This window comes from Variovorax paradoxus, from assembly GCF_022009635.1.
GTDB lineage: Bacteria > Pseudomonadota > Gammaproteobacteria > Burkholderiales > Burkholderiaceae_C > Variovorax.
In genome coordinates, this window is record NZ_CP091716.1 from 6,203,106 (window position 1) to 6,258,854 (window position 55,749).

Annotated in this window: 52 protein-coding genes (2 of these 52 running past the window's edge); 19 read left to right on the top strand and 33 right to left on the bottom strand. The window is 68.1% G+C overall.

The window, feature by feature from the left end; all coding sequences use genetic code 11:
• Positions 1–145, bottom strand: partial view of a DUF4124 domain-containing protein gene (locus tag L3V85_RS28955; RefSeq protein ID WP_237676080.1) — the beginning only. 299 nt of this gene lie to the left of the window's left edge; 145 of the gene's 444 nt are visible here — the first part of the coding sequence; it begins with the start codon at positions 143–145; its stop codon lies beyond the left edge, outside the window.
• A gap of 275 nt (positions 146–420) precedes the next feature.
• Between L3V85_RS28955 and L3V85_RS28960 the strand changes: the two genes are divergently transcribed.
• Positions 421–2,088, top strand: a complete 1,668-nt coding sequence (locus L3V85_RS28960; protein ID WP_237676081.1) for a methyl-accepting chemotaxis protein — start codon at positions 421–423, stop codon at positions 2,086–2,088.
• 12 nt (positions 2,089–2,100) lie between these two features.
• On the opposite strand, the gene L3V85_RS28965 is transcribed toward L3V85_RS28960, so the two are convergent.
• Positions 2,101–2,418 (bottom strand): hypothetical protein, encoded by a 318-nt coding sequence (locus L3V85_RS28965; protein ID WP_237676082.1) that lies wholly within the window; start codon positions 2,416–2,418, stop codon positions 2,101–2,103.
• A gap of 35 nt (positions 2,419–2,453) precedes the next feature.
• A complete protein-coding gene (locus L3V85_RS28970; protein WP_237676083.1) occupies positions 2,454–2,717 on the bottom strand; it encodes a hypothetical protein in 264 nt (87 codons plus the stop codon).
• 262 nt (positions 2,718–2,979) lie between these two features.
• Here L3V85_RS28970 and L3V85_RS28975 point away from each other — a divergent pair, with 262 nt between their 5' ends.
• Entirely contained in the window at positions 2,980–4,512 is a 1,533-nt protein-coding gene (locus tag L3V85_RS28975) for a hypothetical protein (protein WP_237676084.1), read from the top strand.
• Between the two features lie 19 nt (positions 4,513–4,531).
• Here L3V85_RS28975 and L3V85_RS28980 read toward each other — a convergent pair whose 3' ends face one another.
• The 10 genes from L3V85_RS28980 to L3V85_RS29025 form a co-directional block, all read right to left on the bottom strand.
• A complete protein-coding gene (locus tag L3V85_RS28980) occupies positions 4,532–5,245 on the bottom strand; it encodes an EthD family reductase (RefSeq protein WP_237676085.1) in 714 nt (237 codons plus the stop codon).
• Complete coding sequence (locus L3V85_RS28985; RefSeq protein WP_237676086.1) at positions 5,242–6,429, bottom strand: NADH:flavin oxidoreductase/NADH oxidase; 1,188 nt, start codon at positions 6,427–6,429, stop codon at positions 5,242–5,244. The genes L3V85_RS28980 and L3V85_RS28985 overlap by 4 nt, the downstream gene beginning before the upstream one ends.
• Before the next feature lie 12 nt (positions 6,430–6,441).
• A complete protein-coding gene (locus tag L3V85_RS28990; protein ID WP_237676087.1) occupies positions 6,442–7,386 on the bottom strand; it encodes a DMT family transporter in 945 nt (314 codons plus the stop codon).
• 1 nt (position 7,387) lies between these two features.
• On the bottom strand, positions 7,388–8,356 hold the full coding sequence (locus L3V85_RS28995; RefSeq protein WP_237676088.1) for an MBL fold metallo-hydrolase: 969 nt from the start codon (positions 8,354–8,356) through the stop codon (positions 7,388–7,390).
• Positions 8,357–8,390: 34 nt separating this feature from the next.
• Entirely contained in the window at positions 8,391–9,101 is a 711-nt protein-coding gene (locus L3V85_RS29000) for an ABC transporter ATP-binding protein (protein ID WP_081268846.1), read from the bottom strand.
• A gap of 20 nt (positions 9,102–9,121) precedes the next feature.
• Positions 9,122–10,912 carry an ABC transporter permease subunit gene (locus L3V85_RS29005; protein ID WP_237676089.1) on the bottom strand — a complete coding sequence of 597 codons (1,791 nt, stop codon included), beginning with the start codon at positions 10,910–10,912 and terminating at the stop codon, positions 9,122–9,124.
• Positions 10,909–11,832 carry a branched-chain amino acid ABC transporter permease gene (locus tag L3V85_RS29010; protein ID WP_237676090.1) on the bottom strand — a complete coding sequence of 308 codons (924 nt, stop codon included), beginning with the start codon at positions 11,830–11,832 and terminating at the stop codon, positions 10,909–10,911. The genes L3V85_RS29005 and L3V85_RS29010 overlap by 4 nt, the downstream gene beginning before the upstream one ends.
• 31 nt (positions 11,833–11,863) lie before the next feature.
• Positions 11,864–13,063 (bottom strand): ABC transporter substrate-binding protein, encoded by a 1,200-nt coding sequence (locus L3V85_RS29015; RefSeq protein ID WP_237676091.1) that lies wholly within the window; start codon positions 13,061–13,063, stop codon positions 11,864–11,866.
• Between the two features lie 55 nt (positions 13,064–13,118).
• Positions 13,119–13,895 (bottom strand): SDR family NAD(P)-dependent oxidoreductase, encoded by a 777-nt coding sequence (locus tag L3V85_RS29020; protein WP_237676092.1) that lies wholly within the window; start codon positions 13,893–13,895, stop codon positions 13,119–13,121.
• A 63-nt stretch (positions 13,896–13,958) separates the two neighbouring features.
• Positions 13,959–15,719 carry an FAD-dependent oxidoreductase gene (locus tag L3V85_RS29025; RefSeq protein WP_237676093.1) on the bottom strand — a complete coding sequence of 587 codons (1,761 nt, stop codon included), beginning with the start codon at positions 15,717–15,719 and terminating at the stop codon, positions 13,959–13,961.
• A 185-nt stretch (positions 15,720–15,904) separates the two neighbouring features.
• Here L3V85_RS29025 and L3V85_RS29030 point away from each other — a divergent pair, with 185 nt between their 5' ends.
• Both L3V85_RS29030 and L3V85_RS29035 read left to right on the top strand, forming a co-directional pair.
• On the top strand, positions 15,905–16,702 hold the full coding sequence (locus L3V85_RS29030) for an IclR family transcriptional regulator (protein WP_237676094.1): 798 nt from the start codon (positions 15,905–15,907) through the stop codon (positions 16,700–16,702).
• 215 nt (positions 16,703–16,917) lie between these two features.
• Entirely contained in the window at positions 16,918–17,952 is a 1,035-nt protein-coding gene (locus tag L3V85_RS29035; protein ID WP_237676095.1) for an AraC family transcriptional regulator, read from the top strand.
• Between the two features lie 287 nt (positions 17,953–18,239).
• Here the strand turns inward: L3V85_RS29035 and L3V85_RS29040 are convergent, their stop codons facing one another.
• The 6 genes from L3V85_RS29040 to L3V85_RS29065 are packed head-to-tail and all read right to left on the bottom strand — an operon-like array spanning position 18,240 to position 22,832.
• A complete protein-coding gene (locus tag L3V85_RS29040) occupies positions 18,240–18,986 on the bottom strand; it encodes a lysophospholipid acyltransferase family protein (protein WP_237676096.1) in 747 nt (248 codons plus the stop codon).
• A gap of 46 nt (positions 18,987–19,032) precedes the next feature.
• Positions 19,033–20,322: a dihydroorotase gene (locus tag L3V85_RS29045; RefSeq protein WP_237676097.1), complete on the bottom strand. Its 1,290-nt coding sequence runs from the start codon at positions 20,320–20,322 to the stop codon at positions 19,033–19,035.
• The gene (locus L3V85_RS29050; protein WP_237676098.1) at positions 20,319–21,281 is read right to left on the bottom strand and encodes an aspartate carbamoyltransferase catalytic subunit; all 963 of its coding nucleotides are present in this window, start codon (positions 21,279–21,281) and stop codon (positions 20,319–20,321) included. Before L3V85_RS29050 ends, L3V85_RS29045 begins: the two co-directional genes overlap by 4 nt.
• Complete coding sequence (pyrR, locus tag L3V85_RS29055) at positions 21,281–21,778, bottom strand: bifunctional pyr operon transcriptional regulator/uracil phosphoribosyltransferase PyrR (RefSeq protein WP_237676099.1); 498 nt, start codon at positions 21,776–21,778, stop codon at positions 21,281–21,283. The genes L3V85_RS29050 and pyrR overlap by 1 nt, the downstream gene beginning before the upstream one ends.
• Entirely contained in the window at positions 21,775–22,224 is a 450-nt protein-coding gene (gene ruvX, locus L3V85_RS29060; protein WP_237676100.1) for a Holliday junction resolvase RuvX, read from the bottom strand. Before ruvX ends, pyrR begins: the two co-directional genes overlap by 4 nt.
• A gap of 8 nt (positions 22,225–22,232) precedes the next feature.
• A complete protein-coding gene (locus L3V85_RS29065) occupies positions 22,233–22,832 on the bottom strand; it encodes a YqgE/AlgH family protein (protein ID WP_237676101.1) in 600 nt (199 codons plus the stop codon).
• Here L3V85_RS29065 and L3V85_RS29070 point away from each other — a divergent pair, their 5' ends adjacent.
• The gene (locus tag L3V85_RS29070) at positions 22,833–24,332 is read left to right on the top strand and encodes a cryptochrome/photolyase family protein (protein ID WP_237676102.1); all 1,500 of its coding nucleotides are present in this window, start codon (positions 22,833–22,835) and stop codon (positions 24,330–24,332) included.
• Between the two features lie 49 nt (positions 24,333–24,381).
• Here the strand turns inward: L3V85_RS29070 and L3V85_RS29075 are convergent, their stop codons facing one another.
• From L3V85_RS29075 to L3V85_RS29100, 6 genes are all read right to left on the bottom strand, one after another.
• Complete coding sequence (locus tag L3V85_RS29075; RefSeq protein ID WP_237676103.1) at positions 24,382–30,591, bottom strand: Hpt domain-containing protein; 6,210 nt, start codon at positions 30,589–30,591, stop codon at positions 24,382–24,384.
• Between the two features lie 184 nt (positions 30,592–30,775).
• Positions 30,776–33,082, bottom strand: coding sequence for a methyl-accepting chemotaxis protein (locus L3V85_RS29080; protein ID WP_237676104.1), 2,307 nt, complete (start codon positions 33,080–33,082; stop codon positions 30,776–30,778).
• 42 nt (positions 33,083–33,124) lie between these two features.
• Positions 33,125–33,658 carry a chemotaxis protein CheW gene (locus L3V85_RS29085; protein WP_237676105.1) on the bottom strand — a complete coding sequence of 178 codons (534 nt, stop codon included), beginning with the start codon at positions 33,656–33,658 and terminating at the stop codon, positions 33,125–33,127.
• Between the two features lie 19 nt (positions 33,659–33,677).
• Positions 33,678–34,043, bottom strand: coding sequence for a response regulator (locus L3V85_RS29090; protein WP_237676106.1), 366 nt, complete (start codon positions 34,041–34,043; stop codon positions 33,678–33,680).
• Positions 34,043–34,441, bottom strand: a complete 399-nt coding sequence (locus L3V85_RS29095; RefSeq protein ID WP_021012487.1) for a response regulator — start codon at positions 34,439–34,441, stop codon at positions 34,043–34,045. Before L3V85_RS29095 ends, L3V85_RS29090 begins: the two co-directional genes overlap by 1 nt.
• Positions 34,442–34,525: 84 nt before the next feature.
• Positions 34,526–34,696 carry a rubredoxin gene (locus L3V85_RS29100; protein WP_007838397.1) on the bottom strand — a complete coding sequence of 57 codons (171 nt, stop codon included), beginning with the start codon at positions 34,694–34,696 and terminating at the stop codon, positions 34,526–34,528.
• A gap of 111 nt (positions 34,697–34,807) precedes the next feature.
• On the opposite strand from L3V85_RS29100, the gene thiD reads away from it, so the two are divergent.
• Genes thiD through L3V85_RS29115 form a run of 3 tightly spaced genes read left to right on the top strand, consistent with a single transcriptional unit; the run spans position 34,808 to position 37,569 of the window.
• Positions 34,808–35,770: a bifunctional hydroxymethylpyrimidine kinase/phosphomethylpyrimidine kinase gene (thiD, locus tag L3V85_RS29105; protein WP_237676107.1), complete on the top strand. Its 963-nt coding sequence runs from the start codon at positions 34,808–34,810 to the stop codon at positions 35,768–35,770.
• Complete coding sequence (gene hemL, locus L3V85_RS29110; protein WP_237676108.1) at positions 35,770–37,050, top strand: glutamate-1-semialdehyde 2,1-aminomutase; 1,281 nt, start codon at positions 35,770–35,772, stop codon at positions 37,048–37,050. Before thiD ends, hemL begins: the two co-directional genes overlap by 1 nt.
• 3 nt (positions 37,051–37,053) lie before the next feature.
• On the top strand, positions 37,054–37,569 hold the full coding sequence (locus L3V85_RS29115) for a hypothetical protein (protein ID WP_237676109.1): 516 nt from the start codon (positions 37,054–37,056) through the stop codon (positions 37,567–37,569).
• A 90-nt stretch (positions 37,570–37,659) separates the two neighbouring features.
• Here the strand turns inward: L3V85_RS29115 and purH are convergent, their stop codons facing one another.
• From purH to dusB, 3 genes are read right to left on the bottom strand one after another with little or no spacing between them, the layout of a single operon-like run.
• A complete protein-coding gene (gene purH / locus L3V85_RS29120) occupies positions 37,660–39,267 on the bottom strand; it encodes a bifunctional phosphoribosylaminoimidazolecarboxamide formyltransferase/IMP cyclohydrolase (protein ID WP_237676110.1) in 1,608 nt (535 codons plus the stop codon).
• A 16-nt stretch (positions 39,268–39,283) separates the two neighbouring features.
• On the bottom strand, positions 39,284–39,520 hold the full coding sequence (locus L3V85_RS29125) for a Fis family transcriptional regulator (RefSeq protein ID WP_007838304.1): 237 nt from the start codon (positions 39,518–39,520) through the stop codon (positions 39,284–39,286).
• Between the two features lie 16 nt (positions 39,521–39,536).
• Positions 39,537–40,598: a tRNA dihydrouridine synthase DusB gene (dusB, locus tag L3V85_RS29130; RefSeq protein WP_237676111.1), complete on the bottom strand. Its 1,062-nt coding sequence runs from the start codon at positions 40,596–40,598 to the stop codon at positions 39,537–39,539.
• A 172-nt stretch (positions 40,599–40,770) separates the two neighbouring features.
• Between dusB and L3V85_RS29135 the strand changes: the two genes are divergently transcribed.
• Positions 40,771–41,235, top strand: a complete 465-nt coding sequence (locus L3V85_RS29135; protein ID WP_237676112.1) for a YqaA family protein — start codon at positions 40,771–40,773, stop codon at positions 41,233–41,235.
• Between the two features lie 21 nt (positions 41,236–41,256).
• Here the strand turns inward: L3V85_RS29135 and L3V85_RS29140 are convergent, their stop codons facing one another.
• Positions 41,257–41,931 (bottom strand): glutathione S-transferase, encoded by a 675-nt coding sequence (locus tag L3V85_RS29140; RefSeq protein ID WP_237676113.1) that lies wholly within the window; start codon positions 41,929–41,931, stop codon positions 41,257–41,259.
• Between the two features lie 172 nt (positions 41,932–42,103).
• Positions 42,104–43,195, bottom strand: coding sequence for a redox-regulated ATPase YchF (gene ychF, locus L3V85_RS29145; protein WP_237676114.1), 1,092 nt, complete (start codon positions 43,193–43,195; stop codon positions 42,104–42,106).
• Between the two features lie 208 nt (positions 43,196–43,403).
• Between ychF and L3V85_RS29150 the strand changes: the two genes are divergently transcribed.
• Genes L3V85_RS29150 through rbsD form a run of 6 tightly spaced genes read left to right on the top strand, consistent with a single transcriptional unit; the run spans position 43,404 to position 49,509 of the window.
• Complete coding sequence (locus L3V85_RS29150) at positions 43,404–44,357, top strand: sugar ABC transporter substrate-binding protein (RefSeq protein WP_237676115.1); 954 nt, start codon at positions 43,404–43,406, stop codon at positions 44,355–44,357.
• A gap of 52 nt (positions 44,358–44,409) precedes the next feature.
• Entirely contained in the window at positions 44,410–46,038 is a 1,629-nt protein-coding gene (locus tag L3V85_RS29155) for a sugar ABC transporter ATP-binding protein (RefSeq protein WP_237680673.1), read from the top strand.
• The gene (locus L3V85_RS29160) at positions 46,035–47,024 is read left to right on the top strand and encodes an ABC transporter permease (protein WP_237676116.1); all 990 of its coding nucleotides are present in this window, start codon (positions 46,035–46,037) and stop codon (positions 47,022–47,024) included. The genes L3V85_RS29155 and L3V85_RS29160 overlap by 4 nt, the downstream gene beginning before the upstream one ends.
• A 36-nt stretch (positions 47,025–47,060) precedes the next feature.
• On the top strand, positions 47,061–48,158 hold the full coding sequence (locus tag L3V85_RS29165; RefSeq protein WP_237676117.1) for a LacI family DNA-binding transcriptional regulator: 1,098 nt from the start codon (positions 47,061–47,063) through the stop codon (positions 48,156–48,158).
• The gene (rbsK, locus tag L3V85_RS29170; protein WP_237676118.1) at positions 48,155–49,120 is read left to right on the top strand and encodes a ribokinase; all 966 of its coding nucleotides are present in this window, start codon (positions 48,155–48,157) and stop codon (positions 49,118–49,120) included. The genes L3V85_RS29165 and rbsK overlap by 4 nt, the downstream gene beginning before the upstream one ends.
• Entirely contained in the window at positions 49,117–49,509 is a 393-nt protein-coding gene (gene rbsD, locus L3V85_RS29175) for a D-ribose pyranase (protein ID WP_237676119.1), read from the top strand. Before rbsK ends, rbsD begins: the two co-directional genes overlap by 4 nt.
• A gap of 22 nt (positions 49,510–49,531) precedes the next feature.
• Here rbsD and L3V85_RS29180 read toward each other — a convergent pair whose 3' ends face one another.
• A complete protein-coding gene (locus tag L3V85_RS29180; RefSeq protein ID WP_237676120.1) occupies positions 49,532–50,413 on the bottom strand; it encodes an MOSC domain-containing protein in 882 nt (293 codons plus the stop codon).
• Positions 50,414–50,500: 87 nt separating this feature from the next.
• On the opposite strand from L3V85_RS29180, the gene L3V85_RS29185 reads away from it, so the two are divergent.
• The 3 genes from L3V85_RS29185 to L3V85_RS29195 are packed head-to-tail and all read left to right on the top strand — an operon-like array spanning position 50,501 to position 54,241.
• Positions 50,501–51,628 (top strand): FAD-dependent monooxygenase, encoded by a 1,128-nt coding sequence (locus tag L3V85_RS29185; protein ID WP_237676121.1) that lies wholly within the window; start codon positions 50,501–50,503, stop codon positions 51,626–51,628.
• A gap of 40 nt (positions 51,629–51,668) precedes the next feature.
• Positions 51,669–52,391 carry a DsbC family protein gene (locus L3V85_RS29190; RefSeq protein WP_237676122.1) on the top strand — a complete coding sequence of 241 codons (723 nt, stop codon included), beginning with the start codon at positions 51,669–51,671 and terminating at the stop codon, positions 52,389–52,391.
• Entirely contained in the window at positions 52,391–54,241 is a 1,851-nt protein-coding gene (locus tag L3V85_RS29195) for a M61 family metallopeptidase (RefSeq protein ID WP_237676123.1), read from the top strand. The genes L3V85_RS29190 and L3V85_RS29195 overlap by 1 nt, the downstream gene beginning before the upstream one ends.
• Here L3V85_RS29195 and L3V85_RS29200 read toward each other — a convergent pair.
• Together L3V85_RS29200 and L3V85_RS29205 are read right to left on the bottom strand one after the other, a co-directional pair.
• Positions 54,238–54,828: a DUF2325 domain-containing protein gene (locus L3V85_RS29200; RefSeq protein WP_237676124.1), complete on the bottom strand. Its 591-nt coding sequence runs from the start codon at positions 54,826–54,828 to the stop codon at positions 54,238–54,240. The genes L3V85_RS29195 and L3V85_RS29200 overlap by 4 nt on opposite strands.
• 61 nt (positions 54,829–54,889) lie before the next feature.
• Positions 54,890–55,225, bottom strand: coding sequence for an SMR family transporter (locus tag L3V85_RS29205; RefSeq protein ID WP_093130430.1), 336 nt, complete (start codon positions 55,223–55,225; stop codon positions 54,890–54,892).
• A 96-nt stretch (positions 55,226–55,321) separates the two neighbouring features.
• Here L3V85_RS29205 and L3V85_RS29210 point away from each other — a divergent pair, with 96 nt between their 5' ends.
• Positions 55,322–55,749, top strand: the 5' portion of a protein-coding gene (locus L3V85_RS29210) for an enoyl-CoA hydratase (RefSeq protein WP_237676125.1). It continues 352 nt past the right edge of the window; the window shows 428 of its 780 coding nt (coding positions 1–428); its start codon is at positions 55,322–55,324; the stop codon falls past the right edge of the window.

The following is a 55,749-nucleotide window of genomic DNA, read 5'->3' on the forward strand; positions in this document are numbered from 1 at the left end:
TCGGCGTCACGTCGACGGTCTTGCCACCCACGCAAGGCGCGTCGGAGTAGCTGACCTTTCCGCCGGTTTCGCAGCGGTAGACGGGCGGCTGGGCAAGCGCTGTCGAGGTGGCGCAAAGCAAGAGACAGGCGAGCAGAACTCTCACGTCGAATCTTTCACGATGGGGTTCACTGGCGGCCGGCGACCTATGGCGCGGCGGGGATTTCTCGAAACTAACATCGGCCGCGCCGCAAGCACCTGCTCGTGTTCCCTGAGCCCGTCCATCGCCGGCGCTGCACTCGCGGCTATCGCACGCTGAAGAAAAGATGAAGAAAACAAGGCCGCAAAGCCCTGCGGCACCAACTGTTAATTACTGGTAACGCGGCACGGCTCCAATCGGGCACGGGAACGTTCCCAGCCTTCTTCATTGCAGCCCCCCTCGTGACTTCCGCCACCGACCCACGCACTCCCCGCTCCCGCAACATCCTCGGCCGCCGGCTGCTGGCCACTTTCAGCGTCGTGCTGCTGCTGACCCTCGCGGGCTCGGGCATCGGCATCTGGTCGCTGGCGAAGGTGAACGACGCCACGCATGAGGCCATCCAGCAGAACGGCGTGTCGGAACGCCTGGTGGTCGACGCCTACCGCCTGCAGGCGATCAACGCCGAGCGCTACAAGGCGATGGCGCTGAGCTCCGAGCCCGAGGTCGGTGAGATCCTGGCCGCCGACATCCAGGCGACGGAAAAGCAATACAACGAGCTGATGCAGCAGGTCGACGAGCGCTTGAAGTCCGCGCCCGACCGCGCGCTGCTCGCGCAGATCGAAGCCGCGGGCACCGACTTCAAGGCGACCGTGAAAGAGCTGATCGCGGCGCGCGACTCGGGCCTGACGGAGCGCATCCGCAATGTCTATTCGCAGCGCTTCCAGCCGGGCTCGGCCGCGCTGCTGGCGGCGGTGTCGAAGCTCGCGCAGGCGCAGCGCGACGCCATCGACGCTGCAGACTCCCGCATCGACGGCCTGAGCGCCTCGGCGCGGCTGGCGCTGGTGGTGTTCTGCGCGGCGGCGCTGCTGGTGGGCGCGGTGCTGGCGCAGTGGCTGGTGCGCAGCATCAGCAGGCCGATCCGCGCGGCCGGCGAAACGGCGCAACGCGTGGCCAGCCTCGACCTGCGGCAGGACATCGCGGGCCACTCGCGCGACGAGGCAGGGCAGATGCTGCAGGCGCTGGGCGCGATGCAGGGCGCGCTGCGCGAACTGGTCGAGCGCGTGCGCGAGTCGGTGCAGAACGTGCGCGTGGCCGCGGGCGACATGGCGCAGGGCAATTCGGAACTCTCGTCGCGCACGGAAGAAGCCGCGTCGAGCCTGCAGCAGACGGCCGCCGCGCTGGAGCTGGTGATGCGCAACGTGGCGCAGTCGAGCGAGGCCGCGGGCCGCGCGGAGCAGATGGCGGGCGCCGCCGCCACGGTGGCTGCGCAGGGCGGCGAGGTGGTGTCGCAGGTGGTCGGCACGATGCAGGACATTCACCGCGCGTCGCACAAGATGGCCGACATCATCGGCGTGATCGACGGCATCGCGTTCCAGACGAACATCCTTGCGCTCAACGCGGCGGTGGAAGCCGCGCGCGCCGGCGAAGCGGGCCGGGGCTTCGCGGTGGTGGCGGCGGAGGTGCGGCAACTGGCCACGCGTTCCGCGGCGGCGGCGCGCGAGATCAAGGGCCTGATCGAGAACTCGGTGCAGCGCATCGAGGCCGGCACGCAACTGGCCGACAGCGCGGGCCAGACGATGGGCCGCATCATGGCGTCGATCCAGCAGGTGGCGGGCACGGTGAACGACATCACCGAGGCCACGCATGCGCAGACGCGCGACATCGGCCAGATCAACACCGCCGTCTCGCGGCTGGACCGCATGACGCAGCAGAACTCTGCGCTGGTGGAAGAGTCGGCCGCCGCGTCGCAAGGCCTGCGCGACCAGGCGCACAGCCTCGACGCGCTGATCAGCCAGTTCGTGCTGCCGGGCGACGGCGAGGCGGCGCAAGACGCGCGCGATGCGCAATGGCTGCCCGCCCGCAAGGTGCTGCTGGCGGCAACGCCCGAAGACCGCCTGCTGCCGGCCTGACGGGCAGCCTCGTCAGCGAATCAGGTCCATCGACGCGATCTGCGGCGTGACCTTGGCTTCGGTCGCGGTGAGCAACTGGCCGTTCGATTCTTTCCAGCACATGATGTTGGTCAAGCCCGAGCCCGCCGGGCCGGGCGCCTGAATCGACACCGCCTTCCAGCCCTTGCATGCGCCGCCCACGGTGGTGGGTCGGTCGAGAAACACGTATTCGGTGCCGGCGTCGATGCGCAGCACGCCCACCACGCCGGGCGGAAACGGCTTGCGCGTCTGGGCCGATGCCGTGCAGGCGACGGTGGCCATGACCATGGCCAAGAAGAAGATGCGCCCCATGCCTGATGCTCCGGTGTTTTTGTCGAAGGCCGATATTACTTTTGCGCTTCGGCACGCTGCCGCCAAGGCTTGTGCGCCCCGCCCTCCGAGCGCACGCTGACGAACTGGCTCGCGCGCAGCTTCACCCGTGCCACGGCGGCGTCGAGCGAGGGCTGGTCCATGATCACCAGCTCGCCATGCCGCAGGCCGTCCAGCGCGATTTCGGCCACGCCGGCATAGCCGCCGCTGACGCCCTGCTTGAAGTGGAACGAGCAAGACCAGCCGCCCTTCAGGTCGACGGAAATTGGATGTGAGGTCAAGGGTACGCGGGTGCTCTGGAACTGCCTGGCGCCATGCGGGCGGGCGTGTCCATGGATTGTTTTTTTTGGCGGGTCCAGTGTCGCGACAGCGCCGTCAGCGTCAATCCCATGAACGGGTTATTCGGTGCGGCGGCCGGCCCCTTCCCTACCTGATTTCGGTGATGGTCCGATGGCGTGGAAGCCGTTTCAATCGGCGCCTCGCGGCCGCAATCGGCGCGCCGCTTTGGAACTGTCTTCAGAAGAAGCAACGAGGAGATCGATCATGGATCGGAGAAGGTTTGCGCTCAGCGCGGTGGGCATCGCGGTATTGAGCGGATGCGGTGGCGGTGGCAGCGGAGGCGGCGGTGGCTTCGCCTTTCCTCCGGTCGGTGGGTCGCCCGCGCCCGCCCCGGGCGAGCCTTCCGCGCCGCTACCGCCCGCGCCGCAACCGCCGGTACCGCCCGCACCCAATCCACCGGCACCGCCGGCCGGCCCCGAGCTTGCAACGCCGACCCTGTTGCCCGCATCGACGATCCTCACGCAGAGCATCGAGACTGAAGACAGAACCCTCAACGCAGCTGTAGGCCCCGGCCAGGCGAACTTCTGGGACCTGCGGCCCGACTTCTGCATCGGGGACGGCTGGAAAAGCCAGTTCGCGGGTGCGCTGGCATTGGGCGTGAGAGTCGGCAGGAGTTCGGCCGGGTTCGACGGCGACCAGAAGTTCAAGGAACTGACGCCGCTGGGCCCGGAGATGACGGCGGCCGACGGCCTGAAGATCGTCTCGATCACGGACAACCCACAGTTCCAGTCGAACGGCTTTGCGGCGTTTCTGCATGCCGTGCCCGACGCACGGCTGCAGCAGACCCTGGACCTGCGGCAAGCCGTGGCCCCGGTGAACGTCCAGTGGACCGGCAAGTGGGGCGCGCTGCGTGGCAATTTCGTCGGCAGCGGCGACGACGTCATTGACCCTCCGGAGCCGGCCTTCATGCAGGTCGTGCTGCGCGACACCAGCGGCAAGGAGCTCCGAACCCTCTTCAAAGTCGACAGCACGGGCAACTCGAACACATGGGGGCAGCCCGCCGATCTGACGGACTTTGCCGGCCAGGTGGTCGTGCTGTCGTTCGAGCAGTGCAACTGCGGCCAGGGCACGTCGATCGAGATGGTGTCGGTGGACGACAGCGCGCCCCGCTCCCGGAGCTTCATCGTCAACGGCGACTTCAGCGCCGGCCTGTCCGGCTGGACCGTGTCGCCGACGCGAGGCGTCCAGAACATCCGCTCCGCTACCAGGACGCTGAACAAGCTCGAAGTCCAGCGCACCTTCTACGCTCAGCCCAACCAGTCGTGGGGGCGCATGACGGACACCTTCCACAACCCCACGGCGTCGTCCATCACGGCAAAGGTGACGTATGTCAGCTTCCTCGGCTCGGACGGCGCCGGCGTGATCTACCCACCGGCGAGTGCGCCGCAGAAGGCGGTGTCGGTGTGGGACGGCTACGGCCTGGGCCGCGACGCGGGCATCGTCTTCGGCACGGCAGACGGCGTCGACTACAGCTCCGCCTCGATGCTCAACTCACGGGACGGCAGGAACACGGTGACGGTGGACTTCAACATCACGGTGCCGGCCGGCGGCACGGTCACGCTGGCCAACTTCCTGATCCTGACGGGCACGAACACCTGGTTCGGCGCCACGAGCATCGCGGCCCGCGCCACCGATGTGGACACGCAGGCCGCCGCGATTGCCGCGAACTTCCGCACCGACGTTCTCTACCAGCGCGGCCTGACGCAGCTGCAGCTGGACACGCTGAAGAACTTCTGAGCGCGGAGCCCCGGGGGGCTCACACCACCCGGTGCTCTTCCACCACGAACGCCGTGATCTCCGCCAGGAAGGTGAGCGCATGCGCCATCGTCACCTGCCCTTGCGGCGACGCGAAGGCGGCGTTCAGCGTGTCGGTGTTCTCGAACCACAGCTCGACGATGCCGTCGATCGGCAGCTCGGGGTAGCCGCAGGGCGTGCCCTTCACGAACTCGCGCGCGGTCACCACGTTCTGGCGGTAGCCGCTCACGCCGGGCATGCGGCGCACATGGTCGGCGTGCACCCGCCATTCGCGGCGGAAGTCTTCCTCGGACTGCGCGGCCGGCCGGCGCAACAGCGAGATGCGCTTGAGCAGGCCATGGGGCTCGGGCGGCAGCGCGATCACTTCCGTCTGCGCGACCGTCACGATGTGCAGGCCGCCGAGAAAGCGCTCTTCGTCGGCGCGGATGGCCGTAGCCAGTTCGCCGTCGGTGAAGGCCTGGGTCGCCTGCGCGGCGGCGTCGAAGCGCAGCTGCGAAAAGCCGTCGAAGTCCCACGGCCCGCGCGCGAAGTCGATGCCGCGTTGCAGCCGGTCGACCACCAGGTTCTGCCGGTAGCCGCGCAGCGTGGGCAGTTGCGCCACCAGCGGGCCGTGCCGGTCGCGCCAGTGGCTGCGGAAGGCTTCGTCGGTCCAGTCGGGCTTCTTGCGGATCAGGCCCATGCGCAGGGTGGCGGGGGTCGTCGTCGATTCGGTCATTGCGTGCTTGTCTCCTGGTTGTTGTTGGATGCCGCCGCCGCTTCGGCCCGCGCACGCGCCAGGCCCGGGGCGCGCTTGGCCAGCCACACGCCGTGGCGCACGGGCCAGCGTTGGTAGCCGGGGTCCGCGCCGAGCGCGGCGGCCGCGTGGTGCGGCCAGTAGGGGTCGAAGAGCGCCTCGCGCCCGAGCGCGATCAGGTCGGCGTCGCCGGCGGCGAGCACGGCTTCGGCCTGCTCGGCGTCGACGATCATTCCCACGGCCTGCGTGGGCACCTGCGCCTCGCGCCGGATGCGCGCCGAGAACGGCACCTGGAAGCCCAGCCCGCGCGGCACCGGCAGCGCGCGCGTCTCTTCGGTGAGGCCGCCCGACGAGCAATCGATCACGTCGACGCCGCAGCGCTTGAGCTCGCGCGCGAGCACCACGGAATCGTCGAGGCTCCAGCCGTCGAGCGTGCCGTCCACCGCCGACAGGCGGCAGAACAGCGGCTTGTGCGCCGGCCATGCGGCGCGCACGCGCTGCGCGATTTCCAGCGCGAGCCACATGCGGTTGTCGCGGCTGCCGCCGAGCGCGTCGCCACGGTGGTTGGCGTTGGACGACAGAAAACTCGCGACGAGGTAGCCGTGCCCGAAGTGCAGCTCGACCACGTCGAAGCCCGCCTTGTCGGCGCGCAGCGTCGCGTCGACGAAATGCTTCACGACCGAGGCGACGCCGTTGGCGTCGAGCGCGCGCGGCGCCGACCAGCCCGGCCCGGCCGCGAGGGCGCTGGGCCCGAGGCGCTCCCATGGCTCTTCGTCGGCGGCCATGCGCGCGTCATCGAGCGCCGCGCCGCCTTCCCACAGCGGCTCGCTGCCGGCCTTGCGGCCCGCATGCGCCAGTTGCACGCCGATGGCGCTGCCCTGCGCATGCACGAAGTCGACCACGGCCTTCAGCGGCGCGATCTGGTTGTCGTTCCACAGGCCGAGGTCGGCCGTGCCGATGCGCCCGCGCGGATCGACCGCCGTGCTTTCGGTGAGGATCAGCCCCGCCCCGCCGAGCGCGAACTTGCCCAGGTGCACCATGTGCCACGGCGTGGCATGGCCGCGCTCGGCGGCGTGCTGGCACATGGGCGAGATGACGACGCGGTTGGCCAGCGTGAGGCCGCGCAGTTGCAAAGGCTGGAACAGCAGGGGAAGAGAGTCGGACATGAATGGCAGGAATCAGGGCGCGGTGGTAGTCGCGGCGGGCCGCGTGCCGAGCCAGGTGCCGCTCATCACGGCGACGAAGCCGAAGAGGTGCCACCACGTCAGCACTTCGCCCAGCAGCAGCGCCGCGAAGGCGACGCCGAACACCGGCACCCAGTAGAGAAAGACGGCCGTGCGCGCCACGCCGATGACGGAGATCGCACGGTTCCAGATGAGGTTGCCGGCCGCCGTGGCGGCAATGCCGGAGAACAGCACCAGCGCCCACGGCCATGCGCCGGGGAACAGCTCGGCGGTGCCCAGCCGCGAAGGGCCGAGCAAGGTATGCAGCACCAGCATGGCGGTGCCGATCATGTAGATCACCCAGCTGATCGACAGCGGATCGATCTGCCGCGCGAGCCGCTGCACGCCCACGCCGCCCACGGCGAAGCTCACCACCGCCAGCGCCAGCATCAGGTCGCCGATGCCGGCGCGCGAAAGGCCCGCGCCGGGGTGGCTCAGCACCACGGCCGCCACGCCCGCGAAGCCCAGCGCCACGCCCAGCATGCGCCGGGGCGTGAAGCGCTCGCGGAACACCAGCGCGGCCATGAGCGCCGACACCAGCGGGCTCAGCGCCATGATGAGCGCGCCGTTGGTGGCGGTGGAGCGCAGCAGGCCCTGCGCGAACAGGATCTGGTTGGCGTAGACCATGAGGAACGCGCAGCCCGTCATGGCCGCAAGCTGCCGCGCGCCGAGCGCGGGCACGCCGCCCCGGCGCCACAGCACGATGGCCGACAGCGCCAGGCATGCCACCACCATGCGCAGCGAGGCCAGCGGCAGCGACTCGAAGGACGTGGTGAGCGCCTTCACGGCGGACACGTTCACGCCCCACAGCACCATCGCCAGGAGCATCCAGCCCTGCACGGCGGCGGGTGTCGCGCCGGGTGCCGGCGCGGGTGCGCGCGCGGCGGAGGTGGGTGTCACATCAGCCTTCGAGTTCGTTCCACATCTCGATGTCGCGCTCCGCGGTCCAGATGCGCGGATGCACATAACCGGTGGCCTCGTCGTACGCGCGGGTCACGTCGAAGGGCATGCAGTGGTCGAAGATCACCCAGTGGCCGTAGGTGGGGCGCAGCGCGGCCACGGTTTCCTTGTAGATCGCGTTCAGCGTCTTGCCCTGGGCCACGCCGTTGTTGACCAGCGTGTACACGTCGGAGATGAAAGCGCGCGTGGAAGCGATGGCCTTGCGCACGTCGGCGGCGTTCTCCAGCGCGGCGCCGCGGCCGGGCACCAGCTTCTCGAAGCCGAAGCCCGCGAGGCGGTCGAGCGTGGTGGGCCAGTCGCGGAAGTAGCAGTCGCCGGCGTAGGCGGTGCTCTGGTATTCGACGAGGTCGCCCGCGAAGCAGATCTTCTGGTCTTCCAGGTAGGCGATGGTGTCGCCCTTGGTGTGGCCGCGGCCGACTTGCGCGATCTTGACTTCGAGCTTCTTGCCCAGCCACACGCTCATGGTGCCGTCGAAGGTCATGGTGGGCCAGGTCAGGCCCGCGGGCACCGATTCGACATTGCGGAACAGGCGCGGGAAGCGGCCGATCTCGCTGGCCTTGTCCTGCTCGCCGCGCTCGACGATCAGGTCGTAGGTGTCGCGGCTGGCGATGATCTGCTCGGCGCCTTCCTTGAAGTAGGCCGACGCGCCCAGCACGCGCACCGCGTGATAGTGGCTCAGCAGCACGTACTTGATGGGCAGCGGCGTGACTTCGCGGATGCGGCGGATCACGTCCTGCGCCATTGCCGGCGTGGCCTGGGTGTCGACCACCATCACGGCTTCGTCGCCGATGAAGATGCCGGTGTTGGGGTCGCCTTCGGCGGTGTAGGCGTAGGCGTTCTCCGAGAGGCGGGTGAACGAGACCTTCTTTTCCTCGAGGTCGGCGTGGCTGGCGAATTTCTTGGTGGTCATTGGAAGCAGTCCTTTGGAATGAGTGAGCAATGGGTCAGTGCGTGCCGAGGTACGCGGACTTCACCTTGGGGTTGTCGAGCAGCTCGCGCCCGGAGCCCTCGAGCGTGATGCAGCCGGTTTCCAGCACGTAGGCGCGGTCGGCCACGCCCAGCGCCTGCTTGGCCATCTGTTCCACCAGAAGGATGGTCAGGCCCGAGCTGCGCAGCTGGCGGATGGCGTCGAAGATGTCCTTGATGATGAGCGGGGCCAGGCCCAGCGAGGGCTCGTCCAGCAGCAGCAGGCGCGGCTCGCTCATGAGCGCGCGGGCAATGGCCAGCATCTGCTGCTCGCCGCCCGACAGCGTGCCCGAGGGCTGGTGCTGGCGCTCCTTCAGGCGCGGGAAGCGCGCGAACTCGCGTTCGATGGCGTTCTCCACGAAGGCCTTGTCGTTGCGGCGCGAGTAGGCGCCCAGCATCAGGTTCTCGCGCACCGTCTGGTCGGGGAACACGCCCCGTCCTTCGGGCGAAAGCGCCACGCCCAGGCCCACGCGCTTGTGCGAGGGCACATGGGTGCAGTCGTTGCCGTCGATGAGCACGCGGCCCTCGGCCACGGGCTCCAGCCCGACGATGCTCTTGAGCAGCGTGCTCTTGCCGGCGCCGTTGGCGCCGATGATGGTGACGACCTCGCCGGCGCGCACTTCCAGGCTCACGCCCTTGACGGCCTCGATGGCGCCGTACGAGACCTTCACCGATTCGATTTTCAGCATGATGGTTTCGGTCTTTCTGCTCAAGCCGGCATGGCCGTGGCCAGTGCCTCTTCTTCTTCGTCGTCCACGCCCAGGTAGGCCTCGACCACGCGCGGGTTGGCCTGCACCTCGGCGGGCTTGCCCTCGGCGATCTTGATGCCGTAGTCGAGCACGATCACGTGGTCGGAGATGGACATCACCAGGTCCATGTGGTGCTCCACCATCAGGATCGACACGCCGCACTTGCCGATGCGCAGAAGCAGTTCGCCCAGCTCGGCGGTCTCCTGCGGGTTCAGGCCGGCGGCCGGTTCGTCGAGCAGCAGCAGTTGCGGCTCGGTGGCCAGCGCGCGCGCCAGTTCCACGCGGCGCTGCAGGCCGTAGGGCAGGCTGCCGGCGGGCCAGTGCGCGAGGTGGCCCAGGTCCACCAGGTCGAGCAGCTGCAATGCACGCTCGCGCGTCGCGCGCTCCTGCTTGCCGGCGGTGGGCCATGCCACCAGCGACGACAGGAAGCCGTTGCTCATGCGGCTGTGGCGGCCCAGCATGACGTTGTCGAGCACCGACAGGTCGGCGAACAAACGCAGGTTCTGGAAGGTGCGGCCCATGCCCAGGCAGCAGATGGTGTGCGCCGGCTGGCCCACGATGTTCTGGCCCAGGAAGCGGATCACGCCCGCGTCGGGTTCGATCACGCCGGTGAGCATGTTGATCATGGTGCTCTTGCCCGCGCCGTTCGGCCCGATGAGCGCATGGATGTGGCCGCGCTGCAGGCGAAACGACACGTCCTGCGCCGGCTTCACGCCGCCATAGGACTTGGTCACGCCCTGCACCACCAGCAGTTCGCCTTCGCCGCCGGGGCCGATCTGGCCCGGAATGCCGTTGCCGCCCGGGCCTTCGCCGCGATGGCGCGACTTCATGAACCACTTGTTGAACAGGCCCACCACGCCGCCCGGCATGACGTACAGCGCGAACAGCAGCAGGAAGCCGTACAGGAAGTGCTGCGCCGAAGGCCAGCGCGCCAGCAGCGCGTCGGTCAGCGTGAGCAGCACCGCGCCCACCAGCGGGCCGTACATCGAGCCCGCGCCGCCGAACAGCACCAGCAGCAGGATGAAGATCGACAGGTGGAAGGTGATGAAGTCGGAGTTGATGTACTGGTTCTGCTGCGCCACGAGCGCGCCCGCGATGCCGCAGGTGACGGCCGCGACCACGAAGGCCATGACCTTGGCGCGGTACACGCGCACGCCCACGGAAGACGAGGCGATCTCGTCCGCCTGCAGCGACAGCAGCGCGCGCCCGAAGCGCCCGCCCAGCAGGTTGCGCAGCAGCAGGTGCAGTGCGGCGCACAGCACGATGCCGAGGATGACCCACTGCGTGGTGTCGAGCGGCGCGCCCTTCCAGGTGAGCGGACGAATGCCGTAGATGCCCTGCGCGCCGCCGAACACGTCGGTCCATTCGCCCACGAGCTTCTCGACCACGATGCCGAAGGCCAGCGTGACCATGGCCAGGTAAGGCCCCTTCACGCGCAGCGAAGGCAGCGCGATGAGCACGCCGCACAGGCCCGAGATGACGGCGGCCAGCGCGAGCGCGAGCCACGGGTCCATGTCGGTGCGCGAAGTCAGCAGCGCCACGCCGTAGGCGCCGGCCGCGAACAGCCCGGCCTGGCCGAGCGATTTCTGTCCCGCGTAGCCGACCAGCACGTTCATGCCGGCGGCGCACAGGTAGTAGACGCACATCATGAAGGCGATGCGCAGGTAGTAGTCGTTGCCGAACATCGACACGACGGCGATCAACGCGGCCGCGAACGCGACCACGCCGGCGGGGTGTGCGAGGCGCTTCATACCTTCTCCACCGTCGAGCGGCCGAACAGGCCCGTGGGACGGAAGGCCAGCACCAGGATGACGAGCGCGAACACCGCCACCTCGCGCCACTGCGCCTGCCAGAGGTTGACCATCGACTCGAGCACGCCGAGCAGGAAGCCGCCGATCACGCAGCCTCGCGGATTGCTCAGTCCGCCGATCATCGCGCCGGAGAAGCCCTTGAGCCCCACGGTCAGCCCCATGAAAAGAGAAGCCTGCGCGATGGGTGCGAGCAAAAAGCCCGAGAGCCCCGCCAGCGCCGAGCTGACGACGAAGGCGCCGATCATCATCGCGTTGGTGTTGATGCCCATCAGGCTGGCCACGTTGCCGTTCTGCGCCACCGCGCGCATGGCCTTGCCGACCATGGTGCGGTTCATGACGCGGTCGAAGCCGAACATCACGACCACGGCCACGCCCAGCGTCAGCAGTTCCTGCGGGCGCACGCCCACGCCGAACATGCGCAGCACGGTGTCGCCCACCGGCGCGGGCACCACCACGGGCTTGGGCCCCCAGATGGCCAGGCCCACGCTCTGCAGGATCACGCCGAAGCCCAGCGTGCTCATCACCCACGCCATGCCGGGGCGGCCCGCGAAGGGGCGCACGCCCAGCACGTAGAGCAGCCAGCCCAGCAACCCCATCACGCCGAGCGCGGCCACCAGCGCGAACAGCTGCGCGCCCGCGCCGGGAATGGCGTCGCCGAAGGTGGTGGAGTCGAAGGGCTTGCCCAGCACCAGGAACAGAGCGCTCATGCCGATGAACGCGCCGGCCGAGACGAACTCGCCGTGCGAGAAGTTCAGCGTCTTGGTCGTCGTGAACGTGATGCTGAATCCGAGCGCCACCAGCGCATAGGCACCGCCGACGGCGAGCCCGCTGATGAGCGCCTGCAGGAGCGCTACAACCATGGTCTGTGTCTCTTCTTGCTTCTTGCTTTGCTTACTGCTTGAAGTCGGCCGGCTTCAGGCCGTCGATCAGCGCGTCGTTGTAGGGCAGCAGCTTGCCGTCCTTCCAGCGGATCCAGACCAGGTCCTTGGCGGTCAGGGCTTCGTGGTTGGTCTTGCTGAAAGGCTTCTCGTAGGTCTTGAGCACGCCTTGCACCGGCGTCTTCAGGTCTTCGAGCGCGGCGCGCACTGCCGCGCCGTCGGTGCTGTTGGCCTGCTTCATGGCCTGGGCCAGCAGCTGCATCGAGTCATAGCCGTGCAGCGCGAAAGAGAACGAGCCCGGTGCCTTCAGCTTCGTGCCGATGCGGTCGAACAGCTTCTGCTGCGCGGGCGTGCGCGTCTCGCTCACGGTGCGCATGAAGATCGGCTTCTCCGCCAGCGCCTTGCCGGCCGCGTCGTAGAAGGTGATGTTGTCGGCGGCCCAGGAGGTGAGCGTCAGCGGGAAGTAGTTGATCTTCTCCATGCTGCGCACCAGCTGCGCGATGGGCGTGCCCTGCGCCCACACCACCACGGTGTCGACGTTGGCGGCCTTCATCTTGCTCAGCTGCGAGGTCATGTCGGTGTCGCCGACGCCGAAGCGCTCGGTGGCCGCGATCTTGATGTCCTGCAGCTTGGCGATCTCTTCCATGTCCTTCAGGCCGCCCTGGCCGTAGCCGGTGGTCTCGGCCATCAGGCCCACCACCTTGGAGCCGGCGGTGTTCTTCTTCACGTAGGCCATGAGCGCCGCGACCTGCTCGCGGTCGACCATCGACACGCGGAACATGTAGTTGTCGGCGCCGGGGCTCATGGGCTTGGTGATGTCGGTGCCCGAGCCCACGTTGCCCAGCACCGGAATCTTCTTCTGGTTGGCGATGTGCTTCCAGGCCATCGCGTTGCCCGAGTTGGTGGGGCCGAACACGGCGACCACCTTCTCGTTGTCGATCAGGTCGCTCATGTTCTGGATCGACTTGGGCGGTGCCGACACGTCGTCGCGCGTGACCAGCGCGAGCTTCTTGCCCAGCACGCCGCCGGCGGCGTTGATGTCGGCAATGGCCGCTTCCATGCCCAGCACCGCGGCCTGGCCGCTCTGCGCCGAGGGCGAGGCCGACAGGTCGCCGTTGTAGCCCAGCTTGATGTCTTGCGCCGAAGCACCGGCGGTGAAGGCAGCGAACGCGGCCGTGGCGAGCAGGGTCTTGTACAGACGGAGGGTTTTCATTCTTTGTCTCCTGATGGATTGACGGACGAGGAAGCGGTAGGAAATTGCAGGCGGCTCAGACGGCGAGGAAGCCGCCGTCCACCGGCAGCACGATGCCGGTGACGTAGCGCGACATGTCGCTGGCCAGGAAGATCACCGGGCCGACGAGGTCTTCGGTCTGGCCGACGCGGCCCATGGGAATGCGCGTCATGAAGGACTCGAGGCGCTGCGGGTTGTCGCGCGTGGCGGCGGTCATGGGCGTCTCGATGACGCCGGGCGCGAGCGCGTTGACGCGCACGCCGGCAGGCGCCAGTTCCTGCGCGAGCGATTGCGTCAGCATCTTGATGGCGCCCTTGGACGGCGAGTAGCCCAGGCTCGCGCCCTGCCCCGCGTAGGCGGCGATGGAGGCGATGTTGATGATCGAGCCCCGGGTCTGCTTGAGCACCGGAATGAAGGCCAGCGTGGTGTTGAAGGTGCCGTGCACGTTCACGTCGATGGTCTTCTTCCAGTTGGCCGCGGCGTTCGGGCTGCTGGTGTTCTCGCGAATGATGATGCCGGCGTTGTTGACCAGCAGGTCGACGTTGCCGATTTCCTTGGCCACGCGCTCGGCGAGCGCATGGCAGGCCTCTGGCGCGGTCACGTCGAGCACGAAGGACCAGGCCTGGCCGCCTTCATTGCGCACCAGCTGCGCGGTCTCGTTGACGGTGGCTTCGTTCATGTCGGTCACGACCACGCGGGCGCCGGCCTGCGCCAGGCCGAGCGCGAGCGCGCGGCCGTTGCCCTGGCCGGCACCGGTAACGAGGGCGAGGCGGCCTTCGAGCAGGCGCGGCGCGACGTTGGAGGGAAAGGCCATCGGTGTCTCCTTCTGTGTATGTGTGGAATGCGGATGCGTTGACTGGCTGGCTGCTGGAAAAACTCAGGCCTTGCGGCTCACCGGCACGGCTTCGCGCTGTTCGACCTTCAGTTGCACCGCCGCGGCGGCTTCGGCCTGCGCGAGCTGCAGGCCCGCCACGTAGCCGAAGGTCAGCGCCGGGCCGAGCGTGATGCCGGCGCCGGGGTAGTTGCCGCCCATCACGCTGGCCGCGTCGTTGCCGACGGCGTACAGGCCCTTGATCGGCTGGCGGTTGGCGTCGAGCACGCGGGTCTTCTCGTCGGTGACGAGGCCGGCGAAGGTGCCGATGTCGCCGATCACCAGCTTGATGGCGTAGTAAGGGCCGTGCTCCAGCGGCGCGACGCACGGGTTGGGCGTGACGTTGGCGTCGCCCTGGTAGCGGTTGTAGGCCTTGCTGCCCTTGCCGAAGGCGGGGTCGTCGCCGGTGCTGGCGCCCTTGTTGAATTCCTGCACGGTGGCTTCGAGCACGGCCGGCGCAATGCCGATCTGCCGGGCCAGCTCGCCGACGGTGGCGCCGCGCTTGAGGTAGCCGCTCTTCAGGTGGCGGCCGATGGGCAGCGGCGACGGCGCGACGCAGCCCAGGCCGTAGTTGCGCAGCGCCTTGTGGTCGCACAGCAGCCAGGCCGTGACTTCGGGCTCTCCCTCGCAGGCCTTGACCATTGCCTGCACGAAGTCGTGGTACGAGTTGCCTTCGTTGGCAAAGCGCTTGCCCTTGGGCGTGACCGCGATCACGCCGGGCTTGGCGCGGTCGATGAAGTGCGGCATCACGCCCTTGGTGCCGTCGGGGCGCGTGGTGACCGAAGCCGGCACCCACGCGGCGGCGTGCGGAATGGTGCCGTCGACGCGGCCGCCCACGGCTTCGGCCAGGCGCAGGCCGTCGCCGGTGTTGGTGGAAGGCGAAGGCGAGTAGTGCTCCTTGCCGGTGGGCGCGTGCGGGAACAACTGCTTGCGGCGCTCCACGTCGTAGGGGAAGCCGCCGCAAGCCAGCACCACGCCGCGCTTGGCGACGACTCGTACGGTCTTGCCTTCGTGCTGCACCACCGCGCCGGAGACGCCGTCGTACTCGACCACGAGCTTCTTCACCGGCGACGAGAGCCACACGGGAATGTCCAGGTCCATCGCGGCCTTGGCCAGGCGGCCGGCCAGCGCATTGCCGTTGGTCAGCGTCATGCCGCGGCCGTGGCCCAGCACGTCGAAGAAGTGGCGGGTCAGCCGCTTGGTCACGTACCAGAACGAGGTGGGCGACTTGAAGGCCCGCATGAAGTGTTTGATCTCGGGGCCCGAGCCCAACATCATCCCGAACACGGTCAGCTCGGGCAGCGGCGGCGCCAGTTGCTTGACGCGCTTGCCCAGCTCGCGGCCGTCGAACGGGCGCGTGACCATCGAGCGGCCGCCCTGCTGGCCGCCGGGCGCCTCGGCGTGGTAGTCGGGGAACACGGCCGGCATGTCGAACTGCACGCAGGTGTTGCGCGTGAAGAAGTCGATGGCCTTGGGCCCCATGTCGAGGAAGGCACCGACGCGCGCCGCATCGAAGTGCGTGGTGGTCTCGTGCTTCATGTAGGCGAGCGCTGCGCCTTCCGGTTCGTGGATGCCCTGCTCCGTGGCCAGGCGCGTGCCCGGAATCCACAGCCAGCCGCCCGAACGCGCGGTGGTGCCGCCGAAGCGCGGCTCCTTGTCGACCACCAGCACCTTCAGCCCCTGCGAAGCCGCCGTGATGGCGGTGGACATGCCCGAAGCGCCGCTGCCGACGACGAGCACGTCGCATTCAAAAGTGTTCTGTTCCATCTCTGCCTGTTTCGCCTGTTTGAGTACGACTTAAGTTGCGGCGGAGTTTAGGTAGCGAAGTTGATATGGTCAAGTCGTTTAGTTACTATCAGATGATCAGTCATCATCGATTGGCTGTGACAATATCAGTAGAAACCCTGATGGATATACTCGCCCCCACCCTCATTCCCCACGCCGGGCGCCCCATGGAAAAGCCAAGACGTGGCATTCAGTCAGTCGAAATCGGAACGCAGCTGCTCGTGGCGCTGGGTCGGCACGTGGCGCCGATGGCGCTGCGCGACCTGGGCAAGGCCGCGGGCGTGCCTGTCGGCAAGGCGCACCCCTACCTCGTCAGTTTTCTGAAGGTCGGCTTCGTCGTTCAGGACGGCGCGGGCCGCTACGAGCTGGGGCCGCTGGCCTTGCAACTGGGGCTGGCCAAGCTGCAACGGCTCGACCCGATCCGCGAGGCCTCGCCGCTCATCGAGGCGCTGGCCTCTGAAACCGAGCAGAGCATCGCGGTCGCCGTGTGGGGCAATTTCGGCCCGACCGTGGTGCGGCTGGAAGAACCGATCCACCCGCTGCACGTGAACCTGCGCACCGGCACCGTCATGTCGCTGGCCTACACGGCCACGGGGCGGCTGTTCGCGGCCTACCTGCCGCCCAAGGTGGTCGAGAAGATGATGCTGGAAGACCTGGCGCGCACCCGCCCGGCCGACGGGCGCGGCTCCACCACGGAGCTGTCGCACTCGCAGATCGAGGCGCTGCTGGTCGAAACCCGCCTGCACGGCATGTCGCGCACGCTGGGCCAGCCGATTCCGGGCATCGACGCCTTCTGCGCGCCGGTGTTCGACTCGACCAACAACCTGGTGCTGGGCATCACGGCCATGGGCCCGGAAGCCACCTTCGACAGCGACTGGAACGGCCGCGTGGCGGTGCCGCTCAAAGCTTGCGCGCTCGAAATCTCGCGCAGGCTCGGCTTCGTGCCGACCGGCGAAGCGGTCTGAAGTTAACTACGCGTTAACAAACAATGATTACCTTTGGCGCCAATTCATCGCAATTGGACGCAAGAGTGTGATTTCTTGCATTCGAGAATCGAGCGCGCGCATCCGAAGTCTTCTTTAATCGGGGTCGTCCATCCAACAGCGAAACCGCACAGGCGCCCATGAGGTTCGGAACCCGTCGCAATCTGGTTGCCCCGACTGAAGACCGCTGCTATCCCATGCATGGCACGGCTGCCTGCGTGATGGCGCTGACCCAGAGCGGCGCCTCGGCCTCGGAGCTGCTGCGCGGCACCGGCCTCGACGAAAGCGAGCTGCTGTCGTATTCGAGAAAGGTCTCGTATGCGCAGATGCAGACCATTCTTCGCAACGCGGTGGCGCTCTCGCCGGGGCCTGAAGCGGCGTTCGAGGCGGGCCGGCGCGTCAGCCTTGCTTCGCTGGGTGTCTGGGGCCTGGGCATGACCAGCGCGCGCACCTATCGGGAGCTGGCCGAGTTCGTGGTCAAGTACCAGTGGGTGCTGGGACCGATGGTCGCCTTCGATTTCCACGAGGTCGACGCAAACGCCTGGTGGACCTACACCCCGCTGCTGGTCTCGGACCCGCGCAGCACCGAATACCAGATGAGCATGGAGTTCGCCCTGTGCATGGGCTACAGGATGTCCGAGATCGCCTTCGGCCCCGGCTTCAAGGCGCTCGCGATTTCGCTGCGCTACGACGCCCCCGCGCACGCTTCGCTCTACGAGCATTTCTTCGGCTGCCCCATACTCTTCGGCCAGCCGCACGACGGCTTCCATTTCGACCCGGCCCTGCTCGAGTGCGAGCTGCCCAACGCCAACGCGATCAGCATGGCGATGGTGCGCGCCGGCTGCGAGGTGCTGCTGAAGAAGCTCTCGACCCGGGGCGGCATCGAGGCGCGCGTGCGCGAACTGCTCTCGGCACAGCGCCCGGAAAAGCCCGCGCTCGCCGTCGATGAAATCGCGAACGAGCTGGACATGAATCCGCGCACGCTGCACCGCAAGCTCAAGGAAGCCGGCACGTCTTTTCGCGGACTGCGCTCGAACGTGCTGATGGACCAGGCCATTGCCTACCTGCGCGACACGGACCTGACGCAGGAAGAAATCGCGGCCCGGCTGGGGTTCAGCGACGGGTCCAATTTCCGCCAGGCCTTCAAGCGCTGGACCAACCGGCAACCCGGCGACTTCAGGCCGAAGCGGGGAGCCGGCGCGGCGCCGAAGAGCGAGCCGAAAGATCTGTAGGCACGCGCCCACGCGCTTGTCTAGCTTTCTCCCGCATGCGCCGGCCGCCGCAGCGGCGAACCTTCAGTCTTACCTGTTCACTGGAGACCTGAAGAATCATGAAAAGCATCATCCTCTGGCTTTGCGGCGTGCCCTTGATCGTGATCATCGGCCTGAAGGTCTTCGGCATTCTCTGATCCAGGAATCCAATCTCCGATTGCTCTAGAGAAGGTTCCTCCTCACGGCGCATCCGCGCCGTTAAGCGCTCCCCAGGGAGCGCTTTTTTTGTGTCTCTCCCGGCAGCCGGCTCAGTGGGTCTCGCGACGCAGCTGCTGCACGTCTTCATGCAGCGACAGCGCCCATTCGCGGCGGTCGCGGCCGTGCGAGTCCTGCGGCTCGCCGAAGCGCACGATGGCCAGGAGCGGCGGCGCGCGCAGCGTGTTCCACAGCGAGGCGAGCAGGTTGTCGTCGTCGATGTAGCGCGGCGCCTGGCTGGTCTCGCCGGTGGCGGCATCGGCAAAGCGCAGCGCGGCAGGCAGCACCGGCGCGCCCGACGATATGGCCGCCTGCAGCAGGTTGGCATGGAACGGCAACAGGCCGCGCCCGTCGCTGGTGGTGCCTTCGGGGAACACGCCGATCAGGTCGCCACCGCGCAGCGCCTCGGTCATGTGATGCACCACGCGCAACGCGTCTCGGCGGCGTTCACGCTCGATGTAGAGCGTGCCGGAACCGGTGGAAAGCGTGCCGATCAGCGGCCAGTTCTTGACGTCCGACTTCGACACGAAGCGCACATGGCGCGCCGCATGCAGGCAGGTGATGTCGAGCCACGACAGGTGATTGCAGATGAGCAGCACCGGCCCCGCGGCAGGCGGCGTGCCCTGCACCTTGAGCGTGATGCCCATGATCTGCAGCATGCGCCTGGACCACGCCTGCACGCGCGCGTTGCGCTCTTCCTGCGGAAGACTTGGGAACTTGCGGCGGATGGTCCACCAACCCACCAGCGCGTGCCCCACCGCGTGCAGCAAACGCGAGCAGGCCTTCAGGGAATGAAGCATCTGGACGTGCGCCTCTTCTTGTTGTGGCTTTTCCGGGGGAACGGTATCAACCGTGGACCACGCGGCCCGCGACCAGCGTATGGCGCGCGCGGCCCTGCATCGGATAACCGGCGAACGGCGTGTGCTTGCCCTGGCTCTTGAGCGCTTCGGGCCGCACCTGCCATTCGAGCGCCGGGTCGACGATGCACAGGTCGGCCACGCCGCCTTCTACGAGGCGGCCGATGCCGGTGCCCGCGTCGGCCGCGGCCAGCAGCCGCGCGGGCGCCGAGGTCACGACCTCGATGGCCCGCGCGATGCCGGCGCCGCTGCGCTCGCTCCACAGCAGCGCGAGCGGCAGCAGCAGTTCGAGCCCGGTGGCGCCGGCCTCGGCTTCGGCGAAGGGCAGTGTCTTGGCGTCGGCCTCGACCGGCGTGTGGTCGGACACCAGCGCGTCGATGGTGCCGTCGGCCAGCGCGGCCGAGAGCGCGTCACGGTCGCCCTGCTGGCGCAGCGGCGGATTCAGGCGGGCGCGGCTGTCGAAGTAGCCGATGTCGGTGTCGGCCAGGTGCAGCGAGTTGATGCTGACGTCGCAGGTCAACGGCAGCCCCTGCGCCTTGGCCTCGCGCACCAGCGCCACGCCGCGCGCGCTGGAAATGCGGCACAGGTGCACGCGGGCACCGGTGGCTTTCATCAGCTCGACGATGGTGAAGATGGCAATGGTCTCCGCCGACACCGGCACGCCGGCAAGGCCGAGCCGCGTGGCCAGCGGGCCGCTGGCGGCGACGCCCTTGCCCAGGTCGCGGTCCTGCGGGCGCAGCCACACGGTGTAGCCGAAGGTGCTGGCGTAGGACAGCGCGCGCTGCAGCACCTGCGTGTCGGTCAGCGGCACCTCGGCCTGGCCGAAGCCGATGCAGCCGGCCTCGGTGAGTTCGGCCATCTCGGTCAGCACGCCGCCAGCCAGGCCGCGCGTGAGCGCACCCAGCGGGAACAGGCGCGCGCCCTGCAGCTTCTCGGCGCGGAACTTGAGCATTTCCACCAGGCCGGGCTCGTCGAGCACCGGGTCGGTGTCGGGCGGGCACACGAGGCTGGTCACGCCGCCGGCAATGGCCGCGGCCATTTCGCTTTCGAGCATGCCTTCGTGCTCGTAGCCGGGCTCGCGCAGCCGCGCGGCCAGGTCCACGAGGCCCGGCACGACGAGGCAGCCCGTGGCGTCGATGGTGCGTTCGGCCTTGAAGCCGGCGGGAATGCCGCCGCCGATGCCGGCGATCTTTCCGTCGGCGATGGCGATGTCGGCCTTCTTGTCGGTGCGCGAAGCGGGGTCGACGACGCGGCCGTTGGTGATGACGAGTGTGCTCATGCTTCGTTACCTGCGACGATGCTCATGACGGCCATCCGCACGGCGATGCCGAAGGTGACCTGCGGAAGGATCACGCTTTGCTTGCCGTCGACCACCGCGGAGTCGATCTCCACGCCGCGGTTGATCGGACCCGGGTGCATCACGATGGCGTCGGGCTTGGCCAGTTGCAGCTTCTCCGGCGTGAGGCCGAAGGTCTTGAAGAACTCCTGCGACGACGGCAGCAGCGCGCCGCTCATGCGTTCGTTCTGCAGGCGCAGCATGATGACGACGTCGCAGTCCTTGATGCCTTCTTCGAGCGTGTGGAACACGCGCACGCCCATGCCGGCCATGTCGGCGGGCACCAGCGTCTTGGGGCCGACCACGCGCACCTCGGCGCAGCCCAGCGTGGTGAGCGCATGGATGTCGGAGCGCGCCACGCGCGAATGCAGCACGTCGCCGACGATCGCGACCGTGAGGTTCGAGAAGTCTTTCTTGTAGTGGCGGATCGTGTACATGTCGAGCAGCCCCTGCGTCGGATGCGCATGGCGGCCGTCGCCGGCGTTCACCACGTGCACATGCGGCGCGACGTGCTGCGCGATCAGGTACGGCGCGCCCGACTCGCTGTGGCGCACCACGAACAGGTCGGCCGCCATCGCGCTCAGGTTGGCGATGGTGTCAAGCAGCGACTCGCCCTTGGTGGCCGAGGAGCGCGCGATGTCGAGGTTGATGACGTCGGCCGACAGGCGCTTGGCCGCGATCTCGAAGGTGGTGCGGGTGCGCGTGCTGTTCTCGAAGAACAGGTTGAACACGCTCTTGCCGCGCAAGAGCGGCACCTTCTTCACCTCGCGGTCGCTCACGCTCGTGAAGTTGGCGGCCGTGTCGAGGATGTGCGTGACGATGTCCTTGGGCAGGCCCTCGATCGACAGCAGGTGGATCAGCTCGCCGTGCTTGTTGAGCTGGGGGTTTCGCTTGTAGAGCATTACTTGCTTTCCTCCACCTTGAGGCTGAATGCGCCGCTGTCGGCTCGCGCCAGTGCCAGCAGCTGGGTCGCAGGCAGGGTGAGCGTGGTGGCGGCGAAGTCCGCGGCCACCGGCAGCTCGCGCCCGCCACGGTCCACCAGCACCGCGAGGCGCACGCAGGCCGGGCGTCCGAAGTCGAACAGCTCGTTGAGCACCGCGCGGATGGTGCGGCCGGTGTAGAGCACGTCGTCGAGCAGCAGCACGTCGGTGCCGTTCACGTCGAAGGGCAGCGCGGTCTGCGCGCTGGCCGACAGGCCGCGCCGCGCGAAATCGTCGCGATGCATGGCCGACGAAATGACGCCCGGCGCGCCGGGCAGGCCCAGGTCTTTCTGCAGCCGCTCGACCAGCCAGGCGCCACCGGAGGTGATGCCGACCAGCTTCGTTTCGGGGCGCATCAGCGTCTTTACGCCGGCCAGCAGCTTCGTGTAGAGCGCTTCGGCATCGGGAATTGAACTCACGTGAGACTCCTGAGGAATTGCTCCAGGATGATGCAGGCGGAAGCAGCGTCGGCATCGCGGGCGCCTGACGACAGGGCCTCGGTGGTGCTGTAGCGCTCGTCGACCTCGAACACCTGGAGATTGAAACGGCCGCGCATCTGGCGCGCGAACTTCTGCGCGCGGCGGGTGTTCTCGTGCGGAGCGCCGTCGGGGTGATAGGGCACGCCGACCACCAGCGCGTCGGGCTGCCATTCCTTGATGCGCGCCTCGACCTGCGCAAAGCGGGCGTCGGCGCCTTCGGCCTTGATGGTCGCTTGCGGGGTGGCGGTGCCCAGCAGCCGGTTGCCGCTGGCCACGCCGGTGCGCTTCAGGCCGTAGTCGAAGGCCAGGAAGGTCTGGAAATGGGCGGGAACGGCGGCAGGAACGGAAGAAGAAGCGGAAGCGGCGGGAGCAGGAGCGTCTGGCATGACGGCGCTCAGGCGTGACCCGCGTGCGGCGAGAGCTTCCAGGCCTCCAGGCCCAGCAGCAGCAGCGCCTTGTCGTAGCGCTGGTCGACCGGGGTGTCGAAGATCACGGCCGGGTCGGCGCCGACGGTGAGCCAGCTGTTCTCGGCCAGCTCCGACTCGAGCTGGCCCTCGCCCCAGGCCGAATAGCCCAGCGAGACCAGCACCTTGCGCGGGCCGGCGCCGGTGGCCAGGGCCTCCAGCACGTCCTTGGAGGTGGTCATCTCGAGCCCGCCGGGGATGGTCATGGTCGAGGCATAGACCGATTCCTCGGGCTTCTCGGCCTGGGTGAAGACCGGCTCGTGCAGCACGAAGCCGCGCTCGGTCTGCACCGGGCCGCCCTGGAAGACGGGGGCCTCGCCCAGCTCGGGGCGGGCCAGGTGAAGCTCGATCTTCTCGAACAGCACCTTGAGGTTGATGTCGCTGGGTTTGTTGATCACCAGCCCGAGCGCGCCGCGCTCGCTGTGTTCGCAGAGGTACACGACGCTGCGGTTGAAAGTTTTGTCTTCCATCCCGGGCATCGCTATCAAAAAGTGATGCGTGAGGTTCATCGGGGCAGAATCGGCAGCCATATGCCTCCGATTTTACTGGCCGTCGACAAGACCTATCCCAAAGGGCTCATGTGGTTCCGCCGCGACCTGCGCGTGGACGACAACGCCGCCCTCTATCGCGCACTGCGGGCCTGCCGCCAGGTGGTCTGCGTATTCGTGTTCGACAAGGCGATCCTGGACCCGCTGCCCACGGTCGACCGGCGGGTGGAGTTCATCCGCGAATCCCTGCTGGAGCTCGAAGCCGAGCTGCGCGCGCTGGGCGGCGCGCTGATCGTGCGGCACGGCCTGGCGGCACAGGAGATCCCCGCGCTGGCCCATGACCTCGATGTGCAGGCCGTGTTCGCCAACCGCGACGACGAGCCCGACGCGCTGGAGCGCGACGCCAAGGTGTTCGGCGCGCTGGCCAATGCGGGCGTGACCTTCCACACCTACAAGGACTCCACCGTCTTCGACCGCGACGAGGTCATGACCAAGACCGGCCAGCCCTACACGGTGTTCACGCCCTACAAGCGGGCCTGGCTGGCCAAGGTCGACTCGTTCTTCCTCAAGTCGTACCCGGTGCGCAGCCATGCCGACGCGCTGGTGCCGCCGCCCGAGGCCTACCGCGAGCCGATGCCCTCGCTGGGCGAACTCGGCTTCGAGAAGAGCAACCTGTCGACGCTGGAAATACCGACCGGCACCCGCGGCGCCGGCACGCTGTTCGAAGACTTCTTCGAGCGCATCGACCGCTACGACGAAGCGCGCAACTTCCCGGCCGTGCGCGGCCCCAGCTACATGGGCGTGCACCTGCGCTTCGGCACGGTGTCGATCCGGCAGATGGCCAGCCTGGCGCACCAGCTTTCGCTGCAGGGCAACGCCGGGGCGGCGACCTGGCTCAGCGAACTGATCTGGCGCGACTTCTATTTCCAGATCCTGGCGCACTTCCCGTACGTGCACACGGGCGGCGAGTCGAAGAGCTTCCGGCCCGAGTACGACAAGATCCAGTGGCACCACGGCAAGCACGCCGACCAGCTGTTCGAGGCCTGGTGCCAGGGCCGCACCGGCTACCCGCTGGTGGACGCGGCCATGCTGCAGATCAACCAGAGCGGCTACATGCACAACCGCCTGCGCATGGTGGTGGCGAGCTTCCTGTGCAAGGACCTGGGGCTGGACTGGCGGCGCGGCGAGGCCTACTTCGCGCTGCACCTGAACGACTTCGAGCTGGCGTCCAACAACGGCGGCTGGCAGTGGGCCAGCTCGAGCGGCTGCGACGCCCAGCCTTATTTCCGCATCTTCAACCCGGTGACGCAGAGCGAACGCTTCGACCCCGAGGGCAAGTTCATCCGCCGCTACCTGCCGCAGCTGGCGGGGCTGTCGAACGCGGCCATTCACGCGCCCTGGCAGGCATCGCCGGTGGAGCTGGAGGCGGCCGGCATCAAGCTGGGCGAAACGTACCCCAAGCCGGTGGTCGACCACGCCGAGGCGCGCGAAAAGACGCTGCAGCGTTACGGGGTGGCGCGGGCCAAAGCGCTGCAGAAATGAAAAAGGGGCCCCGCGAGGCCCCTTTTTCATTTACGTGGAAGCGCGTGCTTCAGGCGGCGGCCGCCACCAGCGCCGGCTCGCTCGTGTACGCACGCACCAGGCGCAGCAGCTCTTCTTCCGAATACGGCTTGCCCAGGTAGTGGTTCACGCCCAGCGTGCGCGCGTAGTCGCGGTGCTTCTCGGCGATGCGCGAGGTGATCATGATGATCGGCAGCTCGGCCAGCGCGCTGTCGGCGCGGATGTTGCGGGCCAGGTCGAAGCCGTCCATGCGCGGCATCTCGATGTCCGACAGCACCACCGCCGGGCGCTCCTGCTGCAGCCGCTCGAGCGCCTGAAGGCCGTCGGCCGCGAGCGACACCCGGTAGCCTTCGCGCTGCAGCAGACGCTGCGTGACGCGGCGCACGGTGATGGAGTCGTCCACCACCAGCACCAGCGGGATCTGCGGCGTCACCGGCGCCAGCACCACCGGCTCCTGCGGCACGCCCTGCTCCGCCTCGGCCGCTGCCGCGCGGGCCGGTGCCGCGGCCAGTGCGGCCGCCTGGCGCTCGCGCGCCTGCTCGCCGTGCACCGCCGCCAGCGCCACCGGGTTGTAGATCAGCGCCACCGCGCCCGAAGCCAGCACCGAGATGCCGGCCAGGCCGGGCAGCCGTGCGAGCTGCGGGCCGAGGTTCTTCACCACGACTTCCTGGTTGCCCAGCACTTCGTCCACGTGCAGCGCCACGCGCTGGGCCGCGCTTCGCACGACCACGAGCGTGTTGTTCTTGGCCGCGGCGTGCTCGCTGCGGGTCGAGGCCTGCAGCAGCGCGCCGGCCCAGTAGAACGGCACCTGTTCGCTGCCGAAGGGATGGCTGTTGTGCAGGTAGGCGGCGTCCAGGTCGGTGCCGCTCACGCGTTGCACCAGTTCCACCAGGTTCGACGGCACGCCGATCGACACCTCGCCCGCGCGCAGCATCACCACGTGCGTCACGGCGGTGGTCAGCGGCAGCACCAGCTTGAAGGTGGTGCCCTGGCCGGGCGTGCTGTGCGTTTCGATGCGGCCGCCGAGCGCCGCGATCTGCGCACGCACCACGTCCATGCCGATGCCGCGGCCGGCCAGTTCGGAAACCTGCCCCGCCGTCGAGAAGCCGGGCTTGAAGATCAGCTCGGTGGCCTCCTCGGCCGACAGTTCCTGGTCGGCGCCGATCAGGCCCAGCACGCGGGCGCGCTCGGCGATGCGCTTGCGGTCGAGGCCGGCGCCGTCGTCGCGGAAGCTCACCGAGACGTCGTTGCCTTCATGGTGCAGGTCGATGACGATCAGACCGCTGGCGTCCTTGCCGGCCTTCTCGCGCGCCGCCGCGTCCTCGATGCCGTGGGCCACGCAGTTGCGCAGCAGGTGCTCGAAGGCGGGCGTCATGCGGTCCAGCACGCCGCGGTCCATTTCGATGGAGCCGCCGACGATGTCCAGGCGCACCTGCTTGCCGGTGTCCTTGGAGGCCTGGCGCACCACGCGGTAGAGGCGATCGGAAATGCCTTCGAACTCCACCATGCGCGTGCGCAGCAGGCCGCGCTGCAGTTCGCGCGTCTGGCGCGCCTGCACGCTGAGGTCGTCTTCCGTCGCCTGCACCGTCTTCTGCAGCGTGCGCTGCACGGTGGCCACGTCGTTCACCGACTCGGCCATCATGCGGGTGAGTTCCTGCACGCGGGTGAAGCGGTCGAACTCCAGCGGGTCGAAGCTCTGCTGCGAGTCCTTGGCTTGCGCCAGGCGCGACTGCATCTGGCTTTCGGCCTGCACTTCGATGTCGCGCAGCTGCTGGCGCAGGCGGTCCAGGTTGCCCGTCAGGTCGGCGAGCGAGCCGCGCAGCTGGCCCAGTTCAGCCTCCAGGCGCGAACGCGTGATGATGACCTCGCCGGTCTGCGCGACCAGGCGGTCGAGCAGCTGGGTGCGGATGCGCACGGCCTGGCTCGACACGGCCCGCAGCGGTGCGAGCAGCGCGGGCGCAGGGCGCGGTTGCAGCGCGGATGCCGTGGCGGGAGCGGCCGCAGCGATGTCGTCGGCGGTCTCGCCGTCTTCGTCGCCAGCAACGGGCGCGGCGCTTTCATCGTTGGCCGGCACGCCGGCTTCGGGCGCGACCTGCACCAGCTGGGCGGCCGGCGCGGAAGCGCTGGCGCTCGCCACGAGCTGGGCCAGCTCGACCTGCGTGGCGTCGTCGGCCGCGCGCAGCGCGTCGAAGGTGGCCTGCAGCGCGTCGAGGCGGCCGAGCAGCTTTTCGATGTCGGCACGCTCGGCGCCTTGCGAGCCCAGGAGTTCGATCTCGGACTCCATGCGGTGCGCGCGCTCGCCCAGGCGCATGGCGCCGGCAAGGCGCGCGCTGCCCTTGAGCGTGTGCAGCGTGCGCAGCACCGCGGCGCGCGGCGCGCTGTCGTCAGGGTGGTGCGCCCACTGGCGCAGCGATTCGCCCAGCTGGGGCAGCAGTTCCGCGGCCTCTTCCTCGAAGATGGGGAACAGGTCGACGTCGACCGCGTCGGCCAGGTCGATGGCGTCTTCGGAGTCGTCGAGCGCCACGTCGGCAATGCTGTCGCTGGACACCACCTGCTGCAGCGGCCGGGCTTCGGCGCGCATGGCGATTTCGGTGGGCATCGGCGAATTGGCGATGTCGCGCAGCGCCTGCAGCGTGCCTTCGGCCGGGTCGCGCAGGAAGCCGACCGCGAACTGGTGCAGCAGGCGGCGCAGCTCGTCGGCCGCGGCCACCAGCACCATGCCCTGCTCGCGCGAGCCGCTGCCCTGCATCTGCAGGTGCTGCAGCGCGGATTCGAACAGGCGGGCCATGCCCGACAGGCTGTGGAAGCCGACCGTGGCCGAGCTGCCGGCCAGCGAATGGGCCAGCGCGACGGTCGAGTCGGGCAGGCGCTCGTGCGATTCGAGCGCCCATTCGCCGACATCGGTCGCCAGTTGGCGCGACCATTCGTCGGCTTCGTTGAGGTAGACGTTGTAGAGCGCGATGCCGATGCGCAGCGGACCGATCACCTTGACCTGGTCTTCGGCGCTGGAGGACACCGCGATTTCCTCGACCGCCTGGTGCGGCGGCTGCGCGGGCGCGTGGGCCTCGACGGGCTCCGGCACTTCGTCGGCGACGAGGATCTGCGCTTCGACGGGCGCGGCGGGCGCCTCGACGATGGGCGCGAGCACTTCGGCGATGACCGGCGCGGGTTCGGGCTCAGGCTCGGGCGCGGCTTCGATGGCGGCGGGAGCGGGCTCCGGCTCCGGTTCGGCGGCGGCCTCGGGCGCCTGTTCGGGCTCGGCTGCCAGTTGCAGTTCCGGCTTTGGCTCTTCTTCGTGCGGCGGCCGCGCGGCCTCGATGACTTCGGGCTCTTGGGCCTGGGCAGGCACAGGCACGGGCTCGGGCTCGGGTTCAGGCTCCCAGACGAAGTCGGGCAGGCTGGTCGCCGCGGGCGATTCGGTCTCGACGCTGGCCACGGGCTCGGCCGGCACTTCGGGCTCGGCGGCCGGCGGCACAACCGGCTCGGGCTCGGCGCGTGCCTGCGTCTTCGCGGGCGCGAGGAAGTCGAACTCGTCGCCGCTGGGCAGGCTCAGCAGCGGTGCTGGCTCGGTGTTCTGCTTCGATTCGAAGTCGATGAAGTCGGTCGATGCGAAGTCGTCGTCGACCTCCGGAGACTGCGCGGGTGCATGCCAGTCGAGCGGCTCGAGGGCGGGCTCCGGCACGGGCTCGGGCGCCACATGCGCGACGGGCTCCACATGCGACACGGGCTCCGGCGTGAGCGACAGGTCGGGCAGATCCGGAAGCGCAGGCATCGGCAGCGGCGCCACGGCCGGGGCGGCCACGGGCGTCTCCGCGGCGATGTGGCGCGCGGCGACCGCCAGGGCCTCGGCATCGGCCACGCGCACTGGCGGCGGCACGGGTTCGCCCGCCAGCAGCGCGTTGGCCACGCGGCTGAACGACGCGGCCTGCCACGAGTGTGGCTGGCCGGCGGCAATGGCCTCGACCCATTCGCTGAATTCGCGCAGGGTTCTTTCGGTGCCGGACAGCAGCTCGGGCGTGGCCGCGCGCTGGTCGGCCAGCCAGGTGTTGAGCACCTGCTCCAGCGACCAGGCGGCGTCGCCGAATTCGGTGAGGCCGACCATGCGCGAGCTGCCCTTGAGCGTGTGGAACGCGCGGCGCAGGATGGTGAGTTCTTCGGTGTCGTCCGGGTAGCTGGCGAGTTCGGCAATGGCCTCCAGGCCGTTCTGCACCACCTCGCGTGCCTCGTCGAGGAAGATGTTCTGCAGGTCGTCTTCTTCGAGCTCGGTGACTTCGGTGTCGGGCAACGCGGACGGGCCGGCGATCTTGTTCGTCCAGCTGTCGGCCTTGTTGCTGAATTCCTCGATCGGCGAAACCTTGGCCTTGCGGTTGGGCGTGGCCAGCGCGGCCAGCTTCGAGGCAATCTGTGCGTCGACTTCTTCGATGCTCAGCACGGCTTCCGCAGCCGGGGCCTGGCCCGCGGCGGCGCCGTCGGCGGCCGAGCTGTCGGTGGCCTGACGGCCCATCAGCGGCTTGAGCTCGCCCGCCTCGGCGTCGAACACGAACAGTCGCTTGGCCAGCGCGGGCTGGTAGCCCAGCATGTCGATCAGGAAGCCGAGCGCGCCAAGGTTGTTGCCCAGCGCGTCGAAGCCGGCCATTTCCTCTGCCGGCGAAGTGCTGACGAGCATCGCCTCGACGTCGTCGCGCATGCGCTGCACGGTGTGCGCGGCCTGGTCGAGGCCGAGCACCGAGAACACGCCGCGCATCTGCATGAGCTGCGTCGGCACGGTGCGCAGCAGGCCTTTTTCGGCCGGCCGGCGGAAGTACTGGTCGAGCGACTTCTCGAGCTCGCTCAGGTGGCTGCGCAGCTCGTCGACCACGGTGCCCATGGTCTGGCGATCGCTCACGCGGCGGTAGAGGTCTTCCATCCACGGCTCGAGCGGCTCGGAATGGCCACCGCCCTGCACGCGTTCGATGCGGCCGGCCAGTTGCAGCGTGCGGGCAGTGAGCTGGGGGTCGCTCGGGTCGAGGTCTTCGAGCGCGGCTTCCAGGTAGAGCACCGAGGTGGCGACTTCCATCGCCAGTTCGGTGTCGGGCGGCTGGCCGGAGCGCAACGAGGCCTCGACCGCGTGGGTCAGCGCCTGCACCATCGGCAGGCTCGGCGGATGCAGCTTCTGCAGCGACTCGCCGAGGTTCGCGAAGGTGTCGGCCACCTGGCGCGTGCGCGAGACGTCGCCGCCCGAGAGCGCCGACCACATTTCCTTGGCGGTCTCGATGCGCTTGCGGGCCTGCGAGAGCACCAGCGGATCGAAGCGGCCGAACTGCTCGACGGTGTAGTCGACATGCGGTTCGTTGGCGATGCCCCAGGCGTTGCGCACGGTGCGCAGCGTGGGCGCTTCGTCGCGCGCGGTGGGCACGGCCTGGGCGCAGAAGAACAGCAGGTCTTGCCCGAGGCGGTCGGACACCAGGCTGTCGCCGCGCGCCAGCGTGGCGTATTGCAGCAGCACGCGCGAGGCGGCGCGCTTGACGTACGCATCAGCCGGAATCAGGCCCAGCGAGAGCGCTTCGAAGAAGCCGGCGGCCAGCGTCCAGAAGCTGGCGACGCGGGGCAGCAGCGCGCCACGTCCGAGCCCCAAACACAGCCCGTGCAGGCGGCGCGCGGCCTGCGTGTCGCCGGTCTTGACCAGTTGCAGCACCTCGCGGTCGAGCCGCGAGCGCACGGCCGGGTCGTAGGCGACGGCGGCCTGCGTGAGCGCGGGCTTGATCTCGACCCAGCGCCATGCGGTGCCCCACAGGTCGGCCGGATGCACGCGCTCGTTGCCGACCAGCTCCAGCACGTCGCGGTACTGCGGAAACAGCGCCACCGACGACACGGGCTTGCCGGCCAGCAGGGCGTTGAGGAAATCGGTGACGGCGAAGCCGGCGCGCTCGATCTTGTGAACCGCCGCTTCGGTGCAGCGCTGCGGATCGGCAATGAAGCCCTGCACCGCGAACTCGATGGCGCCGAGCACCAGCGCGGGCGACGCATGCCCCACCATCTGCAGCGCGCCGACGGCCTGGTGCAGTTGCTGGCGGGCCGTCTGCAGCGACCCGCTGTCGGGCTCCGCGGCCGTGCCCACGTCGCGCACGAAGCGCCGCAACGACTTGCCGACACCGTCGAGGGATTTCTGGATTTCTCCCAGCACCCAGGCCAGCGGCCCGAGGTCTTCGGTGGCCGGCACGTTGCCGGCGAGGGGGGCCGTGGCAGGGGTTTGAATCGACACGTTGGGTGCTCGCCGTTCTTTAGCTGTCAGTTTTCCGATGGGCGCTGCGCGCCCTGAATGCACAAAGCCATCGCGGCCACTTCAAGTAACACCGCGGAACCGGCTTTGCCGGGCCGCTGGTGTTGCCCCCGGAAGGGGGTTGGCGAAGCGACACGAAGTGCGCGAAGGCTGGGGGAGAGCGTCATCACGCAATCTTGAAACGGGCTACCGAGCGGCGCAGTTCTTCGGCCATCTGCGAGAGTTCGCGCACCTGCTGGGCCGTGGTACGCGTACCTTCTCCGGTCTGCTCCGTCACCGCAAAGATGTGCTGGATGTTCGCGGCCACCACGTTGGCCGAATCGGCTTCGCGGGAGGCGGATTGCGAAATCTGCTCGATCAGGTCGGCGAGGCGGCGCGACACGCGGTCGATCTCGGACAGCGCGGTACCCGCGTTGTCGGACAGCTTGGCCCCTTCGACCACACCCTGCGTGGAGCGCTCCATGGCGCCCACCGCGTCCTGCGTGTCGGTCTGAATGGCCTTCACCAGCGCCGAGATCTGGCGCGTGGCGTCCGCGGAGCGTTCGGCCAGTCGCTGAACTTCTTCCGCCACCACCGAGAAGCCTCGGCCGGCTTCACCGGCGGACGCGGCCTGGATGGCGGCGTTCAGGGCCAGCACGTTGGTCTGTTCGGTAATGTCCGAGATCAGCTCGGTGATTTCACCGATCTCCTGCGACGATTCGCCCAGGCGCTTGATCCGCTTGGAGGTTTCCTGGATCTGGTCGCGGATGGAATTCATGCCGCCGATGGCGTTCTGCACGGCCTGCAGGCCCGACGATGCGGCTTGCAGCGACTGGCGCGCCACCGTGGCGGACTCTTGCGCCTGGGAAGACACGCCGTTGATTCGCTCGGCCATGGTCAGCACCGACTGGCCGGTTTCGCGAATCTCGCGCAGCTGCTCGGTCGAGGCGGCCAGCAGCTCGGTCGAGGTGCTTTCCACCTGCGACGTCGTCTGCGCCACGCGGGTCGCCGTGTTCTGCACGTTACCCACCAGCAGACGCAGTTCTTCCACCGTGTAGTTCACCGAGTCGGCGATGGCGCCGGTGATGTCCTCGGTCACGGTGGCTTCCTGCGTCAGGTCGCCTTCGGCCACTGTCTGCAGTTCGTTCATCAGCCGAAGAATGGCGGCCTGGTTGGCGTTGTTCACGCGGCCGGCCTCTTCCGAAGCCTGCTCGGCGGCCAGACGCTCGCGTTCGGCGACGGCGGCGCGTTCGCGGCCTTCGCGCACCTGCACGAAACCGATGGCGCCGGCCAGTGCCAGGGCGGCCAGCGACAGCACGAACAGCAGCACGATGGTGCCGGCGCCCAGGCCGGTGCGGGCCGAGAGCTTGTCCTGCAGGTCGCCGAGCGACTTACGCAGCGGCTCGCTGTCGGTCAGGATGGAAGCCTGCGCTTCGCGCGCCGCCACCAGGCCCTGCAGGTTGCCCAGAATGGCGGAAGCCTGCGTGCGCATCTGTTCGTAGGTCTTCAGGATGGCCTCGAGCTGCTGGCGCGTCTGCGGGTCTTTCGAGCCGGGGAAGCGCTGTTGCGCATTGCCGTCGAGCAGGCCGCGCGTGGTTTCCTGGAAGGTGTTCAAGTCCTTGCCGAGCAGGAACACGGCGTCGGGGTTCACGCCCTCGACCGTGAAGAATTCGTTGGTCGACTTGCCGATGCGCTGGGTCAGCATCACGAGCTGGCCGGCGGCCGAGATTTCAGGCAGCGTGGCGTTCTGCTGCATCTTCAGCGACGCGACGGTTTCCGTCATTTCGAGCAGCGTGGACGACTGCTGGTTGATGTCGCGCAAAGCGGCGCCCACCTGCGTCAGGATCTGGCGCTGGGCCAGCACGGCCTTGGCGCTGGTGTCGGCGCGGGTGACGAGAGGATTGATCTTGTTCATCTCCTCGTCGTACTGGTTGCCCACGCGCTCCAGGCGCAGCGATTCGTCGCCGTTGGTCAGGCCCTGCACGCGACGCGAGAGGTCGTCGGCGCTGTCCTTGACTTCGACGAACGCCGAGGCGCTGCCCACGAGGGCCTGCGAGATCGACTTGGCAAGACGCTGCGACTGCATCAGCGCCTGGCCGGTGGCGGCCACCTGCTGCGCGAGGCGTTCGGCGCGAAGAATGGCGGAGCCGGCCACCAGCAGCAGCAACAGCACCACGACCGCCAGCATGATCGCCAGGATGCGCTGCTGCTTGGCGGGGGCGGCGCCCACGCGGCCGCCCGCGGTGTCGGGCACGGCGTCGAGCGCGGCGGCGCCGGGCTCGTTGGCGGCGTCACCGCCGCCGGGCAGGTCGACATCGCCGAAGCTGGTGTCGGCCGCGCCGCTCTTCCTGGCGAGCTTCACGGTCTTTTCGTCCGGAACCTGAACCGTGTCGACATCGTCGAGCGATATCGCACCGGAGCCGTCGACGGGGGCCTTGTCGTTGCCGCTGTTGGCGGGCAGTAATTTCTTGAACTTGTCGGCGATCGAGCTCACGGTCGGTCCTTCAGGTGGTTTCGGGTGCTGCGTGCCGAGGCACTACGCACCAATACTCAAAAACTGGGGTTGCTGCGAAAGCGCCTGCAGGTTGACTTCCTGCCAGCGCTCTCCTGCCGCGTCGGTGTACAGATGCCCGTGCCAGGCAGGTGCTTCTGCGCCGGGTGGCTCGGAGGCAGTGAAGGCTTCCGCGCCCCGCAACCCCGCCAGTCGGTCGACCAGCAATGCGCAGTTGACTTCGAGCAGCTCGTTGAAAGCAACGAGCCGCGACTGGATGCGCGCCGCCTCGGTGGTGGCCTGCGTGCCCGGGCCGCCGGAGGCGAACGCCGACAGCTGCACCACGCCGTAGAGGCCGCCGCGCAGGTTGGCCACGCCCAGGAACCACGGCTCCGTGTAGGGCACGGGCTGCGGCGGCGTCCAGGGAAAGATTTCGCCGGCATGTCCCAGCGGAAAAAGGTACTTGCCCTCGCCCGCCTCGACCGCCAGCCACGTGGCGGCCACGCCGGTGGTGCGAGCTGCCTGCAGGCGGCTCGCCAGCCGGGACTGGAAGGCTCTCAGAGCATCGCGATTCGCCATGGACTGGGCAGGCTTTCGCTCAGTTCAGCGCGCTGATCTTGGACATCAGGTCGGCTGCGTTGACCGGCTTCACGATGTAGTCGCGGGCGCCCTGGCGCATGCCCCAGACGCGGTCGGTTTCCTGGTTCTTGCTGGTGCACAGAATGATCGGGATAGACGCGTACTTCGGGTCGCGAGCGATGGCGCGCGTGAGCTGGAAGCCGTTCTGGCCGGGCATCACGACGTCCATCAGGATCAGGTCGGGGTGTTCTTCCTCGAGGCGGCGCATGGCGTCGTCCGCGTTCTCGGCGGTCTTGACTGCAAAGCCGTTCTTCTGGAGGAGGTCGGTGAGGAAGACGAGCTCGGTCTTGGAGTCGTCGACGACGAGGATTTTTCGAATGGGCATTACTGCACTTCCTGTTGAACGATGCCGAACTGCTGCACGGCCTGCAGCAGCTGGTCTTTGGTGAATGGCTTGGTCAGGTAGTCCTGGGAGCCGACCATGCGGCCGCGCGCCTTGTCGAATACACCGTCTTTCGAAGACAGCATGACGACGGGGACATTGGAGAAATGAGCGTTGCGCTTGATGATGGCGCAGGTCTGATAGCCGTCGAGCCGCGGCATCAGGATGTCGCAGAAAATCAGATGCGGCTTGTGGTCGTTAACCTTGGAGAGCGCATCGAAGCCGTCTTCCGCCAGAAGAACCTCGTGCCCGCCCTGCTTCAGAAAAATCTCGGCACTGCGCCGGATGGTGTTGCTGTCGTCGATGACGAGCACCTTGTAACCAGATCCATTCGGGCCCATTGCAAACGCTCCTGCTCATGAGACTTGGAAGCCCGCCGCGCCGAACACCGACGCAGACCGCGTAGCTCTATCTATGCCATGCTTTCAGATTTCAACCATTTCGAAGTCTTCCTTGCGCGCACCGCACTCGGGACAGGTCCAGTTCATCGGAACGTCGGCCCAGGCCGTGCCTGCCGCGATACCGTCTTCTGGTACACCAACAGCTTCGTCATAGATCCACCCACAAATCAGGCACATCCAAGTTTTCGTATTCATCGGAGCTTAAAGTCCTTGTTCATTAAATGCAACGAGTGTATCTATGCGTATCTCATTAGCGGACTGTAAACGTCGCGCCTATGCCACCATCCAGGGGATGGAGCCCGGCGTATGACCATCTACTTACTTCCAGCAGATAACGCCCGCAAACCCGGCGATCTTAACGACCCCTCGCAGGCCGAGGACGAGGTCGCCGAGCGCGACCTGAATCCGCCCTGCGTGCTGGTGTTCAACGCCAGCGATCCCAGCGGCGCGGGCGGGCTGGGCGCGGACGCACTGGCCATGTCCTCGGTGGGGGCCCATGTGCTGCCCGTCGTCACCGGCGCCTACGCCCGGGACACGGCCGAGATTTTCGACCACTTCTCCTTCGACGAGGAAGCCATCGCCGAGCAGGCGCGCTCCATCCTCGAGGACGTCGAGGTCCAGCTGATCAAGGTGGGCTTCGTCGGCACGCCGGACGCGCTGAGCACCATCGCCGAGACCGCCGCCGACTACCCCGACGTGCCCGTGGTGGCCTACATGCCCAACCTGTCGTGGTGGGACGAGAACCTGATCGAGCCCTACCTGGACGCTTTCCGCGAGCTCGTTCTGCCCCAGACAACCGTGTTGGTAGGAAACCACAGCACCCTGTGGCGCTGGCTGCTGCCGGACTGGAACGGGGAGCGGCCGCCCACTGCGCGCGACATCGCCAAGGCCGCCGGAGAGTTCGGCGTGGCCTACACGCTGGTGACCGGCCTCGTGCTGCCCGACCAGTTCATCGACAACGTGCTGGCCTCGCCGCAGTCGGTACTCACCAGCGAAAAGTACGAACGGCTCGAGGCCGTGTTCACCGGCGCCGGCGACACCCTGTCGGCCGCGCTGGCGGCCCTCCTGGCCAGCGGCACCGACCTGGTGGCCGCGACCACCGAAGCGCTGGCCTACATGGACCGCTGCCTGGACGCGGGCTTTCGCCCCGGCATGGGCCATGTGCTGCCCGACCGCCTCTTCTGGGCCGAACCGGAAGACGACGAAGACGATGAAGACCCGGATGCCGCTCCGGACTTCGCCCTCCCCCCCCACGACACCCGCCACTGATGACCGACCGCAACGACACCCTTTTCGAACGCGCCCGCGCCGTGATCCCCGGCGGCGTCAACTCGCCCGTGCGCGCCTTCAAGGCCGTGGGCGGCACGCCCCGCTTCATCCAGCGCGCGCAAGGCGCCTATTTCTGGGACGCCAACGACAAGCGCTACATCGACTACATCGGCTCGTGGGGCCCGATGATCCTGGGCCACGGCCACCCCGCCGTGGTCGAGGCGGTGCAGAAGGCCGTGCTCGAAGGCTTCTCGTACGGCGCGCCGACCGAGCGCGAGATCGAACTGGCCGAGGCCATCCTCGCGCTGGTGCCGTCGATGGAAATGGTGCGGCTGGTCAGCTCCGGTACCGAGGCAGCCATGAGCGCGTTGCGCCTGGCACGCGGCGCCACCGGCCGCAAGAGCATCGTCAAGTTCGAGGGCTGCTACCACGGCCATGCCGACGCGCTGCTCGTGAAGGCCGGCTCCGGCCTTGCCACCTTCGGCAACCCGACCTCGGCCGGCGTGCCGCCCGAGGTGGTGCAGCACACCATCGTGCTCGAGTACAACAACCTGCAGCAGCTGGAAGAAGCCTTCGCGCTGCACGGCAAGGACATCGCCTGCCTGATGATCGAGGCCATCGCCGGCAACATGAACTTCGTGCGTGCCACGCCCGAGTTCGCCAGGCGCTGCCGCGAACTCTGCACGCAGCACGGCGCGCTGCTGGTGTTCGACGAAGTGATGACCGGCTTTCGCGTGGGCCTGCACGGCGCGCAAGGCGTACTGGGCATCAAGCCCGACCTCACGGTGCTGGGCAAGGTCATCGGCGGCGGCATGCCGCTGGCGGCCTTCGGCGGTCCGCGCGCGATCATGGAGCAGCTCGCGCCGCTGGGCCCGGTCTACCAGGCCGGCACGCTGTCGGGCAATCCGGTGGCCACGGCCTGCGGCCTGGCCACGCTGAAGGAAATCGCCAAGCCCGGCTTCTACGAAGCGCTCGGCAAGAAAACGCGCTCGCTGGTCGACGGCCTGAAGGCCGCCGCGGCCACCGAGGGCCAGCCCTTCAACGCCGACAGCGAAGGCGGCATGTTCGGCTTCTTCCTGATGAAGGACTTGCCGCAAAACTATGCCACCGTGATGACAACCGACAACGCAAAATTCAATGCGTTGTTTCACGGTTTGCTCGATCGCGGCGTGTATATTGCCCCCGCGCTTTACGAGGCTGGCTTCGTGAGCGCAGCCCACAGCGACGACGACATCGCCGCGACCATCGAAGCCGCAAAACAAATCTTCAGGACCCCTTAGCCCATGATCTCCCTGCGCATGTTGCCGGTGTTGAGCGCTGCACTCCTCGCTTCTCTTCTTCCCGGCCTCGCACTTGCGCAGTCCTCCGAGCCTTCTTCTTCATCGTCGTCGTTCGACCTGAAGAAGATCTGGATCAACCCCGGCTTCTATTCGGCGCACTTCGACGGCGGCAAGGGGCTGGAGAACGTCAACCAGGGCCTGGGCTTCGAGTACCCGCTGAACGACACGTACCGCGTCACGGCCGGCACCTTCCGCAACAGCGACCGCCGGCAGTCGAACTACCTCGGGCTGTATGTACTGCCCGTCGAGTTCTACGGCGTGAAGTTCGGCGCGGTGGTGGGCGGCTTCGACGGCTACCCCAACTACCGCAACGGCAACTGGTTCCCGGCCATCCTTCCGGTGGCGGCCATCGAAGGCAAGAACTGGGGCCTGAACATCGCCTACGTGCCGACGATCAAGAACCGGCTGTATGGCGCGGTCACCTTCCAGCTGAAATACCGCTTCGGCAACCACGAGTAGCCGACGTCGACACCAAAGAAAAAGGCCGGCAGCGTTGCCGGCCTTTTTCTTGGGAATGGCGTGCCGCCCCTTGACGGAGCGGCAGCGCTTTCAGTGCCTGAAGTGACGCACGCCCGACAGCACCATCACCACGCCGCGTTCGTCGGCAGCGTCGATCACTTCCTGATCGCGCATCGAGCCGCCCGGCTGGATGACGCAGCTCGCGCCCGCGTCCACCACCACATCGAGGCCGTCGCGGAACGGGAAGAAGGCGTCGCTGGCCACTGCCGTGTCCTTCAGCGACAGGCCGGCATGCTCGGCCTTGATGCTGGCGATGCGCGCGGAGTCGAGGCGGCTCATCTGGCCCGCGCCCACGCCCATGGTCATGCCGTTGGCGCAGAAGACGATCGCGTTGCTCTTGACGTACTTCGCGACTTTCCATGCGAACAGCAGGTCCTGCAGTTGCTGCGGCGTGGGCTGCTTCTTGCTGACGACCTTGAGGTCGGCAATCGCGAGCTCGTGGTTGTCGGCGGTCTGGATCAGCAGGCCCGAGCCGACGCGCTTGACGTCCATGGCGTTGCGGCCGTTGTCCCAGTCGGTGGTTCCCCCCTTGGGCAGCGCGATCTCGAGCACGCGCACGTTGAGCTTGGCCTTGGTGGCCTGGAACACTTCGAGCGCCTCGGGCGTGTAGCCCGGCGCCATCAGCACTTCGACGAACTGCTTGGCGATCTCTTGCGCGGTGGCGCCGTCGACCGGGCGGTTGAAGGCGATGATGCCGCCGAAGGCCGAGGTCGGGTCGGTCTTGAAGGCCTTGCCGTAGGCTTCGGCCGCGTCCTTGCCGATGGCCACGCCGCAGGGGTTGGCGTGCTTGACGATCACGCAGGCCGGCACATCGAAGCTCTTGACGCATTCCCACGCCGCATCGGCGTCGGCGATGTTGTTGTAGCTCAGCTCCTTGCCTTGCAGCTGCTTGGCCGACACCAGCGAACCGGGCGCCGGGTACAGGTCGCGGTAGAACGCGGCCTGCTGGTGCGGGTTCTCGCCGTAGCGCAGGTCTTGCACTTTCACGAAGCGGCCGTTGCTCTGCGCCGGGAACAGCGAACGCTTGGGCGCGGGCTGGCCGATGCTGGCGTCGAAGTCGATGGCCGAGAGGTAGTCGCTGATGGCGCCGTCGTAGTCGGCGATGCGGTTGAACGCGGCCACCGAGAACGCGAACTTGGTCTTGTCGCTGAGCTTGCCTTCGGCCTTCAGTTCGGCCAGCGCCACGGCGTATTGCGAGGCGTCGGTCAGCACGCCGACGTCCTTCCAGTTCTTGGCCGCGCTGCGCACCATGGCCGGGCCGCCGATGTCGATGTTCTCGATCGCGTCTTCCAGCGTGCAGCCGGGCTTGGCCACGGTGGCTTCGAACGGATAGAGGTTGACGATCAGCAGGTCGATGGTGTCGATGCCGTGTTCCTTGATGGCGGCAACGTGCGCGGGCAGGTCGCGGCGCGCCAGCAGGCCGCCGTGGATCTTCGGGTGCAGCGTCTTCACGCGGCCGTCGAGCATTTCAGGAAAGCCGGTGTGGTCGGCGACTTCGGTCACCGGCAGGCCGGCGTCGGCCAGCAGCTTGGCGGTGCCGCCGGTGGACAGCAGCTTGATGCCGAGCGCATGCAGCGCCTGGGCGAATTCAAGGATGCCGGTCTTGTCGGATACGGAGATGAGTGCAGTCTGGGCCATGGGATATGCCGTGGAGTTATTTCAAAAGTTTGTGCTCGACCAGCTTCTTGCGAAGGGTGTTGCGATTCAGGCCCAACCATTGCGCGGCCTTGGATTGATTGCCCTCGGCGCGCGTCATCACGACGTCGAGCAGGGGTTTCTCGACCACCCGCACGAGCATTTCGTACATGCCGTCGGGTTCGGTGCCGCGCAGATCGCGAAAGTAGCTGTCCAGACTGGTGCGCACGCAGTCCTCGATGTGTTTCTTGCTCATTGCTTCTTCTCTTTTTTCAATCGACGGCGCAAGCCGCCTCCTCTTCACCAGACAGTTCGTTGTCTGCCTCGTGCTGCACGGGCATGCGTTCCATGCGGTCCGCCAGCCCGTCGAAATAGTCGCCGACCGCGCGCAGCTGCTCGCCGCAGTCCTCGATGGTGTTCATGCGCGCGCGAAACGCCTCGCCCTCCGGCAATGTGCGCACGTACCAGCCGATGTGCTTGCGCGCCGTGCGCACACCGCTGTAGTCGCCGTACAGCGCATAGTGCTCCACGAGATGGTCGAGCAGCAAGCGGCGCACTTCCGCCACCAGCGGCGGCGCGCGGTGCGTGCCGGTTTCCAGGAAATGCGCGATCTCGCGAAAGATCCAGGGCCGGCCCTGCGCGGCGCGGCCGATCATCACCGCGTCGGCGCCGGTGGCCGCGAGCACGTCGCGCGCCTTCTCGGGCGAGCGGATGTCGCCGTTGGCCACCACCGGCACGCGCACCGCGGCCTTCACGGCGGCGATGGTGTCGTACTCGGCATGGCCCTTGTAGCCCTGCTCGCGCGTGCGGCCGTGCACCGTGAGCATCTGCACGCCGGCGGACTCGAAGTCGCGCGCCAGCTTCACCGCGTTGCGGTGGTCATGGCTCCAGCCGGTGCGCATCTTCAGCGTGACCGGCACGTTGAAGGGCCGCGCGGCATCGACCACCGCCTGCACGATCTCGAGCGCCAGCGGCTCGTCGCGCATCAGCGCCGAGCCCGCCCACTTGTTGCAGACCTTCTTGGCCGGGCAACCCATGTTGATGTCGATGATCTGCGCGCCGCGCTCGATGTTGTAGACCGTGGCCTCGGCCATCATGTCGGCGTCGGTGCCGGCGATCTGCACCGCGATGGGGCCCGGCTCGCCGTCGTGGTTGGCGCGGCGCGAGGTCTTGAGCGTGCCCCACAGCTCCTTGCGCGAGGTCACCATCTCGCTGACCGCGTAGCCCGCGCCCAGCGCACGGCACAGCATGCGGAAGGGCCGGTCCGTCACGCCGGCCATGGGCGCGACGAACAGGCGGTTTTCCAGCGTGTGGGTGCCGATCTGCAGGGTCATTTGGGAAGAAGCGGTGCGCGTTCGGCTGCTGAAAAATGAGGCACGATTGTAGCCACGTGGCATTTCAGCGACTGAAACGATTTGCGCCTGGGTACCGGTGTAAACACGGGTGCGCGCCGGGGCCTTCTCCCACGCGCCGGCGACGTGAGCGCTGCCTATACTGCGCGACCTTATGCAAGCCTGGCTCGACTCCCTCATGGCGCTGCTGGCGCTGCCGCAGTACGGTCTCTCGACCCTGTTCGTCGCGGCGTTCATCTCGGCAACCCTTCTGCCGGTGGGCTCCGAGCCCGTGCTCTTCGGCCTGCTCAAGCTCAACCCGGAATTGTTCTGGCCGGCCATCGCGGTGGCCACCGTGGGCAACACGCTGGGCGGCGCGGTCGACTGGTGGATGGGCTACGCCGCGCACAAAGTGGCCGACAAATACTCGCACTCGAAACATCATGTGCGGGTTCTGGGCTGGCTCGAGCGGCTCGGACCCAAGGCCTGCCTGCTGAGCTGGCTGCCGGTGGTGGGCGACCCGCTGTGCGCGGTGGCGGGCTGGCTCAAGCTGCCGTTCTGGCAGTGCGTGGCCTACATGGCGATCGGCAAGTTCCTGCGCTACGTCACCATGACGGTGGCGCTGCTGCAGGTCTTCTGAGCGGCTTTCGCTCGCCGGGGATCAGCTCAGCAGCCCGTAGGGGCCGCCGCGCTCGAGCGCGCGCTTGTACGCCGGGCGCGAATGGATGCGCTCCAGATAGGCCATGAGCTTCGGCCGCTTCGCGTCGAGTCCGCCGCGCGCCTGCGCCGCCTCGACAGGGAAGCTCATCTGGATGTCGGCGCCGGTGAACGCGTCGCCCGCGAACCACTCGCTCTTGCCGAGCTCGGCCTCCATGAAATTCAGGTGGCTCACGATGTTCGGATTGATGAACGCCGACTTCGTCTTGCTCGCGATGGCCTTGGCGATCGGCTTCGCGAAGAACGGCATCTTGGTGGTCTCGATGCGGTCGAACACCAGCTTGAGCAGCAGCGGCGACATCGCCGAGCCTTCGGCGAAATGCAGCCAGTAGCGATAGCGCACCGCATCAGGCGTGCCCGGCGCGGGCGCGAGGCGGCCGTTGCCGAAGCGCTCGATGAGCGTCTCCACGATCGCCCCCGACTCCGCGAGCGTGAGCCCGTCATCCGTCGTCACCACCGGCGACTTGCCCAGCGGATGCACGGCCCGCAGCGAAGCGGGCGCCAACATGGTCTGCGGATCGCGCTGGTAGTGGACGATCTCGTAGGGCAGCTCGAGTTCTTCGAGCAGCCAGAGCACGCGCTGCGAGCGCGAGTTGTTGAGGTGGTGGACGGTGAGCATGAGGCGGGCCTTGGAAGAGACAGGGCGCGCGGAGTCTATCCAACGCCCCTCGAAAACGCACGGATCCATGTGAGAAACACCGAGGAACCGGCTCCGCCAGGCCTCAGGTGTTGCCCCCGGCAGGGGGAAGGCGAAGCGACACGAAGTGCGCGCAGCCTGGGGGCGAGCCCTATTACGAGCTGAACAAGAAATTCATCACGTCGCCATCCTTGACGACGTATTCCTTGCCTTCCGAGCGCATCTTCCCCGCGTCCTTCGCGCCCTGCTCGCCCTTGAAGGCGATGTAGTCCTCGAAGGCGATGGTCTGGGCGCGGATGTAGCCCTTCTCGAAGTCGCCGTGGATCACGCCGGCCGCCTGGGGGCCGGTGTCGCCGATGTGGATGGTCCAGGCGCGCACTTCCTTCACGCCGGCGGTGAAGTAGGTCTGCAGGCCCAGCAGCTTGAAGGCGGCGCGGATCAGGCGGTTCAGGCCCGGTTCTTCCTGGCCGATTTCGGCGAGGAACATCTTCTTGTCTTCGTCGTCCATCTCGGCCAGGTCGGCTTCGATCTTGGCGCAGATGGCGACCACGGGCGCGCCCTGCTTGGCGGCGTATTCGCGCAGGCGGTCGAGGTACGGGTTGTTCTCGAAGCCGTCTTCCGACACGTTGCCCACGAACATCGCGGGCTTGGCGGTGATCAGCGTGAAGCTCTTGACCAGCGGCTGCTCTTCCTTGGTGAACTCGAGCGCGCGCACGGGCGTGTTCTCGTTCAGCGCGGCCTGGCAGCGCTCGAGCAGGCCGACCAGCTTCTGCGCGTCCTTGTCGCCGGAGCGGGCAACCTTGGTGTGGCGGTGCAGCGCCTTCTCGACCGTGGCCAGGTCGGCCAGGCAGAGTTCGGTCTGGATCACTTCGATGTCGGAGATGGGGTCGACCTTGCCGGCGACGTGGATCACGTTCTCGTCGTCGAAGCAGCGCACCACGTTGACGGTGGCGTCGGTCTCGCGGATGTGCGCCAGGAACTTGTTGCCCAGGCCTTCGCCGGTGCTGGCACCGGCCACCAGGCCGGCGATGTCGACAAACTCGACGATGGCGGGCACCACGCGCTCGGGCTTGACGATCTCGGCGAGTTGGTCGAGCCGCGGATCGGGCACTTCCACCACGCCCACGTTGGGCTCGATGGTGCAGAAGGGATAGTTTTCCGCCGCGATGCCGGCCTTGGTCAACGCATTGAAAAGGGTGGATTTACCGACGTTGGGCAGGCCGACGATGCCGCATTGCAAACTCATGGGGGGTCCTCTTGGGTAACCGCGAATTTTAGGCGACCATGGTGGCACGCCCCTGCGACAGGTCTTCGGACCCGCATTCCGCTGCCCTGAACATCAGGGTTAGCACCGACCGGCAAACGTTTGCGCAAACGTTTCCCTTCGGTAATATCGGAGCCCCCGGCAAAGACCGGCGTCCCGCTCTGATCAACCACCTCAGGAGACATTCACCATGAAGTTCACCCGCCGTACCCTGCAAAGCGCTGCCGCCCTGACGCTCCTGGGCGCCATCGTCGCGACGCCCGCCTTCGCCCAGGACAAGCCGAAGGTCGCGCTGGTCATGAAGTCGCTGGCCAACGAGTTCTTCCGCACCATGGAAGACGGCGCCAAGGCGCATCAGAAGGCCAATGCCGCCCAGTACACGCTGGTGGCCAACGGCATCAAGGACGAGACCGACACCGCCGCCCAGATCAAGATGGTCGAGCAGATGGTGGCGCAGAAGATCAACGCGCTGGTCATCGCGCCGGCCGATTCGAAGGCGCTGGTGCCGGTCATCAAGACGGCCATCGACAAGGGCATCCTGGTGGTCAACATCGACAACCAGCTCGACGCCGCCGCCCTCAAGGAAAAGGGCATCCAGGTGCCCTTCGTGGGCCCCGACAACCGCGCCGGCGCCAAGCTGGTGGGCGACGCGCTGGCCAAGGAACTGAAGTCGGGCGACAAGGTCGGCATCATCGAAGGCGTGTCGACCACCTTCAATGCGCAGCAGCGCACGCTGGGCTATCAAGACGCCATGAAGGCGGCCGGCGTGACAGTGGTCGGCGTGCAGTCGGGCCAGTGGGAAATCGACAAGGGCAATACCGTGGCCGCCGGCATGCTGCGCGAGCACCCCGACCTGAAGGCCCTGCTCGCCGGCAACGACAGCATGGCGCTGGGCGCCGTGGCCGCGGTCAAGGCCGCTGGCAAGACCGGCAAGGTGCTGGTCGTGGGCTACGACAACATCGGCGCCATCAAGCCCATGCTGGCCGACGGCCGCGTGCTGGCCACGGCCGACCAGTTCGCCGCCAAGCAGGCGGTGTTCGGCATCGAGACCGCGCTGAAGGCCATCGCCGACAAGAAGAAGCAGTCGGAAATGCCCGCTGAAGTGAAGACCGACGTGGTGCTGGTCACCAAGTCGTCCAAGTAAAAAACAATCTCCCGACAGAAGAAAAGAGCCTCCGTTGACCGCACCCGCCGCAATGAACGACAACCGCGCCCAGCCCGTGCTCTCGCTGAGCACGATGGGCAAGGACTATGCGGCGCCGGTGCTGGACGACGTCTCGCTCGTGCTCAATGCCGGCGAGGTGCTGGCCCTCACGGGCGAGAACGGCGCCGGCAAGAGCACGCTGTCGAAGATCGTCTGCGGCCTGGTGCAGCCCACGCGCGGCCAGATGCTGCTGGACGGCCAGCCCTTCGCGCCCGGCTCGCGCCGCGACGCCGAACGGCTGGGCGTGCGCATGGTGATGCAGGAGCTGGGCCTCGTCACCACGCTCTCGGTGGCCGAGAACCTGCTGCTCGACCGCCTGCCCAGCAAGACCGGCTGGATCCGCCGCGGCAAGCTGAACGAGCTGGCCGCGCGCCAGCTCGCCAAGATCGGCATGCAGAACATCGACCCTGCCACGCCCGTCGCGCGGCTGGGCATCGGCCAGCAGCAGATGGTGGAGATCGCGCGCAACCTGCAGGACGACACGCGCGTGCTGGTGCTCGACGAGCCCACTGCCATGCTCACCCCGCGCGAAACCTCGCACCTGTTCGAGCAGATCGAGTTGCTGAAGGCGCGCGGCGTGGCCATCGTCTACGTGTCGCACCGCCTCGAAGAGCTTCAGCGCATCGCCGACCGCGTGGCGGTGCTGCGCGACGGGCGGCTGGTCGACGTGCGCGCCATGGCCGGCGTGCGCGAATCCGAGCTGGTGCAGCGCATGGTCGGGCGCGCGGTGCATGAACACGAAGGCCGCGAGCGCCGCACCGCCGGCCCGGTGCTGCTGAGCGCGCGCGGCATCGGCCGGGCGCAGGTCGTGCGCGACGTCGACATCGACCTGCGCGCGGGCGAAGTCATGGGCCTGGCCGGCCTGGTCGGCTCGGGCCGGACCGAGCTGGTGCGGCTGCTGTTCGGCGCCGACCGCGCCGATCGCGGCGAGATCACCCTTTATGAGAACGACCAGCCCGTGCAGCAGGCACGCAAGGGCTGGCGCTCGCCGATGCAGGCCATCCGCGCCGGCATCGGCCTCGTCACCGAAGACCGCAAGTCGCAGGGCCTGCTGCTGACGCAATCGATCCGCGTCAACGCCACGCTGAGCGACCTGGGCGCCATTTCCCGCGCCGGCTGGCTGCAGCGCGCCAAGGAGCGCGGCATTGCGCAGAAGCTGGTGGAGCTGCTGCGCATCCGCTCGCGCAGCATCGAGCAGCCCGTTGCCACGCTCAGCGGCGGCAATCAGCAGAAGGTGGTGTTCGCGCGCTGGCTGCACCGCGAATGCAAGGTGCTGCTGCTGGACGAACCCACGCGCGGCGTGGATGTGGGCGCGCGCGCCGACCTGTACGCCGAGCTCGACCGCATGACCGACGCCGGCAAGGCGCTGCTGATGGTGTCGAGCGACCTGCGCGAACTGATGGCCATGTGCGATCGCATCGGCGTGATGAGCGCCGGCCGCCTCGTCGCGGTTTTCGAGCGTGGCGAATGGACCGAACAATCGCTGCTGGCCGCGGCCTTCAGCGACGCGACCGGACGCGCCGCCGCCCCCACACTGGCACCCGCCGCTTCCGTGGCGCCCGCGCCGCCCGCCTCCATTGCCGCCCCCGACTCGACCCCGGTCTCCGCCGACACACCATGAACGCTGCCGCTACACCGACCACCTCCGCCTCGCCGTCCGCGCTCAAGGGCCAGCTCGGCACCTACCTGGGCCTGACAGTCGTGCTCGTCGGCATGATCGCGCTCTTCGGGTCGCTGAGCGAATACTTCCTGACGCGCGAGACCTTCGTCTCCATCGCCAACGAGATTCCCGCGCTGGCCGTGATGGCGGTCGGCATGACCTTCGTGCTGATCATCGCGGGCATCGATCTGTCCGTCGGCTCTGTGCTGGCGCTCAGCGCGGCCGTCACCGCGGCCGCCATCCTCGAATGGAAGCTGTCGGTGCCGCTGGCCGCGGTGCTCGGCCTCGCCACTGGTCTGATCTGCGGCACGGTCACCGGCGCGGTGTCGGTGGCCTGGCGGCTGCCGAGCTTCATCGTTTCGCTGGGCATGCTCGAGGCGGTGCGCGGCGGCGCCTACCTGGTGACCGATTCGCGCACGCAGTACGTCGGCGACGCCATTTCGGGCCTGGCCGCGCCGTGGATCGGCGGCATCTCGGCCGCCTTCGTGCTGGCGGTGGTGCTGGTCGTCATCGGGCAGATGGTGCTCACGCGCACCGTGTTCGGCCGCCACGTGGTGGGCATCGGCACGAATGAAGAAGCGATGCGCCTGGCGGGCGTCGATCCGCGGCCCGTCCGCATCATCGTGTTCGCGGTGACCGGGCTGCTGGCCGGTCTCGCGGGCCTCATGCAGTCGGCGCGCCTGGAAGCGGCCGACCCGAACGCCGGCGTGGGCATCGAGCTGCAGGTGATCGCGGCCGTGGTCATCGGCGGCACCAGCCTCATGGGCGGGCGCGGCTCGGTGGTCAACACCTTCTTCGGCGTCCTGATCATCGCGGTGCTGGAAGCGGGGCTCGCGCAAGTGGGCGCGAGCGAGCCGAGCAAACGCATCATCACCGGCGCGGTGATCGTGGTCGCGGTCATCATCGACACACTGCGCCAGCGCCGGGCCGACCGCCGCCTGGACTGACGACGCACCACCCCCTTCAAGAGAACAGAAAGAGCCATGGCCACCATCAAGGATGTCGCGCTGCAAGCGGAGGTCTCCGTCACCACCGTGTCGCACGTGGTCAACGACACGCGTCACGTGAGCGCCAAGGTGCGCGAACGCGTGGAACTCGCCATCCGCGAGCTGGGCTACGTGCCCAACGCGATGGCGCGCAGCCTGAAGAGCAACACCACCTCGACGCTGGGCATGCTCATTCCCAACAGCTCGAACCCGTACTTCGCGGAGATCGTGCGCATCGTGGAAGACCGCTGCTTCGGCGCCGGCTACACGCTGGTGCTGTGCAACACCGACGACGAGCCCCACCGCCAGAGCGTCTACCTGCAGGTGCTGGCCGAGCGCCGCATCGACGGACTGATCGTGGTGCTGACCGGCACCGGCGACGACGACGCGCTGGTCAAGCAGCTGCACGGACTGCGCGTGCCCACGGTGCTGGTCGACCGCGAGATCGCCGACCCGGCCTGCGACCTGGTCGAGACCGCGCACATGCAGGGCGGCCTGCTCGCGGTGCGCCACCTGCTGTCGCTGGGCCACAAGCGCATTGCCTGCATCGGCGGGCAGGCGGGCGTGATGCCGAGCGAGCAACGCATCGAAGGCTGGCGCATGGCGCTGGCCGAAGCCGGCGCCACGCCCGACATCGCCAACGGCGACGCGCTGCTGTGGCGCGGCGGCTTCACCAGCCAGGGCGGCTACGAGGCCATGCACGCCATCTTGCGCACCGAGCGCAAGCCGTCGGCCGTGTTCGTCTGCAACGACCTGATGGCCATCGGCGCGCTGCGCGCGGCGCATGAAAGCGGCGTGCGCGTGCCCGACGACCTGTCGATCGTGGGCTTCGACGACATCGAACTCTCGGCCTACACGAGCCCCCCGCTCACCACCGTGGCCCAGCCCAAGGAGCGCATCGGCGCGATGGCGGTCGACATGCTGCTCGAGCAGATGGGCGGCAAGCGGCGCGACGCGCGCAAGGTGGTGCTGCAACCCGAGCTGCGGGTGCGCGCATCGACCGCGCGCCACGCCAGCTTCCGCGAAGCCACCGTCGTGCCCGCCGCCGCCGAAACACCATCGTCAACGGAAACCCGAAAGTCCCGCACCCCGTGAGCCTGAAGCCTTCTTCCAGCAGCCCGGCCCCGTCACCCCGCATCGTGGTGCTCGGCAGCCTCAACATGGACCTGGTGCTGCGCGTGCCGCATGCGCCGGCCGCGGGCGAGACCCTGCTGGGCCATTCGATCGCCAATATTCCCGGCGGCAAGGGCGCGAACCAGGCCGTGAGCTGCGCGCGCGAAGGCGCGCAGGTGCAGATGATCGGCTGCGTTGGCGACGACGCCCACGGCACCGCGCTGCGCGAGGCGCTCGAGCGCGACGGCATCGACACCGCCGCGCTGCGCACCGTGGCCGGCGAGCCCACGGGCACCGCGCTGATCCTCGTGGAAGACAGCGGCCAGAACCGCATCGTGATGATCCCTGGCGCCAACGCCAGGGTAGAGATCGACGAAGCCGCGCTCAAGCGCCAGGTGCAGGGCGCCGCCTTCCTGGTGGCGCAGTTCGAGACACCGCTGGACCAGGTCGCGCGCGCGATTTCCGCCGCGCACGGCGCGGGCTGCAAGGTGCTGCTGAACCCGTCGCCGGTGCAGCCCATTGCCGAGCCGCTGTGGCAGCGGATCGACACGCTGGTCGTCAACGAGATCGAGGCGCAGACGCTGTGCGGCCAGCCCGCCGACAGCCCGCTGGAAGCCGCCGCGGCCGGCCGGGCGCTGCGCGCCAAGGGCATCGCGCGCGTGGTCGTCACACTGGGCGCGCGCGGCGCCGTGGCGGTCGACGCCGACGGCGCGCGGCACCACCCCGCGCCCAAGGTGCAGGCGGTCGACACCACCGCCGCCGGCGACACATTCCTGGGCGCGCTCGCGGTCGCGCTGGGCGAAGGCCAGTCCTTCGACGAGGCCGTACGCCTGGGCATCCGCGCCGCGGCGCTGTGCATCCAGCAGCCCGGCGCCCAACCCTCCATTCCGCAGCGCGACGCCGTGCTGCGCAGCCCGCTGCCTCCCGACTGGATCACGCTGTGAAACGAACCGCCCTGCTGCACGCCGAACTCTCCCACGTGATCGCCTCGCTGGGCCACGGCGACATGCTCGTGCTGGGCGACGCCGGCCTGCCGATTCCCGACGGCCCGCGCCGCATCGACCTGGCCGTGGCGCGGGGCGTGCCGCAACTCTGCGACGTGCTGGAGGCGGTGCTGTCGGAGATGCAGGTGGAAGGCATCGTGGTGGCCGGCGAGGCGCTGGACGACGCGAAGAATCTGCCGGGCTGGTATCCGCAGTCGCTGGGCATTGCGCCGCAGACGGTGTCGCACGAGGAATTCAAGCGCCGCACGGCAAAGGCGCGGGCCATGGTGCGTACGGGCGAGTGCACGCCCTACGCGAACATCATCCTGATCGCCGGCGTGAAGTTCTGAAGCGCCGCCCGGGCGCCGACCGTCATTCGAACTTGTAGTTCGCGCCCACCGGCTGGCCGACCTTGAGCATGTGCTCCACGCCCTGGATCACGATGCAGTTCATGCCGAAGGTGATGCCGCCGTCCACGCGCGGATCGGCGCGGTAGGTGCGCAGCATGTCGCCGACCTCGGGGCTGCTGAGGGCGGTGGCCGGGTCGATGTCCGGGATCGGGCAGCGGGTGCAGGGCTTGACGGGGCGCAGTTCGGCCCCGCCCTCGCCGGTGGAGATGTGCAGCGCTTCCACCCGATCCTCGTCGTGCGACTCCATGCCCGCCAGCACGATGTTGGGACGGAAGCGCTCGATGCCGACCGCGTCGTGGCCCGCCGCCGCCAGGCGAGCGTTCAAGTCGGCCAAGGAGCCTTCGCTCGCCACCAGCACCGGGTAGCCGTCGGCGAACTGGTTCTCGGCCTCGATGCCGCCGGTCCACTTCAGGCTCGACAGGCGCTTCTGCTCGGGGTCGAAGCGCACGAGGCGCAGGGTCTGCGGCTTGCCGGGCTCCGAGAGGAAATCGCTGAACCACTGGGCGGCGATGTCGCCCATGTCGTAGGCCGCCACTTCGTCTTTCCAGACGCGCACGCGCACCGGCTTTTCGACGCGGTCGAAGGCCAGGTGCAGCGCCAGCATGCCGGGCGCGCGCAGCACCACTTCCATGTGCTTCATCTGCGGCTTGATCAGCGCCATGCGCGGCAGCTGCCGCTGGGTGACGAACTCGCCCTGGGCGTCGACCACCATCCAGGCCCGGTCGAACTCCAGGCCGGTCTCGGTCAGCAGCATTTCGGGAAGCTCGACCCCGCCGCAGGACTTGACCGGGTAGATGAACAGGCGCGCGATGGTGGCTTCGAGGTCGAAAGCGGGCTGGGACACGGTGGGGTTCCTTGGAAATCGGCGGCAATTGTCCCGCATCGCGGAGGTGCCACCTCGGGGCGCGGGCGTAGTCCATACAATTGTTCGATGGCCCTCCCTCCAGAAGTTTGCATTCGCGGCGCCGGCATCGTCGGCCGTACGCTGGCCCTGCTGCTCGCGCGCGAGCGTGTGCGCGTCGCGCTGGTGGTGCCGCCGGCCGCTCAGGGCAAGGAAGACATCCGCGCCTATGCGCTGAACACCGCCTCCCGCACGCTGCTCGATTCGCTGCGCGCCTGGCCCGACGCCGCGCACGCCACGCCGGTACACGAAATGCTGGTGCACGGCGACGAAGGCGGCCGGGTGCAGTTCAGCGCCGCGCGCCAGAAGGTCGACGCGCTGGCATGGATCGTCGACGTGCCCGCGCTCGAACAGCAACTGGCCGACGCGGTGCGCTTCCAGCCCCTCATCGAGGTCGTGACCGAGCCCGTGGCCGCGCCGCTCACCGTGGTGTGCGAAGGCAAGGCCAGCACCACGCGCGAGGCGCTCGGCGTGAGCTACGAAGTCACCCGCTATCCCCAGCATGCGATTGCCGCCCGGCTCGAGGCCGAGCAGTCGCACGACGGCATCGCGCGCCAGTGGTTCAACGACAAGGGCGAAGTGCTCGCGCTGCTGCCGTTGGGCGGCGTGCACGGCAAGACGGTCGCGCTGGTCTGGTCGGTCGACCAGCTGCGCGCGCCGGCCCTGCTGGCGCAAGCCGACGAGGAATTCAACGCCGCCGTCACCGAGGCCAGCCACGCGGCGCTCGGCGCGCTCAAGCTCACGAGCGAGCGCGGCGCCTGGCCGCTGGCCCGTGCCATCGCCGACCGATGGACCGGCGCCATGCCCGGCCAGCCGACCCGCTCCTGGGCACTGGCGGGCGACGCCGCCCACACGGTGCATCCGCTGGCCGGCCAGGGCCTGAACCTGGGCCTGGCCGACGCGGCCGCGCTGGCCGACGTGATCCGCAACCGCGACTACTGGCGCAGCGTGGGCGACGCCCGCCTGCTGCGCCGCTACGAGCGCGCCCGCCGCGCCGACGTGCTGCAGATGAGCCTGGCGACCGACGGATTGCAGCAACTTTTCTCGCACAACCTGGGTCCACTGCCTGCATTGCGCAACTGGGGCATGCGCGGTTTCGACCGCACGCGCCTCGTCAAGCACTGGATCACGGCGCAGGCGATGGGCCTGAAGGCCTGACGCCCTGCTTTCTTCTCGAATCGAACCAACGGATCTTCCGATGACACTCGCACGCAACCTCCTACTCGCCGCCTGCACGCTGGGCGCCGTCGTGGCCGCCACGGCCGGCGAAGCCGAGATCCGCAAGAACCTGCCCTCGCGCATCCCGCAGTTCCCGGCCATCGACGAAGTGTCGAAGTCGCCGATCGCGGGGCTCTACGAAGTGCGCGTGAACGGCTCGCAGATCTTCTACACCGACGAGCAGGGCAACTACCTGATCCAGGGCAACCTGATCGACGTGAAGTCGCGCAAGAACCTGACCGAGGAACGCGTCGAGAAACTCAGCGCCGTCGCCTTCGACCAACTGCCGCTGAAGGACTCGATCAAGATCGTGCGCGGCAACGGCAAGCGCAAGCTCGCGGTGTTCGAAGACCCGAACTGCGGCTACTGCAAGCGCTTCGAGAAGGACATGAAGACGGTCGACAACGTGACCGTGTACCTGTTCCTGTACCCGGTGCTCGGCCCCGATTCGAACATCAAGTCGCGCGACATCTGGTGCAGCAAGGACAAGGGCAAGGCCTGGGGCGACTGGATGGAATCCAGCACCAAGCCCACCACCGCGCCGAGCAGCTGCGACGTGACCGCGCTGCAGCGCAACGTCGAGTTCGGCCGCAAGTACAACATCACCGGCACGCCCACGCTGATCTTCAGCGACGGCACACGCACGCCCGGCGCCATTCCCGCAGAGCAGGTCGAGAAGCAACTCGCCGCTTCGTCGAGCTGATGGCGGCGAAGGCTCCTGTGCGGCGCAGTGCCGCCGCCGTTGCCGCGCCAGTGGCCGGCGTTCGTTTTCGCGTCGAATGCGCGGACCTCCATGCGCGCCTGTTCGGCGTGACGCTCACCATCGACGCGCCCGCCGCGCGGCAGCGCGTGTCGCTGCCGGTGTGGATTCCGGGCAGCTACCTGGTGCGCGAATTCGCCAAGAACCTGCAGGGCCTGCGCGCCACGCAGGGACGCCGCAAGCCGACGCTGACACAGCTCGACAAATGCAGCTGGCTGGTCGAATGCACGCCCGGCCAGCCGCTGGTGCTGAACTACCAGGTCTGCGCCTACGACAACTCGGTGCGCACCGCCTGGCTCGATGCCGAGCGCGGCTTCTTCAACGGCACCAGCGTGTGCCTGCGGGTCGAGGGCCAGACCGATGCGCCGCATGCGCTGGAAATCGTCGCGCCCGTGCTGGCCGACGACGCCCCGCGCTGGTCCTGCGCCACGGCGCTCGTGCCGCTCAAGGCCGACAGGCACGGCTTCGGCAGCTACCAGGCCGCCGGCTACGACGAGCTGGCCGACAGTCCGGTCGAGATGGGCGCGTTCTGGAGCGCCGAATTCGAGGCCTGCGGCGTGCCGCATCGCTTCGTGGTCGCGGGCGCCGCGGCCTCGTTCGACGGCGACAGGCTCATCGCCGACACCAAGGCCATCTGCGAAGCCGAGATGCGCTTCTGGCATGGCGACAAGGCCGGCAAGCGCGGCGGCCCGAAGCTGCCGATCGACCGCTACGTGTTCATGCTCAACGCCGTGGACGACGGTTACGGCGGCCTCGAGCATCGCCACTCCACCGCGCTGATCTGCAACCGCCGCGACCTGCCGCAGCGCGGCGAAAAGAAGAAGCAGCCCGAGGGCTACACCACGCTGATGGGCCTCATCAGCCACGAATACTTCCACACATGGAATGTCAAGCGCATGCGGCCCGGCGAGTTCGCGCGCTACGACTACAGCCAGGAAAACTACACGCAGCTGCTGTGGTTCTTCGAGGGCTTCACCAGCTACTACGACGACCTGCTGCTGCGCCGCGCCGGCCGCATCGACGACGCGGCCTACCTGCGCCTGCTGAACAAGACCATCAACCAGGTCATGCAGACGCCGGGCCGGCTGGTGCAGCCGGTGGCCGACGCGAGCTTCGATGCCTGGGTCAAGTACTACCGCCAGGACGAACAGACGCCCAACAGCACGGTGAGCTACTACACCAAGGGCGCGCTGGTGGCGCTGTGCTTCGACCTCACCTTGCGCCACGAAGGCAAAGGCACGCTCGACGACGTGATGCGCCACCTGTGGACGCACGGCGGCGGCGGGCCGATCAGCGAAGCCGACATTGCCGCCGCGCTGGAGGCAGTGAGCGGCCGTTCGTATGCGGTGGAACTCGCGCGCTGGGTGCATTCGACCGAGGAGCTTCCGCTCGCGCAGCTGCTGCGCGCGCACGGCGTGGCCACGCTGGAAGACCCTTCGCAGCAGGCTCAGGCGCTGGGCCTGCGCGTGGCCGAAGCCAACGGCAGCGTGCAGGTGAAGGTGGTGCTGCGCGGTGGCCCCGCCGAGAAGGCCGGCTTTTCGGCGAACGACGAGTGGATCGGCATCGAACTGCCTGCCGTCGGCAAGCGGGGCCAGCAGCGGCCGGCGCAAGCCTGGCGCATCGCCAAGCTCGACGATCTGGCGCTGTACCTGGGCGACGCGACGAAGTGCACGGCAATCGTGGCGCGGGACCGCAAGCTGATCAGGCTGCCGCTGGCGCTGCCGACAAATGCGACCACCTGGCGCCTGTTCGCGCACGACGCCACCAAGGTGGCAGGCTGGCTGGCCGGCTAGGCGTTTTCGGCCGCGGCCGGGTGCCGCACGAACATCATCGGCTGCGGCTCGCCGACCAGCACGCAGGGTTTGCCGGTCCTGCGGCAATGGTCCTGCACACGCCAGTAGGCGTCGTGGCTCACGCAGCCGGTCTGGCAGATCACGAGGTCGGCGGCACGCAGGCTGGCTTCGAGCGCGGCGGGGTCGTCCGCATCGCCTTCCCCGCCATCGTGGTGCAGGTAGCGTCCTCCTGCGATCTCCACCAGCTGGCGAGCGAGCGAAGGCGCCTCGTCGTCATGGCCGACGCACAGCACGGCTTTCTCGCGCAGGTCGGCGGGCGCCTCCGGCCGGGGCGGCCGCAGGTGGCGCCGGCTGCCCGGCGACAGCAGCGCATTCAGCCGCTTGGGCAGGGCCGCACCCGCCGCGGCGCGCGCGGCCAGTTCCTCGCGCACGATGACAATGGCTGAATCGCGCGCCACCAGCGCGCCGCGCAAACGGACGATCTGCGCCTCGAGCCTTTCGATCAGCGCGGCCTGCTCGGCCAGCAGGCGCGAGCAACGCTCCTGTGCCCTGGCATAGGCCCGCAGCAACACGGCATGTTCTTGCATCGGGAACTCCATGGCGGGCATTCTAGATGAGAGCAATTCTCAACTGAAGACCCTGCGATGGTCAGTGCGAAACCGACTTCGAGAACACGTTCACCACCACCACGCCCGCAATGATCAGCCCGAGCCCCGCGATCGCCGGCCCGTCGAGCTTCTGGCCGAACCACAGCCAGCTCACGAGCGAGATCAGCACGATGCCCACGCCCGACCAGATCGCATAGGCGATGCCGGTCGGAATGGTGCGCAGCGTGAGCGAGAGGAAAAAGAACGCGACCACGTAGCCGGCCACCGAGGCCAGCGTGGGCCAGAGCCGGGTGAAACCGTCCGAGCCCTTGAGGAAACTGGTGGCAATCACTTCGGCCACGATGGCAACGAACAGGTAGGCGTAGTTGGAACTCATGGCGGGCACTCTATGGGAACTCGCCATGCCCTGCCACCGCGCCGGCCATGCTGGGTATAGTGAAGCGCGTTTTTCTTCCCCTTCCCCGGAGACACCATGAGCTACGAAAACATCGAAGTGCGGACCGAAGCAGGCAAGGTCGGCATCATCACCCTCAACCGCCCCAAGGCCCTGAATGCGCTGAACGACGCGCTCATGACCGAGCTGGGCCAGGCCCTGAAGGCCTTCGACGCGGACGATGCCATCGGCTGCATCATCCTCACGGGCAGCGAGCGCGCCTTCGCGGCCGGCGCCGACATCGCGGCGATGGCCAAGTACAGCTTCATCGACACCTACAAGGGCGACTACATCACGCGCAACTGGGAAACCATCCGCTCCATTCGCAAGCCGGTGATCGGCGCGGTGGCCGGCTTCGCGCTGGGCGGTGGCTGCGAGCTGGCGATGATGTGCGACTTCATCATCGCGGCCGACAACGCGAAGTTCGGCCAGCCCGAGATCAAGATCGGCGTGATCCCCGGCGCCGG

What these genes read in the sequence shown, in the direction of transcription:
- L3V85_RS28965 (WP_237676082.1), bottom strand. Translation starts at nt 2,418, where the DNA reads ATGGGGCGCATCTTCTTCTTGGCCATGGTCATGGCCACCGTCGCCTGC.
- L3V85_RS28975 (WP_237676084.1), top strand. Translation starts at nt 2,980, where the DNA reads ATGGATCGGAGAAGGTTTGCGCTCAGCGCGGTGGGCATCGCGGTATTG.
- L3V85_RS28980 (WP_237676085.1), bottom strand. Translation starts at nt 5,245, where the DNA reads ATGACCGAATCGACGACGACCCCCGCCACCCTGCGCATGGGCCTGATC.
- L3V85_RS28985 (WP_237676086.1), bottom strand. Translation starts at nt 6,429, where the DNA reads ATGTCCGACTCTCTTCCCCTGCTGTTCCAGCCTTTGCAACTGCGCGGC.
- L3V85_RS28995 (WP_237676088.1), bottom strand. Translation starts at nt 8,356, where the DNA reads ATGACCACCAAGAAATTCGCCAGCCACGCCGACCTCGAGGAAAAGAAG.
- L3V85_RS29000 (WP_081268846.1), bottom strand. Translation starts at nt 9,101, where the DNA reads ATGCTGAAAATCGAATCGGTGAAGGTCTCGTACGGCGCCATCGAGGCC.
- L3V85_RS29005 (WP_237676089.1), bottom strand. Translation starts at nt 10,912, where the DNA reads ATGAAGCGCCTCGCACACCCCGCCGGCGTGGTCGCGTTCGCGGCCGCG.
- L3V85_RS29010 (WP_237676090.1), bottom strand. Translation starts at nt 11,832, where the DNA reads ATGGTTGTAGCGCTCCTGCAGGCGCTCATCAGCGGGCTCGCCGTCGGC.
- L3V85_RS29015 (WP_237676091.1), bottom strand. Translation starts at nt 13,063, where the DNA reads ATGAAAACCCTCCGTCTGTACAAGACCCTGCTCGCCACGGCCGCGTTC.
- L3V85_RS29020 (WP_237676092.1), bottom strand. Translation starts at nt 13,895, where the DNA reads ATGGCCTTTCCCTCCAACGTCGCGCCGCGCCTGCTCGAAGGCCGCCTC.
- L3V85_RS29025 (WP_237676093.1), bottom strand. Translation starts at nt 15,719, where the DNA reads ATGGAACAGAACACTTTTGAATGCGACGTGCTCGTCGTCGGCAGCGGC.
- L3V85_RS29030 (WP_237676094.1), top strand. Translation starts at nt 15,905, where the DNA reads ATGGAAAAGCCAAGACGTGGCATTCAGTCAGTCGAAATCGGAACGCAG.
- L3V85_RS29035 (WP_237676095.1), top strand. Translation starts at nt 16,918, where the DNA reads ATGCATGGCACGGCTGCCTGCGTGATGGCGCTGACCCAGAGCGGCGCC.
- L3V85_RS29040 (WP_237676096.1), bottom strand. Translation starts at nt 18,986, where the DNA reads ATGCTTCATTCCCTGAAGGCCTGCTCGCGTTTGCTGCACGCGGTGGGG.
- L3V85_RS29045 (WP_237676097.1), bottom strand. Translation starts at nt 20,322, where the DNA reads ATGAGCACACTCGTCATCACCAACGGCCGCGTCGTCGACCCCGCTTCG.
- L3V85_RS29050 (WP_237676098.1), bottom strand. Translation starts at nt 21,281, where the DNA reads ATGCTCTACAAGCGAAACCCCCAGCTCAACAAGCACGGCGAGCTGATC.
- ruvX (WP_237676100.1), bottom strand. Translation starts at nt 22,224, where the DNA reads ATGCCAGACGCTCCTGCTCCCGCCGCTTCCGCTTCTTCTTCCGTTCCT.
- L3V85_RS29065 (WP_237676101.1), bottom strand. Translation starts at nt 22,832, where the DNA reads ATGGCTGCCGATTCTGCCCCGATGAACCTCACGCATCACTTTTTGATA.
- L3V85_RS29070 (WP_237676102.1), top strand. Translation starts at nt 22,833, where the DNA reads ATGCCTCCGATTTTACTGGCCGTCGACAAGACCTATCCCAAAGGGCTC.
- L3V85_RS29085 (WP_237676105.1), bottom strand. Translation starts at nt 33,658, where the DNA reads ATGGCGAATCGCGATGCTCTGAGAGCCTTCCAGTCCCGGCTGGCGAGC.
- L3V85_RS29090 (WP_237676106.1), bottom strand. Translation starts at nt 34,043, where the DNA reads ATGCCCATTCGAAAAATCCTCGTCGTCGACGACTCCAAGACCGAGCTC.
- L3V85_RS29095 (WP_021012487.1), bottom strand. Translation starts at nt 34,441, where the DNA reads ATGGGCCCGAATGGATCTGGTTACAAGGTGCTCGTCATCGACGACAGC.
- L3V85_RS29100 (WP_007838397.1), bottom strand. Translation starts at nt 34,696, where the DNA reads ATGAATACGAAAACTTGGATGTGCCTGATTTGTGGGTGGATCTATGAC.
- thiD (WP_237676107.1), top strand. Translation starts at nt 34,808, where the DNA reads ATGACCATCTACTTACTTCCAGCAGATAACGCCCGCAAACCCGGCGAT.
- hemL (WP_237676108.1), top strand. Translation starts at nt 35,770, where the DNA reads ATGACCGACCGCAACGACACCCTTTTCGAACGCGCCCGCGCCGTGATC.
- L3V85_RS29115 (WP_237676109.1), top strand. Translation starts at nt 37,054, where the DNA reads ATGATCTCCCTGCGCATGTTGCCGGTGTTGAGCGCTGCACTCCTCGCT.
- purH (WP_237676110.1), bottom strand. Translation starts at nt 39,267, where the DNA reads ATGGCCCAGACTGCACTCATCTCCGTATCCGACAAGACCGGCATCCTT.
- L3V85_RS29125 (WP_007838304.1), bottom strand. Translation starts at nt 39,520, where the DNA reads ATGAGCAAGAAACACATCGAGGACTGCGTGCGCACCAGTCTGGACAGC.
- dusB (WP_237676111.1), bottom strand. Translation starts at nt 40,598, where the DNA reads ATGACCCTGCAGATCGGCACCCACACGCTGGAAAACCGCCTGTTCGTC.
- L3V85_RS29135 (WP_237676112.1), top strand. Translation starts at nt 40,771, where the DNA reads ATGCAAGCCTGGCTCGACTCCCTCATGGCGCTGCTGGCGCTGCCGCAG.
- L3V85_RS29140 (WP_237676113.1), bottom strand. Translation starts at nt 41,931, where the DNA reads ATGCTCACCGTCCACCACCTCAACAACTCGCGCTCGCAGCGCGTGCTC.
- ychF (WP_237676114.1), bottom strand. Translation starts at nt 43,195, where the DNA reads ATGAGTTTGCAATGCGGCATCGTCGGCCTGCCCAACGTCGGTAAATCC.
- L3V85_RS29150 (WP_237676115.1), top strand. Translation starts at nt 43,404, where the DNA reads ATGAAGTTCACCCGCCGTACCCTGCAAAGCGCTGCCGCCCTGACGCTC.
- L3V85_RS29155 (WP_237680673.1), top strand. Translation starts at nt 44,410, where the DNA reads ATGAACGACAACCGCGCCCAGCCCGTGCTCTCGCTGAGCACGATGGGC.
- L3V85_RS29160 (WP_237676116.1), top strand. Translation starts at nt 46,035, where the DNA reads ATGAACGCTGCCGCTACACCGACCACCTCCGCCTCGCCGTCCGCGCTC.
- L3V85_RS29165 (WP_237676117.1), top strand. Translation starts at nt 47,061, where the DNA reads ATGGCCACCATCAAGGATGTCGCGCTGCAAGCGGAGGTCTCCGTCACC.
- L3V85_RS29185 (WP_237676121.1), top strand. Translation starts at nt 50,501, where the DNA reads ATGGCCCTCCCTCCAGAAGTTTGCATTCGCGGCGCCGGCATCGTCGGC.
- L3V85_RS29190 (WP_237676122.1), top strand. Translation starts at nt 51,669, where the DNA reads ATGACACTCGCACGCAACCTCCTACTCGCCGCCTGCACGCTGGGCGCC.
- L3V85_RS29195 (WP_237676123.1), top strand. Translation starts at nt 52,391, where the DNA reads ATGGCGGCGAAGGCTCCTGTGCGGCGCAGTGCCGCCGCCGTTGCCGCG.
- L3V85_RS29200 (WP_237676124.1), bottom strand. Translation starts at nt 54,828, where the DNA reads ATGCAAGAACATGCCGTGTTGCTGCGGGCCTATGCCAGGGCACAGGAG.
- L3V85_RS29205 (WP_093130430.1), bottom strand. Translation starts at nt 55,225, where the DNA reads ATGAGTTCCAACTACGCCTACCTGTTCGTTGCCATCGTGGCCGAAGTG.